Source organism: Streptomyces sp. RPT161, assembly GCF_027533845.1.
GTDB classification, from domain to species: Bacteria; Actinomycetota; Actinomycetes; order Streptomycetales; family Streptomycetaceae; genus Streptantibioticus_A; species Streptantibioticus_A silvisoli_A.
The window spans coordinates 1-55945 of the sequence record NZ_JAPZVN010000023.1; the positions used below are offsets into that span (position 1 = coordinate 1).

The window sequence follows — 55945 nt, forward strand, 5'->3', positions numbered from 1 at the left end:
CGGCCTGCAGCACTCCGCCGAGGCTCACCCCGTCGGCATGACGTGGCCGGACAACACACCGACCCCGGTCACCGACCCGCAGCCGCCCGCCCTCCCGACGCCGCGCCAAGACCTCGATCCGGACGGGCCGTTCGAGCCGGCGGGTGACGTCGGCCGGGCCTGGTACTGGGCGAACTCCCCCGAAGCTGACTGACCCCCGCCGTGCCCCGCCCGCCGCGCGGGCGGGGCCCCTACTCCTGCGAAGGGCTCCCCTGACATGAAGTACCTCGCCTTGGGCCTGTTGATGGCCCTGCTCATCCACTACCCGCACCTCGCCGCGTTCGTGGCTGTCTGCGCCGTCGCTGCCGTCGGGTGGGCGCTCGGGCAGGGCTGGCTGGTCGCTTCCGCCCTGGCCGCCGTCAGCTGGCGCATGGCTGTCCGCCGTTGGGGGTGGGCGTGATGGGCATCTACGACCGGATCATGCGAGCGACCGAGAACCCGACCAACGCAGCCAAGGTCACGACCGCTGCCGCGCATGCCGCCCGGATCGCCGCCAGCAGCGGCCACTCCACGGCAGCAGCAGTAGCAGCTGGCGCGGCCGGCGCCCTGTTCGTCGCCGCTGACAAGGCGCTGCACGCCCCCAGTGCCGCGCCCGAGGGCGGTTACGCCACCTTCCGCGAGGACGGCAAGAGGAAGCGGGGGAAGCGCTGATGCTCGACACCGGTGCACCGTCCTCAGCGGTGACCACGACTCGGCCTGCTGCCGTTCCGGGTACGCCGCTCGCCGCTTCGGGTTCGCGGGCGAGCGTTCCGGGTACGGGCACGCGCCGTTCCGCGAGTGCCATGATCCTGTTGACCGTTGTCGCGGTCGTCGGTGGCGCGGTGCTCGCCGGTATCGGCTTCACCGGGTCGTACTCCGCTCTGGTCCATCTTGGTTTCGCCCACGGGTTCGGCTGGTTCAGCCGGGTGTTCCCCATCGGTATCGACGCCGGGATCGTGGTCCTGCTGGCGCTCGATCTGCACCTGATCCGCCGCCAAACCCCGTGGCCGATGCTGCGGCTGCTGGCGCACCTGCTGACCGGCTGCACGGTGTACTTCAACGCCTCGGCGGCCGGAAGGAACGACACCGTCGGCGCGGCCATGCACGCTGTGCTGCCGCTGCTGTTCGTCGCCAGCGTCGAGGCCGGCCGCCGCCTGGTGGTGAAGGCCGCGAACCTGGAAGCCGGGCGCGAGTCGTCCGGGGTGCCGCTGCACCGCTGGCTGCTCGCGCCGGTCCCGTCGTGGCGGATGTACCGGCGGATGAAGTTGTGGGACATCGGCTCATACGCCCAGGCCGTGGGGCTGGAGCGGGAGCGGATCGTCTACCGGGCTCTGCTCGACCGCCGGTACGGGGACTGGCGTAAGGCCCCGTCGGATGCCCGTCTGCCGTTCACGATGGCCCGGTTCGGCCTGTCTGTTGACGAGGCGCTGGCGCTGCCTCAGAAGGCCGAGGAAGCCGAGCGGTTGCGGGCCGAGGCTGAGCAGGCCCGGCAGGTCGAGGCGGAGACGCGGGGCGCCGAGCGGGCTGCTGAGGCGGAGGTCGCCCGGCTGCGCGCCCAGGGCACGGTCGAGGCCGCGCGGCACCAGATTGACGCCGAAACCGGGGTTGCCGCGGTGGAGGCTCGCGCCGCGAAGCAGACGGCGGAGGCGTCCGCTCAGGCTCGTGCTCGGGCTGCTGCCGAGGAGGCTCAAGCGTTCGAGTCACTGGACGCAGCCGAAGCGAACAAGCGTGCGGCCGAAACGGATGCTGCTGCTGCCGAAACGCGGCGGCGCGTAGCCGAAACGGACCGGGCCGCAGCCGGAATGGAACGAGAGGCAGCCGAGACGCGGCGTCGTGCGGCGGACGCCGAGCGGGCCGCGGCGGTCGCTGAGAGGGAGGCGGAGGCCGCGAAGGAGGCCGCCGAGGCTGCTCGGCTGCGCGCGGCCGAAACGCGGGCCCGCGTAGCCGGAATGGAACTGCGCGCGGTCGAAATGGAGGACGCTGCCCGCCTCACGCCCCGGGAACGGGCCGCCCGCAAGGTCGCCCGGATGATCCTGGCGACCGGCAGCAGCGACCCGGAAGCGGTCGAGCTGCAGACCATCGCGGACGCCCTCGGAGTGTCCACCACCACCGCGTCCGAACGACGCCGTGAGGCTGCCGAGTTGCTCTCGGGCGGCTACCAGCCCACCACCCACCACCGCACCAGCATGGAGGCAGTCGCATGACTACGGCAGTGAACGGCCACCACCACCCCGCCCCGCCGGGCGCCACGACGGTCGGCAAGCCTGTCGACCTGACCAAGCCGAGCGAGCCCGAGGACGCGCCGCCGCTCGTGCGGCTGGCCGAGGCGCCCCACGCGCCCGAGCCGGTCGACGCCCCGGCAACCCGTCAGCGCGCACGCAGGATCAGGCGCGCCACGCGCCGGGTACAGGCTGCGGTCACGCACGAACGGACCCGCAAGACGCTGCGCCTGACAGCCCGGCACAGTGCCTACCTCATCGGCGGCACAGGTGTCGTCGCCAAACGCGTCTGGCACGGCCGGACCGTGGCCGTGCACCACCAGATGCGCCAGGCCGCCATCACGGCCGGGGACATGGTGGGCGCCGCGGAGTGGCAGGACAAGGCTGACCGGTTCCGCCAGGCCCGCCACCAGCGCCGGATGGACATGTTGACCAAGGCGCCGCACATGGTGAAGTCGACCGCCATAGGTGTGGCTGGGGCCGAGGGGGCGCTGCTGCTGCTCGGTATCTGCATGGCCGCATCCAGCCGCGACCCTCACGATCTGGTGGTGCCGACGATGGCCGCGGTCGACGCGGTACGGGCCGTCTGCTGGTTCGTGGGCGTGGCGTGGGGCCCAGCACTGGCGCTGCTGGTCGTCGCTGGCCTGTCCCACCTGTGGCGGTCCGGTCAGAAGCACGAGACGGCGCCCGCGTGGGCTCGGCCCGCCTCCGGGAGTGCGGACGATGTCCCGATCACCCCGTCGATCGTCGTGAAAGCCCTGTCCGACTTGGGCATTGCCCAGTTGAAGAAGGCCATCAAGGAGATGGGCGACGCCGGGGCCGGCATGCTCGGCACGATCAGCCTCGCCGGGTGTGGTGTCGAGGTCGACGTCACCCTGCCGTCCGGGGTGAGCACGGAGGAAGTGCTGGCCAGGCGCCGGAAGTTGGCGGAGAACATGCACCGGCACGAGCACGAGCTGCACATGAGCATTCCGCCGGCGCCCCGCACGGTGCGCATGTGGATCGCCGACTCCGGCGCGCTCGACGTGCCGATCGGCCCGTCGCCGCTGGTCACCGACCCGGACACCACCGCCGACATGCATAAGGGCCGCGCCCCCTGGGGTGTCGACCTGCGGGGAGACGCGGTGCTCGTCTCACTGTGGCAACGGCACATGCTCATCACCGGCCTGTCCAACCAGGGCAAGACCGCGTCCCTGCGCGCGCTCGCTCTGTGGCTGGCGTTCGACAAGCGCGTCGAGTTCCGCATCGCCGACCTCAAGGGCGTCGGCGACTGGCAGATGTTCGACGGGATCGCCGCGGTGCTCATCCAGGGCCCGACCGACGAGCACGTGATCGAGGCAACGCACATGGTGGAAGGAGGCGTAGAGGAGATGGGGCGCCGGATCGATCTGATGCGGGAGCTCACCGCCAAGGGCTGGTCACAGGACAAGATCCTGGCCGACCCTCGGTTCGCCCCCCTCGTGCTCATCGTCGACGAGGCCCAGGTGGCCTATGGGTCCGGCGCCGTGGAGACGTTCATCACCGATAGCGGGGCCGTCAAGAAGGGCGCACCCTACGGGGGCTCGAAGGCGGACAGCCGGTACTTCCAGGGCGTGAAGAAAGTCCACGACCAGGGGCGCGCGGTGAACGTCACGATCTGGGAGGGCACGCAGGACCCGACCAATGAGAACCTCCCGAAGCGGTCGAGGGAGGGTAACCACATCCGCGCGTCGCTGGTGCTAGGCACTGAGTCGCAGGCCCGCATGGCCGTGGGTGACTCGGCGGTAGACGCGGGCGCCGCACCGCATAAGCTCCGCCAGGGCCTGGACAAGGGCACGCTCGTGGTCGCCGGTGACGGGATCGAACTCGCCCCCGGTCAGCCGTCCGTGACGGCCCGGACCCACTACATCAGCGGGGACGACGCGAAGGAGATCGCCGAGCGGGCGAAGGCCCGCCGGTCCGGCGTCGAGACCCAGGGCGAGGTGGAGCTGGCGGAGGAGGTTGACCACCTCGCCGACGTGCTGGCCGTCCTGGGCAGCGCGGAGCGCATGAAGTCGGATGAGGTCCGGCAGCGCCTCGCAGAGCGGAACCCGAACGTCTACCGGCCATGGTCCGCATCCGACCTGACGCAGGCCCTCAAGCCCTTCGGGGCCGAGCCGCGGAAGTCCAATGGCAACCAGATGATCTCCCGTGCGCGGGTGGTCGCAGCCATCGAGACCCGCGCCGAAGAGGCGGAAGACGCCGAAGAGTTCGACGGACAGTGATGGGGAGGCGCCGGGGAGGCCGGGGAGTTTTCCCCACGTGCCTCCCCACACCGCCTCCCCTGGATCGACCTGCATAGATGGCCCTTTGGGGAGGCTGGGGAGACGCCTGCCCGGCCCCTGTTCGGACCCCGGGAAAAGAGAGGTTGAGCCCCTCCCCCTCACCTCCCTCCCCAACACGCACCGTTACCAATCTTCGAAGGGGATCACCATGTCCGAGTACCGCAGCTACACCCGCCGCGAGCGTGCCGAGCGTGCCCGCCTGATCCTGCGGGGCGCGAAGCAGGCCGCCGCGAGTGCCGTCGACCCGAGGGTCGAGCGCAGGATCGACGCGATCGACGAGCGGGCCGCCGACCGCGGGGCCCGCGAAGCCGACGCGCTGTACGCGCCGCACAACACCGCGCAGAACGAGCTTGCGAAGGCCAAGGCTCACGAGCGCGCCGCGCGGGGCGACGACCGCCGTACCGCCCGCCAGGCCCGGCAACAGGCCGAGCAGCGGGTGCGCGACACCCAACGAGCCATCCACCGCGCCGGATTGTGACCGGCCTGACGGCTGCCTGTGGCCCCGGACAGACGCCCGGGGCCGCGGAGAGCCGGACAGCCCGCCCGGCCCGACCCGCAGGAGGAAGACATGCGCGAACCGATCACCGTTGCCGACCACATCCGCGAGGCCCAGCGGCTGCTCCAGCTCGCCAACAGGCCCGACACGTCCGCCGCTTCGCAGGAGGCATACGCCCACCGCGCCGCCGCCCACATCGCTATCGCCCGCGAGCTTCGCGAGGCTGCCGAACTCGTCCACGAAAGCCGGTGGGCCGCTGCACAGACCACGGGCCTGAGCGACCTGCTCAGCAGCAAGACCGGATTGTGACCACGCCCCGGGGCGGCCGACGAGTTTGCCGACCTGACGGCCACCCCGGGCCCCGCACCCCATTCGAGAGAGCAGGAACACCCATCATGAACCCGAACCCGCTGCCCGAGCCGGTGCAGCCCGCCAATGTCATCCCCAGCACCGTCCCCGGCGCCCCGCTCCAGCCGGTTCAACTGCCGTCCGGTCAGTGGGTGTACGCCCCTCAGCCACAGCCCCAGGTCGTCACCGTGCAGATGCCCGCGGCGCAGCCGACGATGCCGCAGTGGCTCCGGGACATAATCGTGGTCACCATCCTGGTCCTGGCCGTCGTCGCCGTGTGCACTGCGGGAATCTGCGCGGTCGTGGTCGTCGCCGGCGGAACCCTGATCGGCATCATCGGCACCCTCGGCGCCAACCTCCCCTTCATTGGCGTCACCCTCGTCGGCCTGGTCCTCGCCGCCGGATGGGCCGCCAACAAGTTCAAGGGCATCAAGGGCAGCGAGAAGTAACTGCCCCCATGCGAAAGCCCCTTACGAATTCCGTAAGGGGCTTTGCCAGTCTCCCGGCCGCGCGACAGGGGTACCGTTCCCAGTGGACGCTAGGAATGGAGCCAGTATGCCCCACTACAGCGACATTGGGGGCAGCGCAGAGAGCAACGGGCAGCGCCTTGCCCGGATTCGCGCGCGCCACCGTTGGACACAACAGCGCCTCGCCACCGAGGCCGGGTACTCTCTCGCAGCCGTGAAAGCCTTCGAGCAAGGGCGCCGCAGCCTCGACCGGCCCGCCGTTATCCTCGCCTTCGCCCGCGCCCTCGACTGCCACCCCACCGAGATCACCGGCAGCCCCTACACGCCGGTCCACAACGACAGGGAAGGACAGGACGCCGTCGCCTCCATCGCCGCCGTGCGCCGCGCCCTCCTCCGGCACGGCCGTCCAACTCGGCCCGCAGAGCACGAAGCCGCCGCCGTCGATCTGCCCGAGCTGCGACTACGGGTCGCCGCGGCCAACCAGTACCGCCACGCCGCATCCCTGGCCAAGTCCGGCAACGTCCTGCCAGCGCTGCTGCGCGATCTGCAGGTGGCCGCCGAACTGTGCGAAGGAGACCAGCGCCGCGAGGCGTTCGGGCTGCTCGCGTCCGGATACGAGTGCGCCATGCAGTACCTGTACAAGCTCGGCCACACCTCCGATGCCACCCTGGCGACCGAGCGGGTCGTGTGGTCCGCCCAGGAGACTGATGACCCGCTGCGCATGGTGGCTGCCCGCTGGTACGACGCAGGCGAGTTCCTGTCGATCGGCGAGCACGACGAAGCCGGGGCCATCATCGACGGCGCACTGACCGAACTCGGTGCCATCCGCGACCGCGCGCCCGAGGCTGTATCGCTGCGCGGCGCGTTCCACCTGAAAGCCGCGCTGAACTCGGCACGTGCGACCGACAGTCGAGGCGCTGAGCAGCATTGGAAGAAGGCCAAGGCGGCTGCGGAGGAACTCGGCGAGGACCGCAACGACTACCAGCTGCAGTTCGGGCCGACGAACGTGGCCATCTGGGGCGTGAGCCTGCCCGTGGAGATGGGCAAGGGCCGCCTCGCGGTCGAGCGGGCCGGCGGTGTGCAGTTGCCTACGCAGTACTCGCCGGAGCGGCGGTCTCACCATTTCATCGACGTGGGCCGTGCGCACTTCTACAACGGGCAGCGTGACCTCGCGCTGGGCGCTTTCCTGAAGGCGGAGCGGTTCGCGCCGCAGGCCACCCGGATGCATGCGGGTGTCCGGGAGACGGTGGGAACGATGATCCGCACTCAGAAACGTGGAGAGCTCGTCGAGTTGGGCATCCGGCTCGGCGTGGTCTAAAGGGATACGGTCTGTAGCCCTTCCGTCACCCCCTGGTCTCTAGCGTCGGTTGAGTAGTCGCCGGTGCCACAAGACCAGGGGGTTTCTACGTGGACGAGCAACGCCCACTGGCGTTCATCTATGACCGCTCCACGACAGAGAACACGACGGAGTTGGAGCGTCGCCTGAAAGCGTGCGGCGAGTACGTCACCGCGCAGGGCTGGGGCTTCGGCGGCTGGTGGGTCGACAACGGCGACTACGCGCTCACGAACGACCGCCGCCCCGCCCTCGACACCCTGCTCCGCACGATGCGCGCCGCCGGAACCGGCCCGCGGGTGTGCCTGGTTCACGACTGGGACCGGCTCAGCCGCGACATGCAAGCCCGCGGCCTGATGACGCGTCGCGTGCTCCTGCTCGACGGCTGGGTAGAGACCTGCGCCGGAGAGAAGCGCACCGCGGGCGGCTCGGAGTTGCGTATGGGCCGGTTGTCGTCCGGGCCGATCACAGCATGAGTGCCGCCAGCGTCCAGTGGCATCCCGGCCGTTGCTGGCTGTGGTGCCGACGGACCCGCCTCCCTGTCACGTGGATCGGCCCCGTGCAATTACGCGGCGCGCACGTGCCCATGTACGCCTGCGCCCAGTGCCTCGATGCGCTGGAGGCCCTGGCCTGGTCCGAGCTGCTCCGCAAGGACGCTCGCGCCACCACCCCCATGAACCCCCGTTCCGGTCAGGAAAACCCCGGACAGGTCGAGATGGCCGGAACGGGCCTACGGGCGGCCGTCCCGCTGGAAATATCCCGGCAGGACAACCGCCCAGCCCGCCCACGAAACCTTTGAGCGGGACGCAGTAACGGCACACCGACAACAACAGGAGGACACCATGCAAAGCGCAATGATCCCCTTCGGTGCCCGCGCCGAACGCACCCCGTACACCGTGACCGTCGAGGCCGGATCGTTCGTCTACGACCCGCAGCGGCAGGCCAACGTCACCCCGCAGGGCAACCTGTGGGCCGAGTCCCAGAGCGCCGGATCCTGCACCAACACCAACTGGGACAGCAAGAACGACGACACCGCTGACCCGTACTTCATCGCATGACACGACGTCTAACAGACGCGCCGGTCCTCGTGGTCACCAAGGAGATGGACCCGTCCGCGGACCTGGTCGTTGACGAGCTGTCGCGGCGACGCGTCCCCGTGATGCGCTTCGACATGGCGGACTTCCCCAAGTCCGTCACGCTGACAGCGGAGCACGATGCGGGCCCGTGGTCCGGGGTTCTGGCGGATGACCACAGGTCGGTGCGGCTGGAGGAGGTGCGGGCCGTCTACTACAGGCGGCCCGCCCTTCCCACGGTCGCCGAGGAGATCCCACAGCCGCACCGCACGTGGGCCGAAGACCAGGCCCTTGCTGGCCTGTTGGGGACGCTGTACGCGCTACCCGTGCCGTGGGTGAACCGCCCGGACCGGGACGGCATCGCCTCCCACAAGCCCAGCCAGTTACCCGTAGCGGCGGCCAGCGGTCTGCGCACCCCACGGACCCTGATCACCATGGACCCCGAGGCGGCGGCACGCTGGTGCAAGGCCGTCGACGGGCCGGTGATCTGCAAGCCACTGATGGGCGGCCCGCTGCACTACCCGGACGGGCGGCGCCAGGGCATCCCCACCCACCTGATCGACCCGGACACCATCGACGAGTCCGTGGCGCTGACAGCCCACCTGTTCCAGGAATGGATCCCGAAGGCTCACGAGGTACGCCTGACCGTCGTGGGCACCCGGCTGTTCGCGGCCGAGATCCACGCTGGCAGCGACATATCCCGCGTGGACTGGCGCAGCGACTACGACGCGCTCACCTACGACACCTGCGACGTGCCCGACGGGGTGCGCGCCGGGGTGCTGGCCTGGCTCGACCACTTCGGGCTGAACTTCGGGGCGTTCGACTTCGCGGTCACCCCCGCCGGGGATTGGGTGATGTTCGAGTGCAACCCGGCCGGTGAGTGGTCGTGGATCCAGAACAAGACCGGACTGCCGATCGCCGCCGCCGTCGCTGAACTACTCGCTGGAGGCACACCTTGACCACGACCGTCGAAGACGAAGCACGCCGGCTGCGCGATCAGCTCGCCGAGCAGCTGGAAGCCGACGGGCACTTGAAGGACCCAGCTTGGCGCGCAGCCTTCCGAGCCGTCCCCCGGCACCCTTTCGTCCCCGAGTTCTGGCAGCTGACCGACGGGGAACTGCGCCACATCACCTCTCGTGATCCGGGGTGGCTTGAGGCCGCGTACTGCGACGACGCGCTGGCGACGCAAATCATTGACGGGGTGGCCACCTCCTCCTCGACCGCGCCGGGGCTGATGGCGGCCATGCTCGACGCCCTCGACGTCGCGGACGGCATGCGCGTACTGGAGATCGCCACCGGCACCGGCTACAACGCCGCGCTGCTGGCCGAGCGCCTCGGAGGCGGGAACGTCGTCTCGGTCGAGGTCGACCCCGCGCTGGCCGACCTCGCCGCAGAACGCCTGCGCGGGTGCGGCTACACGCCCACGGTGCTGGCAGGGGACGGCCGGGGCGGGCACCCCCTCGGGGCACCGTATGACCGGTTGATCGCCACCTGCGGGTTCAGCAGCGTGCCCTATCCGTGGGTGGAACAGGTGAGGCCGGGCGGGGTAATCGTGTGCCCAGTCGGCTGGGGCACAGTGCGGCTCGTCGTCGGCGACGACGGCACCGCAGAGGGCCACTTCCTGCCCACCGGCTCGTACTTCATGGCTGTCCGCGACGCCGGCACCACCGGCGCTGCCCAGCACCCTGGCCGGCCGACGGACACGGACGAGCGGGCCGCCGATCTCGATCTCGCCGCACCCGCCAGCTGTGAGTCGTTCCGGTTCCTGATGTCCCTCGTGGTGCCCGGCGTCTCGATCGCCTCCGAGCAGGACGACACCGGGGCGTTCAGGGCTGTCGAGCTGTGGGGCCGGGATGGCTCCTGGGGGCGGGCCGAGAACGGCACCGTTCGCCAGGCCGGGCCGCGGCGCCTGTGGGACATGGTCGAGGAGGCGCACGCCGTATACGAGGAGCACGGGCACCCAGGGCGGGAACGCTTCGGGCTGACTGTGACCGCGGACAGGCAGCATGCGTGGCTCGACAGCCCCGACGGCCCGCAGTGGCACCTGCCCCGCTGACCCCTGATCACCGTCTGCGGGCTGCGGCACCCTTCCCGTCCTCGGGAGCGGTCTGCAGGCGGTCCAACTCCGCCGTCTCCTGTATCGGTGGGCCCCCTTGTAGGGGCGGCGGGGCTGCCCGGTGACCAGCTGGTGGAGGCACGTCACCCGGGTAGTACGAGGCCCCGGCCGGATTCACGTCCGGTCGGGGCTTCGTCATGTCTGCTGCAGTTACGCAACAACGGCCCACAAGGAGGTCAGCGGGCTTACGGGATCGCGTAAGCAGGTCTGCGGGGCCGTCTGGGCAACGCAGGTCCCGCGAGGACCCCAGTGGTAGCCGCCTTGGCAACAACTGGTCAGCAAGGGTGCCTCCCGCGGGCGAGCGGAGCGCATCCAGCACCGACAGGAGGGGCGGAAAATTTTCCGGTGGCCCCCGCGGGCGCGCGGAACGCATGCTCTCGACCTGCATTGCCCAGACGGCAACCGCGGGGTTACGCCCACGGTTCAGTTGCGGGGCTCTGACCAACAACTGGGCACGGCCAGGGCTATCCACAGCATGGACACCCCTTTTTGCGGTGAACGCCGAAAAAGCCTGGTCACCACCAAGGCTCGGGACTACTGCGGACCCTTGACAGTCGATCCCCTGAAGTCGCCACGGCCGCTAGCGGAACCCCTCTCTTCACACTCGGCAGCGCGCACGCACTGAACGCCAGCGCGCCAGGAAAGGTCGAGTGGAGCACATGCCGCAGCAAGAACACGGAACCCCGAGAGGGCCGGGCACGCCGTACATCGCTCCCGCGCTCGGAATCGACGCCTTCCGGGACGCCGCCGCCGCTATCCGCTGCCTCTCTGCCGCTGACGGCGAAGGCGTACACGCGATCCTCTCCGGCACCGACGCGCCACGACACGTCGCCTTCGCGCTCGCCACCATCGCCGTCGCCATCTGCCGCCGCGGCGGCCTGGACGACGCCGGTATCACCGCACTGCTCGCAGAAATCATCGGCACCGCCTCGGATCTCATCCTCGATCAGGCGTCGCCGGACGCCACGTCGAAGGGGCGGTGACCATGCCGGAGGGCTTCCGCATCGCGACGGCCTGGGTCAGCGTCTCCCCCGACACCGAAGGCTTCAAGGAAGAACTAAAAGCCAAGCTCGACGAGGAGACGGCGGGCGTCGAGGGCAAGGTCAAAGTCACCCTCGATACGAGCGAGTTGGACGCCAAGGCCGACGAAGCCCGCGCCAAGGTCGACGAACTCGACAGTCGACTGGCTGAGCCGTCGGTGCGCCTGGACAGCGCCGATCTGGACGCAAAGGCCGACGAAGCGAGAGCCAAGCTCGACGACCTGAACGCTAAGTCGGCGCGCCCCGATCTCGGCATTGCTGCCAATGATCTGGACGCAAAGATCGACGAAGCGAAGACGAAACTCGACGAGCTGAACGCTAAGCACGCCGACCCTCGCCTCGACCTGAACACCTCCGAGTTCAACGCGAAGCTGGACGAGGCGAACGCTAAGCTCGACGAGTTCAACGCCAAGTCGGCCACAGCTCGGCTCGGCGCATCCGGCGGCGGTGCCGGTGGTAGTGGTGGCGAAAGCGGCTTCCTGGGTGGTCACGGCCTCCTTGCCGGGATCACGGCCGGTGTGGCGGGCCTACTTCCCGGTGTTGGCGGCGCGGCAACCGGCCTCGGCCTGCTCGGCGGCGTCGGTGCCATGGCGCTCGGCCCCGTCGCCAAGGCGGTATCCGAGGCGCACCAGGCGTCGATGAACGTCGGCATCACTCCCCAGCAGATGGCCGCGACACAGTTCTCGAACTCGGTGGCCGTTCAGCAGGCGCAGCAGCAGGTTGGTCTCGCACACGAGCAGGCAGCGGAGGACGCGGTAACGGCCGCGCACAGCATTGAGTCGGCGCAGATGAATTTGGCGTCGGTGGAGCGCAGCACAGCCGAGTCGCAGATCCAGGCGCTGCACTCGGTGGAGCAGGCCCAGCAGGGCCTGGAGCAGGCGAACTATGGGCTTAGCGAGGCCCAGTACAACCTGAACCAGGCCTGGGTGCAGGCGCGCGAGGAGATCGTTCAGCTCAACGACCAACTCGCCGACTCGAAGATCAACGTCCAGTCTGCGCAGCTCGCGATCCAGCAGGCCATCTACCAGCAGCGCCTCGTCGACCAGAACGCCTACTCCACCCAGCTGGAACGTGAGCAGGCTGCGCTCGCCGTGGTGCGGGCGCAGCAGCAGTTGAAGGACGCTTCCGACCAGGAGACCGCCTCGGCGTATGCGGCGAACCTCGCGAACAAGCAGGGAGTCGAGCACTCGCAGCTGGTCATCCAGGCCAAACAGCAGCTCACGCAGGCCCAGTACGCGCAGACAAACGCCCAGTACCAGGCAGCAGACGCCCAACGGCAACTGGCGCTGACCGAGATCAACAACGCGCAGCAGGTCAAGCAAGCGCAGATGCAGCTCGCGCAGGCGCAGCAGCAGGCGGCGTACCAGCAGATGCGCGACGCGCAGCAGGTCGCCATCGCCGAACGGAACGTGACCAACACCATCAAGGAGCAGCAGCTCCAGATGGCCGCCACCATGTCCACCAGCAATCAGGCGGCGAACCAGTTCGCGAAGGACATGGCTCGAATGACCCCGGCTGGCCGCGCACTCGTCGAGCAACTGCTCAGTATGCGTGGGGCGTTCAAGGGCTTGGAGACCGCGGCGCAGACCGCCATCGCGCCCGGCCTCACGCTGTGGCTCCAGGGCTTGGACACGCTGATGCCGACGATCCAGACCGGCATGACCAAGATGGGCGGGGCGATCTCCAAGGCTTTCGGCGAGATCGGCAAGACCATGTCCACCCCGGCCGCGGCGCACGTCCTCGACGGACTGATCAACAACGGAATCCAGTTCGCCGACACCGTTCTCCCCGCCTTCGGCCAGTTCATCGAGGAACTCGGCCTGATCGGCAGCAAGCAGGGAGCCGTGTCAGGGCTGGCGAACCTCCTCGCCGGGATCACAAACGCACTGACCAACGTAGCCAAGGGCGTGGCTCCCTTCACGAGTTCCTTGGGCTCTGTGTTCACCACCCTCGGCAAGGCCCTGGAACCGGTCGGCACACTGCTGGGACGGACGGTCGGACAGCTGGCGCAGGCCATCGCACCAGCACTGCACGCGCTGCTTCCCGCGGTCTCACAACTGGCGGGGGCACTCGGGCCGCAGCTCGGCCAGGCGCTGGCGGCGACCGCACCGGGACTGACGGCGCTGGCGCAGGCCCTGGTCGCCCTCCTACCTGGTGTGACGCCACTGATCGGCCTGTTCGGGTCTGGGCTGAACTCGGTCCTCAAGCTGGTCAGCGGGACGCTGGAGGGCCTGAACACGTTCATCCAGGCCAACGCGGCGTGGCTGCGCCCGCTGGCTGGGATCGTCATCGGCGTTGTCGCCGCGCTCAAGCTGTGGAGCATCGCGCAGGCCGCCTTGAACCTGGTCTTGGAGGCGAACCCGATCGGGATCGTCATCACGGCGATCGCCGCGCTGGTGGGCGGCGTGATCTACGCCTACGGGCACGTCAAGTGGTTCCGCGACGGCGTCAACGACGCCTGGCATCTGATTGCGACCTCGGCGCTGTGGCTGTGGCACGAGGTCCTCGATCCGATGTGGCAGGGCATCGAGGCCGGTTCGATCTGGCTGTACCAAAACGGGATCTTGCCGCTCTATCACGGAATCAAAGACGCGTTCGGGTGGATCGAGTCCGCCGCGATGTGGATGTGGCACAACGTCTTCGACCCCCTGTGGCAGGGCATCGAGGCAGGCGCGCGGGGCTTCGTTTCCGCTTTCCAGACCGTCTGGCACGGGCTCGAAGACGTCTTCAGAGTGCCGGTCAACTTTCTGATCGACCCGGTATACAAGAACATCCGCGACCTGTGGGACGGGGTCGTCGAAAAGGTCGGGCTCGGCAAACTGGACATGCCCGAACTCCACAAGTTCGCGGGCGGCGGCATCATCCCCGGATACGCGCCCGGCAAGGACACGGTCCCGGCCATGCTCAGCCCGGGTGAAGCGGTCCTGACGCCGGGCGCGGCACGCGCCCTGGGCCACGGCACGATCGAGTCCCTCAACTCGGCCCACCGTCCCGGGGGGCCGCAACCCGCAGCGGGGCACTACGGGTGGGGGCTCAACCCGATCAACGACGTCAAGCAACTCGGCCACGACATCGCGAGCGGCTTCCACAAGGCGGCTGATATCGCAAAGATCGTTGCGGCGTTGACCACCGGGAACAGCACGGCCCTTGGCAACGCCCTGAATGACCTGGTGGGCACGAACGCAGTCGGCGACTACGCGAAGGTGATGGTCGGCCTGCCGAAGGCACTGATCAGCAACGTGGTCAAGTCGCTCATGAACTTCTTCACCGGAGGTTCTGGGGGTTCGGGCTCGGTTGGCGGGTCGATCCCGTCCGGGCAGCACCTGGCCGTTATCGACGAGGCGCTCGCCGCCGCCGGGGTACCGCCCCCGGGCACAAAGCAGCAGTGGGAAGCCGGGCTCAACACTCTCATCACCCGCGAGTCCGGATGGAATCCGCGAGCCATCAACCTGACGGACTCCAACGCCGCAGCGGGGGATCCGTCGCGCGGCCTGGCCCAGACGATCATGTCCACGTTCCTGGGGTACCACGTCCAGGGCACATCCACGGACATCTACGACCCGGTCGCCAACATAGCCTCCGCCGTCCGGTACATCGTCGCCACCTACGGCAACATCACCAACGTCCAGCAAGCCAACGCTAGTCTGCCCCCGAAGGGCTACGACCAGGGCGGCTGGCTCATGCCCGGCGACCTGCCCGTCAACGGGCTCCGGCGACCAGAGGCGGTGCTGACGCCGGACCAGTCGGACTGGCTGCGCACGATGGCCCAGCAAGGTGCCGCAAACCGCGCTGCAGGAGCCGACCTCGGCGCGAAGCCGGTGGTGATCAACTTCAATGGAACGCAGTACCCCACTGGCGAGCAGATGGCCGCGATCAAGAGGGAGATGACGATGGCGCTCGGCGGGGCGACCTAACCCGTCTGGCGGATCGATGCTCCGACCAGCATCCCGCCGGAGACGGTGTACGTGCCCTCGTACATCTTGACGGTGCCGTCGGACTGAGTGGCGTACAGCGCCGCCTGCACCTGGGATGATCCGAACTCGCTCACGCTGCCCAAGGTGATGCTGTCGGTGGTGGCGAACCCGGCCACCCACCGTTCGTAGGTCGTCCCGGCGATGTTGTCACCGCCGAGCGCCCAAGCGGCGGAATAGTTGTGGTCGGTGATGTCCTGGTAGTACTGCGAGACGACGGCTGAAGCGTTCGTGAGGTGAGGCCGGGGCGCAGGCGGAGTCGCTGCTGGCGTCGTGGCGGCCTCCGGAGAAGCGGACGAGGTGGCGGACGCGACCGTCGGGCTTGGCGACATCGAGACGAGTGCGGAGCGCGTCACTGTGACGGTCGGCGCAGGCGAGGATGCGCCCGTCCTGCCAGAGCAGGCGGCGAGGGGTATGGAGGCGGCGAGTAGGACGACAGCCGGAACGGTACGGCGCACGGGTCCCCCTATTGGCATCGAGGCGCGGTGAGGGAACTGTGACAGCGTCAGGGAGACACTGTGCAGCCTGTTGCCAGAACGTGACCGTTCAACTTCTCCCGGTCGCCCGATGCAGATCGACTTGCCGCCAGTGAGCGCGACCGGCCCCCATCGAGCTGCGCCCTCAGAAGCCGAGCGCCGCTTTAACCTCGTAGGCCGCGCTGATCCGCGGTCCGGAGTTCGCCACGATTGTGGTCAGGCCGGCTGCGGTACGGATCGTGAGTTTCATGCTACGCAGCAGCCTGTTACCGGTGACCTGGACTGCGATGATGTCGGCGCGGCGGATTACGACCTCGTCAAGGCTTCCGAGCTTGATCCTCGGCGTAATAGTGATTGCTTGGTCGGTGAGCGTGAGGATCTTGCTACCGATCTTCCACGTGCGCGTACCGGCAGTTGGCTCGGGCTGATCCGACGGATGCATGCGCACCAAGGTGACAGACGCGCACCGACGACCGGGCGGTTGTTGCCGGACCGTGACAGCTCACGGCTCTGAAGGCTGCCGGCCCATCCTGCGGGCCAGCCGAGCAGCCGTCTCCGGCGTCACCAGTTCCACCCGACGACGGAACACACCCTTCACCATGAAGAAGCAGGAGAACTTTCCATAGGGGCCGATCTCGCGGCACTCGTACAGACCGTTGCCGGGAAGCGGCCAGCCGTAGGGTTCACCACGGCCACGGCTGAGGAAGGTGCGCGCGTACACGTACTTTTCGTTCGTGCCGCGGATCTTGGCCACCCAGCCGTTCATGTCGTGGCAGATGAGCCGTTGGGGCGTGATGGACACCTCGGGGAACACCGCTGCCGGGTCTGCGGTAGCGACATTGACGGGAACATCCAGTGCCGCAGTGGACGCGGCCTTCTGTTCGGGGGTGGCGTGTAGCGCGCAGACCTGCGGATGAGGGTCGATTCCGTACCAGGCCATCAGTGGCTTGCGGCAGCGCGCGCCTCTGGTCGTGGTGGTCGTGCACTGGCTCACGCCCGCTCCTCCTGCGCCTGGTGGTGTTCTAGTCGTTCGGCCATGGCGGCGGCCACGGTGTACGTCGGGTGTCCGTCGAGCCGTCCGCGGCGGCGGTTGTACCGCTGGGTGGTCCGCGGGTCGCGGTGCCCGGCAGCGTCCTGCATCTCGTGCAGCGGCACCCCGGCGTCGAGCCCGTCAGTGATGAACCCGTGCCTTAGCGCGTGCGGCTTGATGCTGTCGGCCTGCGGGATACCGGCCTGCCGGGCGAGAACACGAAGGTGCTTCCACACCTCGGGCTCGGACCAGCGGCGACCGGTGCCTGTGGTGAACAGCGGTCCGTCCGTGCGGCCTTCGAGGTAGGTCATCAGGGCGTCGAGGGCGAGCGGCGGCACCGGCACGGCCTGGACGCGCCCGCCCTTCCGCCGCAGCGGGAGCGTGCGGTGTCCGCGGTCGTAGCCGAGCTGGTCGACGTCGAGGGCGAGCACCTCGTCAACCCGGGGACCGAGCAGGTACAGCAGCGCCACCAGGGCGTAGGAGCGCGGCGACCAGTCGCGGGCCGTGGCCAGTAGCCGGGCGGTCTCGTCCTGGGTCAGGCCCTCGGTGCTGGAGTGGTCGGGGTCGATCTCGGGACGTTTGACGGCGGCGAACGGGTCGGACGGCACCACGCCGATCCGGGCGGCGTACCCGTAGAACGATCCAGCCGCGGAGAGGGCTTGCGCCTGGCCGGACGGCTTCAGCGGCTCGCCGGTCGGCGCGATTTCGCCCCGTCGGGCGCCCTTGACGCGCACGAGCGTCGGCGCGGTCTCGATGTGCCGGGCGTAGGCGTCAGCGAGCGGCAGCTTCGCCTGCAGCGGGTGGACACCGGCCGATCGGGCGTATGCCTCCCACGCACGGAAGCGGCGGGCGTATGCCTTGCGGGTGTTACTGGACTTCTGGCGGCCGATCCACGCGCCGGCGACATCGGGCAGCGGGTCGTCGACTCCGTAGATATCGGCCAAGTCGTCGCGGAGTGCGCGGGCTTCGTCGGGCCAGTCGTCGCGCGGATCGTGGCGGGCGGTGGAGAGTTCGCCGGGCGCCGGTCGAGGTGCAGGAAGGGTCGTCACTCAACTCCCCCATCAGTATTGGATAACTGAAATTATCCTATACCTCAATGTGTCCCTAGGGAGACAGTCGGAGGACCCAATTCCGGGCCTACGCCGAACGCTTGAGCGGGTGGTCCCGACCTGCGTCACCGACAGCCGCAGCGAACAACTGCGCCCGCTCGGCCTCGTCGAGCCGCAGCACCTCGGCGAGGATCTCGGCGACCGTCCGAGACGGTACCCGCTGGCTCGACTCCAACTTGAACAAGTACGACGGATTGAGCCCGGCGAGCCGCGCAGCCTCACGCAGCCGATACCCGGCCCGCAACCTCGCGCGCCCCAACATCGGCCCCAACTCCGGCGGTGGAATGCGGCGCTGCCTGACTATCGGTCCCATCGTGTTCCTCTCGGGAATGCAAGACGCCCCGCCCACGGGAAGGAGGTACCGGGGACGGGGCGCTGCGCGGCTGTCTCACGGCCGCGCATCTCACCGACGCAGGAGGGCCGCTCATGTCCGCAGCATCATCGCCGGTGAGTGGCTCAAAGGGGCTTAGCGGCGCCCGCGGCGCTTCTGGGCCGGGATACCGAGGTGGGCGAGCTTTCCAGCGGTCGCCCAGTCGGCGACCACCCGCGGGTCAGCGTCCTGAACGTCCTGAACCGTGATCTCGCCGTCGTAGTTCGGAGTGAGCGCCGCGCGGCGGGAAGCCCGCTGCAGCAGCTGCTCGTTGCGGCTCAGCGGCGCGCCCGGCGCCTGCGTACCGCCATCGTGACCTTCGGCCTGTAGCACAGGCTGCTCACCGCCGAGGCGGTATTCCTTGTTGGTCTCGACGGCCTCCCGGACCGCGTCGGCCACCCGCTTGACGAACCCGGGCGTATCCGGCCCCATGCCCGCCACCCGGTTCATGAACGAGGCCGAGTCACACAGCCGCGCCGCGTCCGCCCCCTGCGCAGCCGCCGCAAGGTGCACGGCCAGCTCCGTCGTCGATTCACTCATGCCAACTCTCCAGACATCCAACGGTCGATGTCCCGCTGCCCCAGCTCCACCAGGTCACCGGAGCGCAACTGCGCCATCTGGTGAGTGTTGATGTGCCCGTGCACTGGCACCAACAGCCCACCACGGCCACGCAGAAGATGATCGGGCCGCTCTTGCACTCGCAGCGGCACCACCGGCCGCACCTCAGCGACACCGGCCTCGACGTCACCGCCGAGGACCAGGCCCAGAGCCATCTCGACCTGGCGCCGTACCGGCATGACCCGCTGATCCTTGTGGACGATCGACTCCCGGTCGACGGCCACATGCGCCGAAGTACGCCGCGGCCCACCCGGGGCCAGCGGCTCGACGTCCAGATCAGCAGCGGCAGCGATCAGATCCCCAACTCGCGCGTCGTGGGCGCCAGCCAGCCCCCGCACCCGCGCGATGGCCTTCGCCGCATCCCTCAGAGCGCCCTGGATCGCCCCGGTGGTGTCATCGGCGACCAGCCGGTCAACCTCGACACCAATCTGCGTCAGGCCATCGAGGCGCGCCTGCTTCGCCTCCTGTTCGGCGCGAGCCGCAGCGCCCTGCGCGGAGAGGGTGGCGTGCCGCCACTTGTCCCGCAGCTTGTGCAGTGCCTCGGCGGTCACGCCCCGTTCACCACCGGCGATCCTCGCCTCGGCCTGGTCCACCTCCCGGCGGGCCTGCCGCGCGGCGTCGGTGGTCTCCTTCACGCTGCTCGCTGCCATGGTGTTCTCCTGTCGTGTGCGCTGTCGGAGTCGATCTGCCAGTCACGGCCGTGCTTCCGGCCGCGCAGTACGCCGGTCTTGGCCAGATGCCGAACTCGGCGGACGGACAGGCCCATCACTTCTGCTGCCTCAGTGGAGGTGAGGTACTTGACCGTGGGCCCTGCCTGCGGGATCAGAGTGCGACGCCGTGTTCCCCTAGCGGCTGCCGCAGCCACGACCAGTTGTGTGCGAAGCCCGTTCAGCCCCGGCACCTCCGGCAGCCCCCCATTACGGCTGGCGAACGCATCGAGGCCGTACCCGAGCAGCACGGCGACCAGGCCGGCCAACTCCGGGGGTACCGACACCGAAGGCAGCTCGTCGGGGATCTCGGTCATCAGAGCGCCTCCTTAGCGATCCGCCGCAGGTGCGCCCCGACTACGCGCGCCAGGTCCCCATCGGTGACCTCCCGGTGACCGGCCAAGCGCACCGCCTCCGCGGCGAAACCGGCCAGCACCACCGCGACGGCCCGCACGTCGCAACCGTCGAGCAGCGCCTGGACGCCCTCGTCGTCGTCACGCAAGTGGGCCGCCATCACCGCCAAGGCGTCACGCATTTCGGGCTCAACCCGGCTCACTGCTCACCTCCACCGATCAGCGACGCCAGCCACGCATCCACCTGCGAGTAGTCCGCGCTTTCGCGGTTCGCCTCGATCAGCCGGAGATGCCGGTCCAGGAGGGCCATGGCACCCGAGATCAGGTCTCGGCGAGCACGAGGCGGCGGCTCCGGCATGGCCACTGAGAGCACGCTCGGCGCCTGCCCGCCGACGGCCCAATGCTCGACGTGGGGCCTACGCAGCCGCAGCAACTCTTCTCGCACCTGGTCGAGCAGTTCCTCGGCCAACTCGCTGCGCCTCGTGGCCGCCTGGACGATGCGGCCCCGGGTCGCGGCCTGTGTCTGCCGCCGATCGAGCTGGACGCCAGCCAGCCGGCACACGTTCGACACCGACCCGGTCGCGCAGCCGACCTCCGTGGCGATCTGACGTACCGGCAGCTCCTGCAGGGCGAGCGCGATGATCCGTGCCCGCGTCTCGTCTGATAGCGGCTGTTGGCCTCCCGCGCGCGCATGAGGCTCGCCTGAACGTTCACCGCTCATCAGCCGCCTACCTTCCCGCCGGAAGCGAACGGAGTATCTCCGCGACCCGCTCAGCGGCCTCTGCGTGCGTGACCTGGTCGTGCTGCGCCATCAAGCCGACCGCCACCCCACCGAAGACGACCAGCCCCTCAACCAGCGGTCGACACCCGCACTCGCAGTCGCCGACCAGGACCCGCTCGCCCTCCGCATCCCCACGCAACCGCGCACCGACCAGCGCCATCGCCCGACGCAGCGCCTCAAGCGTCATGAGCCACCCCCGCGTCATCGATGCCGCTGGTGGCTTCGTGGTACCGGCGAAGGTCGACCTGCAGACTCCCGAGCATGCTCCTCGCCTGATCCAGATCTTCACCGCCGTTGGCCATCGTGGCGAGCCGCACATGCCGGTCAATCAGCGTCGTCGCAGCCCGGACAATCGCCAGACGCGACGCCGGGTCAGGCTGCGGAAGGATCTGCTCGTAGTAGCCCGGAGCCTGCCCACCCACGAACGCGAAGGCCCTGTGCGGCCGAGACAGCCGGTCCAACTCGCCGTTCGCCAAGTCCAGCAACCGGACCGACAACTCAGCCCGAAGCGCCTGCGCATCAGCCACCCGCGCCGCCGTAGCCGCGCGCGTCTGCGCCCGGTCGAAGCTCACGCCGAGATCCTTCGCGTATCGCGACACCGACGACGGCGCGATACCCAGCTGATCGGCGATCTGGCGCACCGTCGCGCCGCCCTCGGCCAACTCGCACAGCCTCAGCCGCTGCTCATCCGACAGCAGCACCGTGACCACCTCCTCGCGCGCGTGAGCGGCGCCTGGAACGTTCACGCTCAGTGTCGGAGCGGGTGATCCGCTAGCGGCACTGCTGGCCGCTGGTGCCGCCCCCCGACATGCGCCGCCCATTTACGCCGCGCCCTGTATCCGGGCGACGCGAGCGGGGTCGCCGGGGCGGTCGATGACGTACCAGGTGCCGCAAGGTGAGCGGCGGAGACCGAGGCCCAAGTGCCGGTGGTGGGAGCTGCAGTTGGGGCAGACGACGATCACCTGTACGCCTCCGGAGGTGATCAGGTCGATGGCGGTGACGGTCTCGACCGTGCGCGGCAGGGCGGTGTACTGGGCGGGGTGGGTCATGGTGTCTCCGACTGGCTTATGGGTTCCGCGGGGTGGAGTTTTGCGGCGGGTCTTGTGGCACGGCATTAGGCCGCGGGCGGGGCGATGGCGAGGTGCTGTCGGGTCGGCACCCAGGCGAGTCCGCACGACGTTTCGCCGCACTCGACGACCTCACGCCGTCGCTTCCCGACGGTGGCGACGCCCACGGCCCGGCAGCGGCGTTGCGTTCGGCACGCTGGACAGAGCAGAGAGACGAAGACCGGCTTGGTGGCGGCCATCAGGACTCCCTCGCGGTGGCTGCCGCGGTCGTTCGTGATGCATCGCGAACGCGTCGCCGGTAGCGGAGGCGCCACCGGATCTCTGCGGCGAGTTCGACGGTGGCCATGGCGAGGAGGGCGAGCCACGCGCCGAGGCTGATGAGGAGGATGTCGTGTCGGTTCATGACGCCTGGCTTTCCTCGGGGTTGGTCATGACGGCCTGGTCGTCGGCCTGCTGCTCGGCCTGGTGGTGGAGCTTGGCTGCGTGCCGTCGGGCGAGGCCGGCCTGGCGTGCGGCGCCGAGTTCAGCGCGACGCTTACGGGCCGCCTCGACCTTGCGGCGGGCTTCCTCGATCCGGAGCTTTATGACGTCGTCGGTGTTCACGGCGCCTCACGGTTGGTGATGGCGACCTGGCGGACGCGGTCGGCTATCTGCTCGAACTCGGCGCTGGCGAGGAACTGGCGGGCGCTGGCCCAGTCGCGGCAGTAGACGAACCTGGGGAGGATCACGCCCGCGAGGTAGACGTCGACGCGGACGGGGTTGAGTAGGTCGCCGGTCTGCGGGTCGCGGCCGGCCGGGTCGATGGCGGTGGTCAAGGGTTCTCCTTCGCGGTGTCAGGGCTGGAAGGCGCGGCGCATGGTCATGCCGTGCCGGGTCGCGATCTCTTCGAGGCGTTCGTCCGTGGCGATGCAGTCGTCTTCGTGGCACATCTCCATGCGCCCCTTGCGGGTCAACTGGCGTGTGGCGCCGCAGTCGCAGCGGCCGGTGAGCCCGGCGCGGCGGCGGCGTTCGATGGCGTCTTTGAGGTCGTCCGGGTAGTCGTCGCGGAGTACGGGGACGGAGACGAGCACGGGGCCGACCATGTATTGGTCCTGGCCGCCGATGCTGGCGACGAGGTTCGGGGTGGCGCCGTTCATGGCGTCCAGGGCGGCCTGTAGCCGGGCGAGTTCGGCGGCTCGGCGAGCACGGGCGTGACGGCCGTTCAAGGGGTTTCTCCCGTCAGTTGAGGTTGCGGAGCTTGGGACTCTCTGTGATGTCGGAACTTCGGCTGTCGGAAACCGAACTTCCGACAGAGGTTCGCGAGGCGACCTGGGGTTTCGCGCGTTTCGCGATTCTCAACTGGAGCATTTTGTCTATTAATGTCTGATTTAAGGGCGAGAGGCTGTCGGAACTTTGGTTCCGACGCTTCCGACGTTCCGACAGCACTCTGTGTAGTCACGACTGCTCCGGAGAGACCGAACCGGCAGTCAGAAGAGCCCCCTCGGCCAACGCCACCAGCCAGCCCTGCTCGCACCCGTACCGGAGCGCCGCCGTCCACAGCGAGTCCGTCGCCCCGGACGCCCGGTACTTGTCGCGGTCGCTCGTCGCCACGCATGCCCGGTTGACGTCACGAAGCGGGATCTCGCCGCCCTTGCGGGTGAGGTAGCGGTGAGCGCGCTTGGCGACGTTCACCACAGACGGGTGCACGCCGTTCATGACCTCGTACACCGCCGCCTGGGACTCCACGGCCGTCAGGACGGCCTCCGCCCGACGGGCGTCCTGCTCGGCCTGCATGCGCCGCCTGGCGGTTTCCTGGACGCTGTCGCGGACCTTCCTGGACGTCTGCCACATCACGGCGGCCCTGTCCCAGTCGTCCGACGTGATGGTGGTGCGCCCGTGCAGCAGGGCGAGCAGCGCGGCGCACTTCACGCGCCACAGAGGCTCGTGCGTGTCCAGCGGGAACTCGCTGCCGCGGCCGAAGGAGATCTCCAGCGCGAGTTCGTCGAGTTCCTGCGTGACGTGAGCGGGTACCGGGATGACGGTGTTTCGGAGGGAGGCCACCCAGTTGGTGACGGGGATGTCTTGGCCGTTCCTGGTGGTGATGGTGACCGGCCCGGTCGTGGCCGGGCGTTCCTTCGGGGTGTCGGGGCCGAGTGTCGCGTGAGCCCAGGCGAGGCGCTGCGGCAGGCCGATGGATCCCATCTCCAGCAGCTTCGCTGCGGGTTCCTCTTGTACGCCGAGCGACATGGACAGCGTGTAGGCGCCCTTGGGCAGGGCGCGGCGCCGCTCGACCTCGGCGTTGGAGGTGCCCTGCCGTTCGCTCATCCACGCTTTGCACAGGACGCCGTTGAGGGTGGCTGCGGCGGACATCTGCGCCATGGCGTCGAGGACGCTGCCCTCGGTGGCGAGGGCGTAGCCGCGGGTTCTCTTCTGCACGAGGATCTTCTTCTTCCCGTCGACGTCGTCGGGGTCGATGTCGAGGTCGAGGTAGGCGGCGATCAGGCCCTGCCCGGTGGAGATGTCGATGTAGGCAAGATCGATGTTCGGGAAGGGCGTCAGCTCCTCGGCGGTGTTCTCGGCCTGGCCCTTGCCGCTGCCGGAGGGTCCGAACAGTCCGCAGTACCAGCAGAGCGTGGCGGGCTGGTGAATGCCGTTGTCGACGCGGACTGTGGGGTCTGCCATGGCTGCGGTGCGAGCGAGGACAGCGTGGAGGACGGCGTCGGGGGAGGTGCGGCGGGCTCGGGCCATCTGCCGGATCTGGCCGAGCGTGGGTGTGGCGTTCCAAAAGGTGGCGGGGAGCCGGTCTGCGGGCTCGGCGGGCGCCTCGTCTGAGTCCTCCGGCGGTTCGTCTTGCGGCCCGTCCCCGGGCCATGCGACGAGGGCCATGAGGCTGGCGGCGTCGTCACGGCGGGAAGCCGGTGGCCACGGATGCCGCGGCTGCGCCATGCCCGCTTTCAGCCCTGACTCGATCGTCGGCCGCGCCCGGCCTTCCGGGTGGTTTCCCGCAAGCGCCGCGGACAGCAGAGCCTCGCGGGCTTCGGCCTCGCTGAGCGCGCCCGCGCCAACGAGCGTCCCCACGTTGAAGGCGGCCGTGTTGATCGTGTTGTTCTGCTCGCCGTCGGCTGCGCCCGTGATGGCGTCGCATTCGGCCTGAAGTGCCTTGCGGGTGTACGAGTCGATGTTTTCCGACCGGATGGGGATCGACGTCGCTGGGGCCGCGGGCCGGGGAGGGGCGGGCCGTAGGCGGTCGAGGAGCCATGCAGGGGCCTGCGTGGGATGGGCGTCGTCCTTCACGGTGTACGGGCCTTTGACGGACACTGACGGCGGCGCGACGACCTGACCGCCGTCCGCGCGGATGTCCAGTCCGGGGCCGAGCTTGCCCGCGCTGTTCTTCGGGTTGAAGCCGGGCCACGCGAAATAGCGGTGCTGTCCGCCAGATCCGGTCTCGACCGTCCAGGTTTTCGGGAGTGGGCCGTGTTCAGCCTCAAGCGCGCGGAGGCTGTCCAGGCCGCCGCTGTCGGGGTCGATGTCGAGGACGAAGATGCCGGAGGCTTCACCGGTGGCGATGCCGATGTTCGCGTTCGGCTCGTTGCGCCACCAGCCGGCGATGACCGCCCAATCGGTGCTGGCTTCCTCGGTCCAGCTGTTGTACCGCGGGTGTTTGCCGCCCTGCCTGTAGTCGTGATCGGCGACGGCTTTCGGGTTCCCGCAGGAGCACCGGCCGTCGATCACGTACCGAAGCGGGAGGACGCGCCAGTCTCGCGCCGCGTACTGCTGCGCAGCGACGATCATGCGCGGTTTCGCCGCCGTGCGGTCCACGGCCACAGGGGCGGTGTTGTCGCTCACTCGGGGTTCTCCGTGCCGTTCTGGGCCGCGATGACGTCGTCGGCGAGGAAGGTGATGGCGGTGCACCAGCGGCGGGCGCAGGCGCGGATGCTGCGGGCGGAGGGCTGTTCCCGCAGGTGGGCCTCGATGGCGTCGAGCGCGAGCTGGCGGCGGGCTCGTTCTCGGCGGAGTTGGGCGAGTACGGCCTCGCGGCGCGCCTGGGGGTCCGCCTGCTCCGCACACACGGCGGTGTTGGTGTTCACGTGCGTGTTCCTGTTCGCGATGGCGAGGGGGAGGGTGCCCGGCCGAATGGCCGCACCTCGCGACTCAGGTGGGGTGGGGGTGCCGCCGCCCCTGCGGGCGGTTGAGCGGTTCGGGGCGGCGGCGGTTTTCATCGGGGTCACTCGGCCCCTTCGTCTTCGGCGCGTTCGCGTCGGACCAGCTCGACATACGCCTGCAGCAGGTCGTTGAAGCACTGCCGCTGCTGGTGTTCGTCGAGCTGCGACCAGGCTTTGAGGCCGATGGTCACGGGCAGGTCGCCGGGGTGCTGCTGCTCCATCTGCAGGACAGCGGCGTACAGCGGGGATGCCTGCTCGTACCCGGCGACGATGTCGTCGAACGCCGCCTCGGGGTCTGCGAGGGCGCATTCGTGGCGGAGCCGGAGGGAGCGCACCTGGGCTTGGCCGAGTTCGCTGCTGGCGTCGACCGTGACCGACCGCCACTTGCACCAGCGGCAGGTGACCTGCACCAGGTGCAGCCGTTCGGCGCTGACCGGTTCGACGAGGGTGGACTGCCAGGTCACTGGTCACCGCCCTGATCGCCTTTGGCCATGGCGAGGCGGTGGCGCAGCAGGTCGAGTTCGTTGAGCACGTTCTGCAGGCAGCTCGCCAGGACACCGTTCGCGACCGCGTCCGGGTCGGTGACGTTGATACCGATCAGGGCTTCCTGCAGCCAGTGCTCATCGTCGGCTTCGAGGTACGTCTTGCCCTCGTCTGCCGCGGCGTTGAGCTGCTCCAGGCGCTCCTGTTCGTACACGCGCATGTAGAACGCGATGAACAACTCCGGGAGCGCGCGGGCCCGCTGGATCGGTGTGAGCTGCTGCCAGGCGTGCTCACCGACGCGGACGACGTCGAACCCTTCCGGGTGCTGGCGCTGCATCTCGGCACGCGACTCCTGGAATTGCGCGTACCAGTTGCCGGAGCTGCTGGCGAGTTCCCGGACGGCCAGGTCGAACTTCTTCTGCTCGTCGTCGGTCATCGGGTCACCTCCTGGTGGAGGGGTCCGGCGAGGTACCCGTTGGCAGCGAGGGCCTTCGCGTACTGGTCCGGGGTCTCGTACCTGACGGTGTTCACCGGCTGGGCGGCTTCCTGCCACTCGTCGGCGTTCCATGTCTCGCAGGTCACCGGGTCCCACACCCGGCGGTCGGGGAGGATTAGCCAGGCGTGGCCGCGGTGGCATTCGAGGACTTCGCCGGTCGAGCGTTCGACGGGGTAGGCGTCGCCGTGGACGAGCACGCTGCCCTCGGGCAAGGTGCGGTCGATGGCGTACACGAGTGCGGCGATCTCGTAGCAGCGCCGGTAGCGGGTACGGAGCCGTCCGGTGCCGAAGGTCTCCCGACGCTCGGTACGGATGCGCTGCCGCAGTGCGCGGTCGAGATCGGCGTGCAGGCTGGCCGGGCGGCCGGGGCGCTGGGCCTCGGCCGTCGCGGCGGTGGTCTGGTCGGTCACGCCTGGCTCCGCTGGTATTCGATGCGGGCGGCGGGCATGACGCGTTCCAGCGCGCACCGGTGGAAGATCGCCTGGTGCATGAACGCTGCGGCGACGTCGGCGAAATCGGGGCCAGCGTCCAGGAGCAGGTCGCGGATGGCCTCGACCTTGCGGGCAGTTGCGGCGTTCTCCAGGCAGCGCTGGACGAACGCGAGCGCCTCGATCGGGTCGTAGTCGGAGGTGACGACCAGCCGGAACGCGTGCTTCTTGTCACCACCGAACATGCAGTTGCTGCCACCGTCTTCCGCGGGGTGGTGGCGTTCGACGAATCGGATGTCGTGGTCCGTGCAGAAGGCCCTCAGTGCCTCGACGGCAAGATCGTTCCAGTCCTTACGGGCGGGCGACGGAACAGTTGCGTCGAGGTCCCGCGTCACGGGCTCGGGGAAGGTGATCGTCATCGCGCTCATGCGGTCCGCCCGGGGTAGTGGTGGGCGGCCTCGGTGGCGATGGTGGCGTCGTACTGGTCGGCGATCGCGTCCAGGCGGGTCAGGTGCTGCCGCACCTTCGCCAGGTAGGCGCGCAGCTCGTCGCCCGAGTCGTAGGTGACCCAGTCGTCACCGCCGGCGTCGAACACGAGCTTGGTGAGGCCGATCTCGTCGTCGTAGCTGAGCTGGGCCTGCAGTACCTGGTGCGGGATCGGCCTGTCGCCGGTCGAGGACGAGTCGATGCTGAGGATCGCGCTGGTGCAGCCGAACGTGTGGCCCGGGGCCCGTACACACCAGTCGTTGATCTGGCAGCGGATGGGCTGGAGGACGGGGAGGTGACGCGCGGCCGGGGCAGTGGCGGCGCTGATTGCTGGTGCCGTACCCTTCATGTTGAACCTCTCAATCTCTGCACCCGTGGCTTTGCTGGTCCGGTGGGTGCGGGGTGAACGGTTGGATGGCGAGCGGCCTCGGTGGTGTGGTGACCCCGGGGCCTTCGCCGTTTTCAGGCGGCGGTGCGCTTCTGGGCTGCGGACTCGGGCCGGAGGAGGATGCGAAGCCGGTCGCGCTGCTCCGCGGTGAGCGGCGCCTCTTCGGCGTGCTGCGCGGCCAGGGCGCGGGCGTAGGCGCGGATGCGCTGACGCTCTTCTTCGGTCACGCCGCCGCGCCGATCGTCTGGGCGTCGAGGTACGACTCCAGTTCGGACCACCGGGCTTTCAGGTGCCGCCCCACCTTGATGAGGCGGGGGCCGCCACCGCGGGAAGACCAGCGGTAGACGGTCCCGAGCGGAACCCCGAGGTAGTCAGCGATCTCTTTCGCGTCGGCTAGGGGCTGCCGCGCGCACTGGCACGTTGGGCACACATCCCCGACCTGTGGCGCCGCTGCAAGGGCGACCTGCGGGATGGAAAGAGCAAGCATGTCGCTTCCTATCTAGACGAAGAGTGCGACAGAGGAAGCTTGGCACGATTGCGCGCTACTACGCAACTATCAAGAACTCTCCTTCTTTTTAAGAAGCAGACGCGGGGGTTAGCTTGTCTGGTGAGTCAGAGAATGGCTACGGTGCTTACATGGAAGAAGCCGAGGGCACCGCAGCGTCTGTGCAAGCCACGCGCCGAGTGAACGACGTCGACGAGACGGGCAAGACGGTCGCCGCGAACGTCCGGCGGCTACGAACAAGCCTCGGACTCACCACTCAGCAGCTCGCGGAGCTCCTCGATCACGTCGGCCGCCCGATCATCGCCAACGCAATCACCAAGATTGAGCAAGGTCGACGCCGAGTGAACGTCGATGACTTGACGGCGCTGTCCGTTGCCCTCGGAGTAACGCCGAACGCGCTCCTGCTACCCGCCAACTTGAGCGAGACTCACCAGCCAACCGGCGCGATCGCTCCTGCGGCCAGCTCAGAGCTGTGGAGGTGGGCGTGCGGGGAGGCGACACTGCCCACGTCGGCGGACCCGGCGCTTAACGCCGGTCGCGAGGCTGGCGAGCTGACAGCGGAGGCCAGGGAGAACTACGAGGCCCGCTTCCGACGTGAAGCCGCCCCCCACTCACTTCAGCCCCTGGCCTACCTTCGCCAAAAGGATCAAGTCATCCGGGCAGTCGACCCGATGCTGAAGCTGATTGAAACCGTTCCGACGGCTACCGCCCAGGTGGCGCATGTAGCCGAGATCAACGCTCGCATTTGGACGAAGCTTGCGGAGCGCGTCAGGGCACTCGCAGACGACGTCGATATGAACAGGTTCACGCCGAACGCGGAAGCTCTGCGGGCCCTTGCTGACGACTTGGCTGCCTTCCAAACGGAGAACAGCGAGTCCTCCGTCGAACAGCAGGGCCAGTAGCCGCGGCTCCCCTACCCCTGGTCGCGCTTCTTGGGTTCGATCCTCACGGTGGCCTCGTCGAACGGACGCCGACCGGCCTTGCCACGCAGGATCGTGACGGTGACGAGCACGTCGAGCGCGGCCCGCTTGCGGTCGAGTGGCAGGTCATACCAGGTCGCTGACGGGTCCTCGGCGGTGATGACGTCGGCAAGGACCCGCGCACGCTGAGGGTGCGCCATCTTCGCCTCGACCTCCGCGATCCGCTCCCGCAGACGCCTGGACGCCTCGCGGAACTCGCGGGGCTCGGCGTCGTCGTCCTCGGCGAACTCGGCGGCGAGAGCGTCCAACCGGCCCCGTAGGGCGAGCGCCTGGGCGCGCAGCTCGCCGATGTTCGGCTGGTCGTCGTCGACCAGCAACTCGACTGCGTCCGGACGGGCCAGGCGGCCGGTCACGTACTCCTCGACCATGAAGTCGATCGGCTCGGCAAGTCGGGCAAGATGCTTGGAGTCACGGCACCGGTAGATGCGCTCCATCTCGCTCTCGCGGCCCTTCGTCTTGGACTTGCCGCGGTAGGCCGAGGTGACGGTGGTTCCGTCATCACAGATGCCGCACAGGGCGATGCCGGACAGCAGCCAGCGGCGCGCCGGGCCGGGGCTGGTCTTACGGCCCTCGTCGAGCAGGACGGCCTTGGCGGCCCGCCAGGTGTCCTCACTGACGATCGCGGGCCAGACGCCCGGGTACAGGTCGCCGTGGTACTCGCGCAGCCCGGCGTAGTGCTCGTTCAGGAGCATGCCGCGGACACTGTTGTGTGACCATGCCTTGCCGTTGCGGTTCGGGATGTTCCGCTCGTTCAGGCCGCGGGCGATTCCGGAGACACTGGCGCCGGCCAGGAGCTGGTTGAAGGCCGCTTTGACCTCGCGGGCCTCATCCGGGACGACCTTGGTCATGTCGTAGACCGGCACTTCGATCTCCTGCCCGGTCTTCTGATCGAGCTTCTTCTTCGTGCCCGTCTGTACGCCGTAGCCGAAGCAGCGGGGGCCGCCCGGCGCCTTGCCCTGTTCAACGCGCTGCCGCATGGCTCGCTGCTCCCTCTCGCTCTTCTGCTCGACTTCGTGCGTATCGACCTCGCCCAGCAGGCCCGCCAGGAGACGCCCGGCAGCGGTGGTGAGGTCCAACTCGGGGCCCTTGGCGCACAGGACGCTGACACCGTGCTTGCGCAACTTCTCGATACCTTCTGCGCGTTCGCGGCGGTTGCGCCACAATCGGCCGAGCATCCACACGATGATGACGTCGACCTCGCCTCGTTCGACCGCTTCCATCAGCGCGGCGTAGCCGGGGCGCTTGCCGCCCTTGGTCGCGCTCAGGTCGTTGTCGACGTACCGGTGGGCGTCGTCTACGGGGATGCCGCGGGCGGTCGCGAGGGCATTGTTGTCCTCGCCCTGGCGTTGGACGCCCAGCTCTTCGCCGGTTCTGTCCTTGCTGATGCGCGTATAGATGGCGCCCTTGCGAAACCGAGTCACAGAGTGCAGTATAGATGCGTCTACTGCTTCGCCCGCAACACGCACAGCTATCTCGACCTCGACACCGGCCATGACTTCGACTCGCAGATCGTGGTGAAGGTCAACGCGCCCGAGTTGCTGCGCCGCGAGCTGGCCGCGCCGCGCTGGAATGGCGAGCACATCGCCATGGGCACCAACGTCGACTGCTACCAGCGCGCCGAGGGCCGCTACCAGCTGATGCCGGGCATCATCAGCGCGCTGCGGGACCACGCCAACCCGTTCTCGATCCTTACCAAGGGCTCGCTGATCCTGCGCGATCTGGAGTTGCTGGAGCAGGCCGCGCGGGTGACCGAGGTGGCGACCGCCGTCTCGGTGGGGTTCACCGATCGGCGGCTGTGGCGCAGCGTGGAACCGGGTACACCGGCTCCGGACAAGCGTTTGGATGTGTGCCGGAAACTTAATGAGCACGGCATCCCATGCGCCGTGCTGATGGCCCCGGTCCTGCCGTTCCTCTCCGACTCCCCCGACCAGTTGCGTGAGACGGTGCGGGCCATCGCCGCCGCTGGGGCCACGTCCGTCACGCCGCTGGTGCTGCATCTGCGCCCGGGGGCGCGCGAGTGGTACATGAAGTGGCTCGCCGAGCGCCATCCGCAACTCGTCAGGCGGTACATGGCGATGTACGCGGAGAGCGCATACGCACCGAAGTGGTACCAGCGCCGCATCACCCGCCAAGTCCACGAACTGGCCGAGGAGTTCGGCATCGGCCCGTCCCGCCCGGGCACGGCCAGGCGCATCGAGTCCGCGGCCCCAGAGGTGGCCGCCCCGGCCGGGCCGACGCAACTGACGCTGCTGTGAGCGCATCCACGGCTACCGCGCTCATCTGAACGCGGCCCAATTCACATGGGCGACCCTCTGGCGCCCAGGTTACTGAGGAGTTACTCTCGCACCAACGAGCCCGCGCACCGCTGACCGCGGTGTCAGGGTTCTCGCGCACGGTGGCCTGGTGACGCAGCCACCACGCGCACAGCACCACCGCACCATCGCGGTATCTCGTCGGTTCGGCATCGCGGCGCGGCCCCGGGACAGGGCCCGCCACCCGCTCCACGGACACCCCTGTGCCCGCCTTCCCGGGCGCAGGCGCCCGAAGGGCACCCCAACTCCCGCACCGCAGGTGTGTGTTCGCCGACACGCGCGCGGTAGCTCCTCAGTCGTCACGCCCCGTTCCCGCACGGGGCACACCCCCTGGAGTTTCGCGATGGACCGTCCGTCCACCCCGTCCCCCTCCGCCCTGCGCACCGTCGCCGTCGTCGGCCTCGGCACCATGGGCTCCGGCATCGCCGAGGTCCTGGTCCGCGCCGGGCACGAGGTCATCGGCATCGAACGCTGCGAGCAGGCGGCCGCCGCGGCTGCCGCCGCCCTGGAGCACTCCACCGAGCGGGCCGTGCAGCGCGGCAAGCTCACCCCGGCCGAACGCGGTGAGGCGCTGGCCCGGTTCCGCACCTTCACCGATCTGCACGCCGCCGCCGACGCCGACCTGGTGATCGAGGTGGTGCCGGAGAACTACGAGCTCAAGCGCGAGGTCCTCACCACGCTCGACGCCATCGTCAAGCCGGAGGCGATCCTGGCCACCGGCACCAACGCGCTGTCGGTGACCCGGCTGGCGGCCGAGACCAAGCGCCCCGAACAGGTGCTGGGGCTGCACTTCTTCGCGCCCGCGCAGGCCATGAAGCTGGTCGAGGTGGTCTCCACGGTGCTCACCGCGCCCGAGGCCACGGCGCAGGTGACCGCGCTGGTGAGCGCGCTCGGCAAGGAGGCGGTCCCGGTCGGCGACCGGCCCGGGTTCATCGCCGACGGGCTGCTGTTCGGCTACCTCAACCAGGCCGCCGCGATGTACGAGGCGCGCTACGCGACGCGTGAGGACATCGACGCGGCCATGCGGCTCGGCTGCGGGCTGCCGATGGGGCCGCTGGCGCTGCTCGACCTGATCGGCGTCGACACCGCGAAAACGGTGCTGGAGGCGATGTACTCCGCCTCCCGCGACCGGCTGCACGCACCGGCGCCGATCCTGGGCCAGTTGGCGGCGGCGGGCCTGACCGGCCGCAAGGCCGGACGCGGCTTCTACACCTACGCCGAGCCCGGCAGCCACGAGGTGGTCGCCGACCGGCAGACCCCGGGCGACGGCCAGCGGCAGGGTGCGGGCCGCACCGTGCGCACCGTCGGCGTGGCGGGCTCCGGAACCATGGCGACCGGCATCGCGGAGGTCTTCGCGAAGGCGGGCTACCAGGTCGTCCTGGCCGCCCGCGGCCAGGAGAAGGCCGACGCCGCCGTCGCCCGCATCGCCAAGTCCCTTGCCCGCTCGGTCGATCGGGGCCGTCTGACGCCGGCCGACCGGGACGCGGCGCTGGCCAGGATCACCGCGGCGGGGTCGCTGGACTCCTTCGCCCAGGTCGACCTGGCGGTGGAGGCGATCGCCGAGGAACTCGCCCTGAAGCAGCAGCTGTTCGAGACCTTCGACAAGGTCTGCCGACCGGGCGCGGTGCTGGCGACCACCACGTCGTCGCTGCCGGTGGTGCAGATCGCCGCCGGGACCTCCCGTCCGCAGGACGTCATCGGCATGCACTTCTTCAACCCGGCCCCGGCGATGAAGCTGGTCGAGGTGGTGCGCACGGTGCTCACCGCGGACGACGTGCGGGCCACGGTGCACGAGGTGTGCGGCACCATCCGCAAGCACCCGGTGGACTGCGGCGACCGGGCCGGTTTCATCGTCAACGCCCTGCTGTTCCCGTACCTGAACAACGCGGTGAAGATGGTTCAGGAGCACTACGCGAGCGTGGACGCGATCGACACCGCCATGAAGCTGGGCGGCGGTTACCCGATGGGCCCGTTCGAACTGCTGGATGTCGTCGGGCTGGACGTCTCGCTGGCCATCGAGCGGGTGCTGCACCGGGAGTTCCGTGACCCGGGGCTCGCTCCCGCCCCACTGCTGGAGAACCTGGTCTCCGCGGGCTGCCTCGGCCGGAAGACCGGCCGCGGCTTCCGCGAATATGCCAGGGCCTGACGACACCAAGGGGTGGGCCGGGGTCTTCCCCGGCCTGGCCCCCGGCGCCGGACGAGCTGGGGCGCCGGGCGCACCGCCTGCCGAAATGCAGTACGTTCCCCACATGTCCCAGCCGCGCTCAACTGCCCGAACCACCGCACAGCGGCACCGCGTGCGCCAGGACCTGGCCACGGCCGCTATGCACCTGTTCTCCACGAAGGGGTACGAAGCCACCACGGTCGACGAGATCGCCGCGGCGGCGGGGGTGGCCCGGCGCACCTTCTTCCGCCACTTCCGCTCCAAGGAAGAGGCGATCTTCCCCGACCATGACGACACCCTGGTCCGTGTCCAGGCGGTACTGGACAGCGCGGAACCGGGCGAGCACCCACTGGACACGGTGTGCCGCGGTATCACCGAAGTGCTGCGGATGTACGCGGAGTCGCCCGAGGTGTCCGTGGAACGCTATCGACTGACGCGCGAGGTCCCCGCGCTGCGCGAGCACGAGATCGCGTCGGTCGCGCGCTACGACCGGTTGTTCACCCGCTACCTGCTGGGCCACTTCGACGAGGCGGCGCACCGCGCGGGCGATGACGACCCGCTGCTGGCCGAGGTGGCCGCGTCGGCGGTGGTGGCCGCCCACAACCATGTGCTGCGGCGCTGGCTGCGGGCGGGCGGCAAGGGCGATGTGGAGGCGCAGTTGAACCACGCCTTCGACGTGATCAGGGAGACATTCGGCACCGGCATGGGCGTGGGCCGCGCCACCCCGGCGACGGCGGCGCCGGTGCCCCAGGAGGACCGGCCGGGCGCGGTGGTGGTGGCGGTGGCCCGTACCGACGCCTCGCCCACCGAGGTGCTGCGGGCCGTCGAGAAGGCCCTGGAATCCGGCCTGGACTGACCAGCGGCAACTCCCCCAAACTCGCACGGCCGCACCCGGCTTCGGGTGCGGCCGTGCCACATCCGCGCACGGTCCATGCCACATTCATGCACGGCCCGCGTCGCGTCCACGTGGAACTCGTCCAAAATTTATGGCACGCAGTGTCTTTACGAGTGACACCCCGTGCCATAACCTGGCAGTGTCCGGGCGGGCGGCGTGCAGCGAACCTCCGCACGCCGTCTGTCCCCAAGCGCCCGGACGCCTGCGTCACAGGCTCCCCCAGACCCCGTCCGGGGGCACTTCCAGCGCGCCACAGCGCGCTCACGCACCACCGCCGAACCGACGGCACACCGAGACCCCAGCGTTCCCTCAAGCGTCCCCAAACGCTTCGCCGGAGGCCCCAAAGTGAACGACATCCTCGACGCGATCCTCGCGTCGACCGCATCCGACAGCGGCTCCCACACCGTCACCGCCGCCGATTTCGCGGCCCTGCCGCTGCCCGAGTCGTACCGTGCCGTCACCGTCCACAAGGACGAGGCCGAGATGTTCGCCGGCCTGACCACCCGCGAGAAGGACCCCCGCAAGTCCCTCCACGTCGACGAGGTGCCGGTGCCCGAACTCGGCCCGGGCGAGGCCCTGGTGGCCGTCATGGCCAGTTCGGTGAACTACAACTCGGTCTGGACGTCCATCTTCGAACCGGTCTCCACCTTCAACTTCCTTGAGCGGTACGGGAAGTCGTCGCCGCTCGCCGCGCGCCACGACCTGCCGTACCACATCATCGGCTCCGACCTGGCGGGCGTCGTGCTGCGCACCGGACCCGGGGTCAACGCCTGGCACCCGGGCGACGAGGTCGTCGCACACTGCCTGTCGGTGGAGTTGGAGTCGGCCGACGGCCACAACGACACGATGCTCGACCCCGAGCAGCGCATCTGGGGTTTCGAGACCAACTTCGGCGGTCTGGCCGAGATCGCGCTGGTCAAGTCCAACCAGCTGATGCCCAAGCCCAAGCACCTGACCTGGGAGGAGGCGGCCTCCCCCGGGCTGGTCAACTCCACCGCGTACCGCCAGTTGGTCTCGCGCAACGGCGCGGGCATGAAGCAGGGCGACAACGTGCTCATCTGGGGTGCCAGTGGTGGCCTCGGCAGCTACGCCACGCAGTTCGCGCTCGCCGGCGGCGCAAACCCGATCTGCGTGGTCTCCTCACCGCAGAAGGCGGACATCTGCCGTGCGATGGGCGCCGAGGCGATCATCGACCGCAACGCCGAGGGCTACAAGTTCTGGAAGGACGAGCACAACCAGGACCCGCGCGAGTGGAAGCGGCTGGGCAAGCGGATCCGTGAGCTGACCGGCGGTGAGGACGTGGACATCGTCTTCGAGCACCCCGGCCGGGAGACCTTCGGCGCCTCGGTCTACGTCACCCGCAAGGGCGGCACCATCGTCACCTGCGCCTCCACCTCCGGCTACAACCACGAGTACGACAACCGCTACCTGTGGATGTCGCTGAAGCGCATCGTGGGCTCCCATTTCGCCAACTACCGCGAGGCCTGGGAGGCCAACCGCCTGATCGCCAAGGGCAAGATCCACCCGACGCTGTCCAAGACGTACCGCCTGGAGGAGACCGGCCAGGCCGCCTACGACGTGCACCGCAACCTCCACCAGGGCAAGGTCGGCGTGCTCGCCCTGGCCCCGCAGGAGGGCCTGGGGGTGCGCGACCACGAGCTGCGCGAGAAGCACATCGACGCCATCAACCGCTTCCGGAACGTCTGAGGGACAGCGCAGATGAGTGAGCGTCAGAAAGATCGGCCGTGGCTGATGCGGACCTACGCGGGGCACTCCTCCGCCGAGGAGTCCAACGCGCTGTACCGGCGCAACCTCGCCAAGGGCCAGACCGGACTGTCGGTCGCGTTCGACCTTCCGACGCAGACCGGCTACGACCCCGACCACATCCTCGCCCGCGGCGAGGTGGGCCGGGTCGGGGTCCCGGTCGCCCATCTCGGCGATATGCGGCGGCTGTTCCAGGACATCCCGCTGGAGCAGATGAACACCTCGATGACCATCAACGCCACCGCCATGTGGCTGCTGGCGCTGTACCAGGTGGTCGCCGAGGAACAGGGGGCGGACATCGCCAAGCTCCAGGGGACGACGCAGAACGACATCGTCAAGGAGTACCTGTCGCGCGGCACCCATGTCTTCCCGCCCGGTCCGTCGCTGCGGCTGACCACGGACATGATCACCTACACGGTGAACCACATCCCCAAGTGGAACCCGATCAACATCTGCAGCTACCACCTGCAGGAGGCGGGAGCCACTCCGGTCCAGGAGATCGCCTACGCGATGTGCACCGCGATCGCCGTGCTGGACGCGGTGCGCGACTCCGGCCAGGTGCCACCGGAACGCTTCGGCGATGTGGTCGGCCGGATCTCCTTCTTCGTCAACGCGGGCGTGCGGTTCGTCGAGGAGATGTGCAAGATGCGGGCCTTCGCCCGCCTCTGGGACACCATCACCCGTGATCGGTACGGGATCGACAACCCCAAGAACCGCCGCTTCCGCTACGGCGTCCAGGTCAACTCGCTCGGGCTGACCGAGGCCCAGCCGGAGAACAACGTCCAGCGCATCGTGCTGGAGATGCTCGCCGTCACCCTCAGCAAGGACGCCCGCGCCCGCGCCGTACAACTCCCCGCGTGGAACGAGGCGTTGGGTCTGCCGCGCCCCTGGGACCAGCAGTGGTCGCTGCGCATCCAGCAGGTCCTGGCGCACGAGAGCGACCTGCTGGAGTACGAGGACATCTTCCGCGGCAGCCATGTCATAGAGGCCAAGGTCGACGAGATCGTCGAGGCCGCCGCCGCCGAGATCGAACATGTTCAGGAGATGGGCGGCGCCATCCCGGCGGTGGAGTCCGGCTACCTGAAGTCCCAGCTGGTCGCCTCGCACGCGCTGCGCCGGGCCCGTATCGAGTCCGGTGAGGACAAGATCGTCGGGGTCAACAGCTTCGAGGGCACCGAGCCCAGCCCGCTCACCGCGGACCTGGACACCGCCATCCATACCGTCGACCCGGCCAACGAGGCGCTCGTGGTCAAGGCCGTGGGCAGCTGGCGGGCCGAGCGCGACGAGGCTCGCGCCCAGGCGGCCGTCTCGGCGCTCAAGGAGGCCGCGGCCACCGACGCCAACCTGATGGCGGCCACGTTGGAGTGCGCCCGTGCGGGGGTCACCACGGGCGAGTGGTCCTTCGCGCTGCGCGCCGTCTTCGGCGAGTTCCGCGCCCCCACGGGGGTGAGCGGCGCGCCCGTCGCGGTCGCCCCGGAGGCGGGCACGCCGCTGGCCGAGGTGCGCCACAAGGTGGCGGCCACAGCAGACGAGTTGGGGGTCGGCAAGCTGCGGCTGCTGGTCGGCAAGCCCGGCCTGGACGGACACTCCAACGGTGCCGAGCAGATCGCGGTTCGCGCGCGTGATGCGGGATTCGAGGTCGTCTACCAGGGCATCCGGCTCACACCCGAGCAGATCGTCACGGCCGCAGTGGCCGAGGACGTGCACTGCGTCGGGCTGTCGATCCTGTCCGGCTCGCATCTGGAACTCGTCCCCGAGGTACTGCGGCTGCTGCGCGCCGCGGGGGTGGAGGACATGCCGGTGATCGTCGGCGGCATCATTCCGTCGGCGGACGCCGAGGCCCTGCGTGCGAAGGGCGTCGCAGCGGTCTTCACGCCGAAGGACTTCGGCATCACCGAGATGATCGGCAGGATTGTGGACGAGATCCGCCGAGGATACGGTCTCGGAAGCCTGGGGGCTGCCCCCGTGACCAACTCCGCTTCGCTCCAGGAGGCTTAGACCCCATGCAATTCGGCCGCACCTACGAGGAGTTCACCGTCGGGGACGTCTACCGGCACTGGCCCGGCAAGACGGTCACCGAATACGACGACCACCTCTTCTGTCTGCTCACCATGAACCACCATCCGCTGCACATGGACGCCAACTACGCGGAGCGGACCACCGATTTCGGCAAGAACGTCGTGGTGGGCAACTACATCTACTCCCTGCTGCTGGGCATGTCGGTGCCCGATGTCTCCGGAAAGGCGATCGCCAACCTGGAGATCGAGTCGCTGCGGCACGTGGCACCGACCTTCCACGGCGACACCGTTTACGGCGAGACGACCGTGCTCGACAAGTGGGAGTCGAAGTCGAAGAACGACCGGGGCATCGTCTACGTGGAGACCAAGGGCTACAAGCAGGACGGCACGCTGGTGTGCGTCTTCCGCCGCAAGGTCATGGTCCCCACGGCCACGTACATCAAGGAGCGCGGCGGCGAGCAGCCCGGCCGCCCCGAGCTCAACGCCCAGGAGAAGTAGACCATGAGCCGCCTCCAGCAGACCGAGGGCCTGACCGACATCCAGCGCGAGATCCTGTCCACCGTCCGGGACTTCGTGGACAAGGAGATCCTTCCGGTCGCGACCGAACTCGAACACCGCGACGAGTACCCCACGCAGATAGTGGAGGGACTCAAGGAGTTGGGCGTCTTCGGCCTGATGATCCCCGAGGAGTACGGGGGGCTCGGGGAATCCCTGCTCACCTACGCGCTGTGCGTCGAGGAGATCTCCCGTGGGTGGATGAGCGTCTCCGGCATCATCAACACCCATTTCATCGTCGCCTACATGCTCAAGCAGCACGGTACGCAGGAGCAGAAGGACCACTTCCTGCCGAAGATGGCGACCGGTGATATCCGCGGCGCGTTCTCGATGTCCGAGCCGGGGCTCGGCTCCGACGTTTCCGCCATTCGCACCAAGGCGGTCCGAAGCGGTGAAGAGTACGTCATCAACGGCCAGAAGATGTGGCTGACCAACGGCGGTTCTTCAAATCTCGTCGCGGTGCTGTGCCGCACCGACGAGGGCCAGCCGGAAGGCGCCCCGCCGCACCGGTCGATGACCACCTTCCTCATCGAGAAGGAGCCGGGCTTCGGCCCGAACACCAAGGTCCCCGGCCTCACCGTGCCCGGCAAGATCGAGAAAATGGGCTACAAGGGCGTGGACACCACCGAGTTGGTGCTGGAGGACGTACACGTTCCGGCGGACCGGGTGCTCGGCGGCCAAAGCGGCCGTGGTTTCTACCAGATGATGGACGGCGTCGAGGTCGGGCGCGTCAACGTTGCGGCGCGCGGCTGCGGCGTGGCGCGCCGGGCCTTCGAGTTGGGGGTGGAGTACGCCCAGCAGCGGCACACCTTCGGCAAACCGATCGCCCAGCACCAGGCGATCCAGTTCAAGCTCGCGGAGATGGCCACCAAGGTGGAGGCGGCCCATCAAATGATGATTAACGCGGCCCGCAAGAAGGATTCCGGACAGCGCAACGACCTTGAGGCAGGCATGGCGAAGTACCTCGCCTCCGAGTACTGCAAAGAGGTGGTGGAAGACGCCTTCCGGATCCACGGTGGATACGGCTTCTCCAAGGAGTACGAGATCGAGCGGCTGTACCGCGAGGCGCCGATGCTGCTGATCGGCGAGGGCACCGCCGAGATCCAGAAAATGATCATCGGGCGGCGCCTACTGGAGGAGTACCGAATCCAGGGCTAAATGTCCACTTCTGTGGCTTTTGTCCGCGAAAAAGATCACACCCGGTCATCGGTTTGCGGCCACCGACTCGCCCTTGAGCTTGCCGAGTTGCTGGTCGCAACCGATACCATCGGGAAAAGCCGCCGTCCCCGTTTCTCTCGCGGCAATCCTCCGCTACGAAGGTCATCCATGCCCCACAGCCCATCCTCTGCACAACGCGGCCGGGTCCGCCTCGCGCGTGGAGCGTCGCCGTGGCTCCTCCCGACCGTCGCCGCCGCAGCGGTCAGCCTGACCCGCGCCCGACGCTCCGGCCGCTGGGCGGCTGTGGCCGTACCGACCACCGCCCTCGCGGCGGGCATGCTGTGGTTCTTCCGCGACCCCGAGCGTGAGATCGCTCACGGCCGCGTCATCTCCCCGGCAGACGGTGTGGTGCAGAGCATCATGCCCTGGAAGGACGGCCGCACCCGCGTCGCGATCTTCATGAGCCCGCTGAACGTCCATGTGAACCGCGCCCCGCTGGCGGGCACGGTCACCTCCGTCGAGCACATCCCCGGCGGGTTCGTTCCGGCGTTCAACAAGGAGAGCGAGAACAACGAGCGGGTCGTCTGGCACTTCGACACCGAGCTGGGCGACATCGAGATGGTCCAGATCGCTGGTGCCGTCGCCCGGCGCATCGTGCCCTACGTCACACAGGGCACCAAGGTGGAACAGGGCGAGCGGATCGGGCTGATCCGCTTCGGTTCACGGGTCGACGTCTACCTGCCGGAGGGGATCGAGCCGGCCGTCGAGGTCGGCCAGACCACACAGGCTGGGGTGACTCGCCTTGACCGTGGTTGATCCCGACACACAACCTCCCTGGGTCACCGAGATCGAAGAGGACGACGCCGACGACATGCCGGTGTCCACCCGGTTGTCGATAGCGGACACCCTCACCCTCGGTAACGCCACCTGCGGCTTCATGGCGGTGTACTTCACCACCACCGGCGTGCTGGTCCCGCACCTGATGGGCCAGACCGACGGCGGGATGGCCCGGCACAGCGCCGCCACCGCCGTGATGCTGATGCTGCTCGCCTCGGTCTTCGACCTGTTCGACGGCCTGGTGGCGCGCAAGCTGCGCAGCTCGGCGATGGGCGCGGAGCTCGACAACCTCTCCGACCTGATCAGCTTCGGGCTGGCACCGGCGTACTTCGTGGTGGTCTGGGGCATGGTCGCCGACGACGGCCACCAGCACGTCTCCGCGGTGGCGGCGATCGTGGTGGTGCTGGCCGTGGTGCTGCGGCTGGCAAGGTTCTCCTGCACCACCATGAAGGACGGGATCTTCCAGGGCATGCCGAGCCCCATGGGCGCCCTGACGATCGTCTCCGCGACGCTGCTGCGGCTGCCGTTCCTGCCGACGCTGGCGATCATCGTCGGTGTGGCATGGCTCATGGTGAGCCGGGTCGAGTACCCCAAGCCGCGCGGACGACTGGCGATCGCCACCCTGTGCTGGATCTTCATCAGCATGGGCTGCCTGGCGGCCTGGGCGGCCGACTCCCCGGGTGCGCAGGTTCTGCTCCAGGCCGGTGCGGCGCTCCAGGTGGTGATGGCGGCGGTCATTCCGCTGTTCGCCACCTTCCGGCGGGTGAACACGATCCGCGGCAACCGGCGCGACGCCCGGGCCGCACGGGCCGCGGAGCGCCTGCCGCTGGGCTGAGCCTCCACAGCGTAGGACTGGGTGGGCGGGAGATCTCCCGCCCACCTTTCGTCCTTGTAGGCGTCAACAGGCCACCGGTCGTTGCCGGTGGTTAATGAGGCGGCCGTCGCAGGACCAGGAAGTCGTCGGCGATCCGCTGCGCCACCCGCTCCAGCAGCGGCCCCGCTTCCGCGATGGACCGGGAGACGTCCGGCTCCAGCTCGGTGAGCGCATAGGCGCGGCGGATCCCCGCTGCCCCCAGCTCCGCGGGTGGCAGCGCCAGCCGCCCGCAGACCGCGACGACGTCGAGCCCACGGGCGCGCGCCGCCTGCGCCACACCCGCGGGGGCCTTGCCGTGCAGCGTCTGCGCGTCGAGCGAGCCCTCACCGGTGATCACGAAATCGGCCCGGGCCAGCGCCTCCGCGAAGCCCAGCAGCTCGAACAGCACCTCGACCCCGGGCCGGAACACCGCCCCCAGGCCCACCAGCGCCCCGTAACCGATGCCGCCCGCCGCGCCCGCGCCCGGGGCCTGCGCGGCCTCCACCGCGCGGACGCCGACCGCCTTGCCCAGCACGTCCACATACCGGCCCAGTGCGGCGTCCAGCGCCACGACGTCGGCGGCGGAGGCGCCCTTCTGCGGGCCGTAGACGGCCGCGGCGCCCTTGGGGCCGCGCAGCGGGTTGTCCACGTCGCTGGCGAGCACGATCTCGGCCTCGGCGAGCCGCGGGTCAAGGCCGCTGAGGTCGGCCGCGGCGAGCGCGGCCAGCGCCGCGCCACCGGAACCGACCGGCTTGCCGTCAGCGTCGGTGAATTCCGCGCCGAGTGCGGCCAGCATCCCGGCCCCGCCGTCCGTCGTGGCGCTGCCACCCACCCCGAGCACGATGGTGCGCGCTCCGGCGTCCAGCGCGGCGCGCAGCAGCTCCCCGGTGCCGTACGTCGTCGCGGTGAGCGGTGCGAAGACGCCGTCCGGCAGCTGCCGAAGGCCCGACGCCTCGGCCATCTCGACCACGGCCACGGTGTCGCCCAGCGCGTAGGCCGCGGTCACCGGACCGCCGAGCGGCCCGGTGACGCGTGCGGTCCGCCGTTCGAATCCGGCGGCGACCGCCGCGTCCACCGTGCCGTCACCGCCGTCGGCGACCGGCAGGAACTCGACGCGCAGGCCGGGCACCGCCCGGCGCAGGCCGGTGGTGAGGTGCTGGGCCACCTCGGTGGCCGTGAGCGAACCCTTGAACTTGTCCGCGGCGATCAGCACGCTGCGAATTTCTGCCACCTCTGCACTCTCCAGGAGTTAAGTCGCGCCGCTTTGGACCTTATCCGTCCGGTGGGCCCGGTGCCCATGGTCACCGTCGGCGAGCCACTCCCAGCAGCCCCACATATGCGGACATAGTGGGGCAACACAAGTGCCCTGGACACCGATCAGCCCCTGGCCCACGAACCGCGCGACGAGTCCCCCGACTTCACACTGTTCTCCGTCGGAGCCCTCCTGGTAGTCGCGGTCGTGGCGTGGGGCGCCCTCGGCAGGGCATCGCTGGACTGGGCCTCCAGCGCCGCGCTCCGCTGGGTGCTGAGCAACTTCGGCCGGCTGTTCGTGATCGCCGCCGACGCCTTCCTGGTACTGGCCGTGGTGATCGCCTTCAGCCGCTTCGGGCTCATCAGGCTCGGCCGGGACGAGGACGAGCCCGAGTTCGACAACCTCGCCTGGGTGGCGATGATGTTCAGCGCGGGCATGGGCATCGGCCTGATGTTCTACGGCGTCGGCGAACCACTCCAGCACTATGTGAACCCGCCACCAGGAAGCGGCGTTCCGCAGCACTCCCCCGCGGCGGCCAGGACCGCGCTGGAGTACTCGTTCTTCCACTGGACCCTCCAGCCGTGGGCCATCTACGGCATGGCCGGGCTGGCGCTGGCCTACGCGGGATTCCGCAAGGGCCGCGGCAACCGGCTCAGTTCGGTGTTCGTCCCGCTCATCGGCGAGGCGCGGGCGCGGGGTTGGCCCGGTCGCGCGATCGACCTGCTCGCCGTCTTCGCCACCGTCTTCGGCACTGCCACCAGCCTCGGCCTGGGCGCCCTACAGGTCGTCAAGGGCCTCCAACTCACCGCCCAGGTACGCGACTCCAGGGCGCTGGAGCTGGTCGTCATCGCCGCGTTGAGCGCGGCGTTCGTCGCCTCCGCCTTCTCCGGACTGCACAAGGGCGTCAAATGGCTGAGCACGATCAACGTGGTGCTCGCCGCCGTCGTCATGGTCTTCGTGTTCGTCGTCGGCCCGACCGTGTACGTGCTCAACAGCGTTCCGGCCAGCGTCGGCGGCTATCTGCACGACATGCTGGTGATGTCGTCGCGCACCGGGGCGTTCGTGGACGCCAAGTGGCTCGGCAGCTGGACCATCTTCTACTGGGCGTGGTGGCTGTCCTGGGCGCCGTTCGTCGGCACGTTCATCGCACGCATCTCCCGCGGCCGTACCATCCGGCAGTTCCTGGTCGGCGTGCTGCTGGTGCCCAGCGGGGCGACGGTGGTGTGGTTCTGGGTGATGGGCGGCAGCGCGAGCCGGCTGGACGCGACGGGGGCGGCCCCGCTCACCTCGACCGTCACCCAGGGCGCCGAGGCCTCCCTGTTCGGCTGCTGCGGTCACTGCCGCTGGGGACGGTGACGTCCTGGATCGCCATGGTGCTGGTGATGACCTACTTCATCACCAGCGCGGACTCGGCCTCGCTGGTGATGGGGTCGCTGTGCAGTCGTGGCGCGCTGCACCCGCGCACCTGGCTGGTCGCGGTGTGGGGGGTGCTGATGGCGGCGGTCGCCGCCGCGCTGCTGGTGGCGGGCGGGCTGTCGTCGCTGCAGACGGTGACGATCCTGGTGGCACTGCCGTTCGTTGTGGTGATGCTGGCGCTGTGCTGGTCGCTGCTGGGCGAACTGTGCACCGACCCCGGCGCGGGCCCGGCCCGGCACCACGCACTGCACGGCCTGCGGGCCGCGGGCCGCGCCGCCGTGGGTGACGCGTTGACCGAACGCGCGGCCGTCCGGCGCACACCACCGCGCCCGGTCGCGGAGCCGGTGCGCGAGCGCGACACCGACAACTGACCACCGCCCAAAGGGCGCTGGCCGGAAATCGCGAGCGGCTCGGAGGTTTGGCGACGCGCCAGCGACCAAGTCCCGCCCGGCGGCGAGCAACCACAACATCGCGCACCAGCGGTCACACGGCCGCCCGCGACCCACGAGGACTCAGCGCCGAATCCCAGCAAGGGCACCACGTGTTCGACCGAAAATCGGCGCCGCCCGGCGTATTGATCGGCACAATGGGTGTGTGCCGCAATACGCCGAGATACAACTCGACCCCGACACCTCCGTGCGCCTGGAACTCGCGCCGGTCGGTGTCCTCCAGCAGCCCGCCGCGGCGGACGATGCCGGGAGTGACGCCGCTGACCTGCCGGACGGCATCGCCGGGTCGGCGCCCGTCGGCCGGGCGGGTGCCGCCGCCTCGGCACTGACCTCGGAGGCGCTGCGGTTCAGCCTGCGCCCACTCGGCCCGCTGCTCCAGGAGGTGCACGACTCGGTCAGCGCCATCAAGAACCCGCCGCAGGAGATCAGCGTCGAGTTCGGTGTCCAGATCGGCCAGGACCTCAAGCTCGGCATCGTGGGCGCCCGTGGGCACGCGAGCCTGATGGTCACGGCTTCCTGGCAGGTCGGTCAGGATTCGGAGTGAGCACCTATGGGGTGGTTCCGGTACGCCAGCGGGGATGACTCGGCGGGGGTTCACGGCGCCTTCGTCTCCGTGTTACGGGAGAGCGACCGCCGGGCCGCCGGCGGCGGGGTGCTGCTCACCGAGCGCCATCTGCTGACCTGCGCCCATGTGGTCAACGTGGCGCTGGGAAAGGAGTTGTTGGCGCCCGCCGATCCCGGGCCGGTACGGATCGGGGCCGTCTTCCCCGGCACCGGTTCCCGGGCGCCGCACGAGGCGCGGGTCGCGCACTGGGTGCCGCCGCGGCGCACCGGCGGCGGGCTGGACTGGAGCGGCGACCTCGCCGTGCTCGAACTCGACGCCCCCGCGCCCGCGGTGCCGCCGCGCTGGTCGGAGATGGTGCCGGGGCAGGGGGTGCGCGCCTGGCACGGCGGTGGGCACGCGGCCACGTTCGTCGAGGTCATGGTGAAGGAGTGCGACGGCTGGATCGGCTATGTCGACGGTGAGCTGTCCGGCGCGGCGATCGGGCCCGGTTACAGCGGCGGCCCCCTGTGGTCGGAGCGCGAGGGCGCCTTCGTGGGCCTGGTGGCGGCGCAACTCCAGGCGCCCGACGGCCCCTTGGCGGCCCACCATGTGGTGCGCCGCGGTTGGGCCATCCCGTGGCAGGCGGTGCGCGCGGAGCTGGAGTCCACGGGGGCAGGCCCGCTGCTCGCCGCGGCGGGCGACGGCGCGGAGGACGCCCAGCGGGTGCCGCACCAGTTGCTGCTGCCGCTGGCGGCGCTGCTGAGCGACCCGGCGGAGCGCGCCGACAAGGCCCGGCGGCTGGCCGAGCAGTGCGGACTGCACGCCCTGGACGACGGTTCCGCGCCCACGTACGAGGAGTTGGCGGCGGTGCTCGCCGAGTATCCGCGTGCCCTGCCGTCGCTCACCGAGGTGCTGGTACCGACCGCGCACAGCTCCTCGGCCCGTGACGCCATCGACACCCTGCACGCCACCGGCCCGCTGGCGGCGGGCTCCCGGCTGCTGTCGTACACCGAACACCACTACCTGCTGGCCCTGCTGCGGCAGCACGCCAAGGCCGACCCGGCCCTGCTGCCGCGCGCCGCGCGGGGCGCGCTCGCCTACGCGGAACTGCCGCAGCCGGTACGGGCGGCGAGGATCGCGCCGGAGGCCGTGGAAGCAGCGGTGGACGCGTTGGAGGAACTCGGCGACAGCGGGCGGGTACCGGACGGCACCCCGCGGGTGCCCGCACTGCTTCGCGTGGCCGAGTACGTGGCGGCGGCGCTGGACGGCGCGGCCGGTGACGAACTGTGCGGCTGGAGCGACCAGGTGGCCACCCGGCTGGGCATCCACCCGGCCGCGCTGGCCGAACGCCGCAGGGACGCCGAGGAGTGGGCCAGCAGCCGCCACACCGACAGCGGCGGCACCGTCGTCCGGCTCACCCGGCGCCCCGGCGACCCGTCCGGCGCCTACCGGTGCACGGTGTGGCGGATGGCCCCGGACGGCACCGCGACCCGCGCCTCCACGGGCGCGGACCGCCCGCTGAGCGGCCCGGAGATCGCCGGCCTGGTGCGGGACACGGTGGCGCCGGACGACGAGGAGGCGCCTCTGGTCGAATTCGTGGTGGATCGCGACGCGCTGCAACTGCCGGTGGACGAGTGGCGCGAGGCCGAGCCGGACGACACGGACCCGTACGGCATCTTCGCCCCGGCGGCACTCGGCGCCGACTTCCGTGTGGTGCTGCGCTGCCCGGAGCTGCGCCGAAGGTCTCCGACGGGCGCGGCGGACCTTCGGCGACGATGGGCCGGATGCCGCACCGAGGAGACGCTGGCGGTGGACGAACTCATGGGCGACGTAAGGGCGTTGAAGGATACACTCAACAGGACGCGGCAGCGTTCGACCGGCCGGGTGGTGCTGCACGGCCCCGTGGCCCGTCGCATCCAACTGCTTCAGGTGTGCCTGTTCATGGGCGTTCCGGTGGTGCTGTGGGACCGGACGGCGGCCGGGCGGGACGACGGGCGGCATCTGGACGAGATCGATTCCGCGGGCCCGTTGGACTCGCTGCCGGAACGTGTCAGGGACTTCCGTGTCGGTGTGTACGCCGATTCGGAGCGCACCGCGCGGCCCTCGCTGGTCTGGGAGGATCCGGACCGACCGCTTCCAGGTGGACTGTGGCTCGCGGACCCGGTGGCAATGACGGAGGAGAAGTGAACGGCAACACCGAGGACGGCGACTGGCGGCTGTTCCGCGGCGACGGTACGGTCCGCGACACCGTCTTCCCGGAACCGCCGCCATGGCGCCGGTTCGGCGAGGCGCCTCATGGACAGGCGCCGCGCCCGTACCTGATCGGTCGGGCGGAGTCCGATGTCGTCAACGCGGCACTGCATCTGCGCCGCCCGCTCCTGGTCACCGGTCATCCGGGCACCGGCAAGTCGTCGCTGGCGCGGGCGATCGCCCATGAGCTGGACCTGGGCCGGGTGTTGACCTGGCCGGTCAACAGCCGTTCCGTGCTCCAGGACGCACTGTACCGATATGACGCGATCGGGCGGCTTCGCGAGACCGCGCTGCGCCGCGACCGCGGCGAGGAGTCACCCGAGCCCGGCATCGGCTCCTTCGTACGGCTCGGGCCGCTGGGCACGGCGCTGCTGCCGAAGAGCCGACCGCGGGTGCTGCTCATCGACGAACTCGACAAGGGCGATGTGGACCTGCCCAACGACCTGTTGGCGGTCTTCGAGGACGGCTCGTTCGAGATCCCGGAGCTGGCCAGGCTGCCCCGTGAGCAGTCCGAGGTCGAGGTCTTCCCGGACGATCCGGACGGTGATCCGGTACCGGTGGTGCGCGGCCGGGTGTGCTGCACCCAGTTCCCGGTCGTGATCATCACCAGCAACGGCGAACGGGACTTCCCACCCGCCTTCCTGCGGCGCTGCGTCCGGCTGGACCTGCCGGACCCGGACGAGGAGCGGCTGCGCGAGATCGTCACCGCGCACCTCGGCGAGGACGCGCTGGAGGCGGTCGACGGTCTGCTGCGGGACTTCCTGGCCCGCCGGGCGCCGGGTGAGCTGGCCACCGACCAGTTGCTGAACGCGGTGTTCCTGCGCGCGGGCGGTGTCGATCTGGGCGCCGAGGGCCTGTTGGACGCCGTACTGCACCGGCTCGGCGGGGCGGTCTGACCGCGATGCCCGGGCGGGTGCGGCGGGTGCTCGCCGACTGCGGGGTGGACCTCTCGCCGCAGGAGCTGCTGGACGCCCTGTGGCTGGCCCAGCGGCTGCCCGCCGACGCCTCGGCACCGCTCGCCAGAGCGCTGGCCGCGGCGGAGCCGACTCCGGTGACCGGCGTCTCGGAGGCGGCCACCAAGGTGCCGTCTGCCATGCGGGAACTGGCCGCGGAGCAGGAGGCGCCTCCTGATCAGGACCTGTCTCCGGGTGCGCTGCACGCGAGCGCCGCCCTGACGCCCTCCTCCGAGGCGGTGAGGAACGCACCGCTGGCCGCGCTCGCGGTCCGCGCGCCGGAGGAAAAGGCCCTGGGAGCCGTGGAGTTGCGGCTGGGACGCGCGCTGCGGCCGCTGAAGCAGCGGCATCCCGGCGGCCGGCTGATGGAGTTGGACGAGCGGGCCACCGCCGACGCCATGGCGGAGACCGGTCTACCGGACCTGGTGCTGCGCCCCGCGGGTGAACGCCGACTCGACCTGGCGCTGATCGTGGACGACGGGCTGTCCATGCTGCTGTGGCGCCGGCTCGCCGCCGAGTCGCGCTCGCTACTGGAGCGGCTCGGCGCGTTCCGATCGGTACGGGTGCACGGGCTCGACACCCGTGGTCCGGGCGAACCCGCGCTGCGGGGGCGCCCGTTCGCCGCGCGGGCGGCCGGCCTGCGTCCGGGGTCGGTCGCGGATCCGACCGGGCGGACACTGGTCCTGGTGGTCAGTGACGGTGTGGGCGCGGCCTGGCGGGACGGGCGGATGCGGCGGGTGCTTGAGCGCTGGGCGGTCTGCGGGCCGACGGCCGTGCTGCACGCGCTGCCCGCCCGGATGTGGAACACGTCCGGGATCCGCACGGAGGACTGGGAGGTGTCCGTCCACCAGACCTGGGCGGCCAACCGGACGTGGCAGGTGGCCGATCCGGTGCTGCCGCCGGAGCTGGCACCGTTCGACGGCATGCCCATTCCCGTACTCGAACCGGAGCCCGGTTCGGTGGGCAGATGGGCGCGGCTGGTCGCGTCCGCGGGCGGCAGCGAGATGCTGCCGCTGCTGGCCGACGCGCCGCAGGAGACACCGCGACCCGCCGTGCCGTCCCGCAACGGCGGTGATCCGGTGCTGCGGTTCCGCAGCGCCGCCTCCCCGGAGGCGTACCGGCTCGCCGCGCATCTGGCGGCGGTGGCGCCGGTCTCCGTACCGGTGATGCGGCTGGTGCAGTCGGCGGTGCCGTGGCGGGCGGAGACGGCGCATCTGGCCGAGGTGTTCCTGGGCGGCCTGATGCGGCGCACGGACGGCGGCGGCAGCGGCACCGGACCGCAGCACCAGACGTTCGACTTCACCGAGGAGTCCCGCAAGATCCTGCTGGACACCGTTCCGGCCGCCGAACTGGCCCGCACCAGCAGCGCGGTGGCCGATCGACTCGGTGAACTCGTCGGCCGGTCACCCGACTTCCCCGCCTGGCTGGCGCACCCCGGCGGGACGGACCAGGTCACCGGTGCGTCCCAGCCGTTCGCCGAGCTCGACGCACGGCTCATGCGGCATCTGGGCGCGCCGGTGGGACGCCCGGCGCCACGGCAGCGGGCCTGGGGGCCGCTGGGCCCCGAAGACCCGCGCTCCCTGGGGCCGTACGAGCTGTACGCACGCAGCGAGGCCAGCGGGTTCGCCGTGCTCTATCTGGGCCGGGACGGTTACGGGCGGGAGGCGCTGCTGCGGGTGCCGCGCTTTGCGGATCCGGAGGACGCCCACCACCTCACCGAGCGGGTGGCCCAGGCGCTGACGCGGATGGGCGGTCAGTACGCGCCCGCGCTACGCGACCACAACTCGGTCGAGCCGCCCTTCTGGACGGCCGAGGAGCTGCTGGTCGCGGCGACGGGCGAGCCCGCACCCCAACTACCCGCCTTCGTAAGGCAGAAGGATCCGTCTCCTGGTTCCACCCTGTGCTACGAACTCAGTTGGAGCCTGGCTCAGGCGGTGAGCCGCTGCCACGGACAGGGTATGGCGCACGGCGCCCTGACCCCGGCGTCCGTCCTGGTCACCGGACACGCGTCGGTACGACTGACCGGTTGGTCGAGAGCCCTTGTCCATCCCCCGACGCACGAACTGGGGGTGGCGACCGCCTCCGACGTCTATTCGCTCGGCACGCTGCTGATCGCGCTCAACTCCCGTTCGATGCCGTGGAGTCCGGAGGAGGGGGAGTTGCGCGGCTCCTCGTCCTGGCTCCCCCGCGTCCCCCATCCCGAGCTGCGGAAGGTGCTGAGCCGGTGCCTCGCGCTGGATCCGCGGACACGGCCCAGCGCACGCGAGGTGGCGGACGCGTTCGCGGCACTGCTGCAGGGCGGGGCGGGGCGGTGGTCACCGCCGCTCGATGTGGCGGACGACGACTCCGCTGAGGACCTGGTGGTGGACGAGGCCCCGGCGCCCGTGGTGGAGGCGCCGTCGCCCTCCGCGCGGCTGTGGGTGCCGCAGCGCCGCACCGCCTGGGGCAGGCAGATGCAGGAGCGGCAACTGGAGCTGATCCAGCGGCCGTTGGCCCGCTGCCACCGGATCGTCGTGGCCAGCACCCTCCGCTTCGCGGGTGCCTCGACCACGGCGCACGCGCTCGGCGCGCTGCTGGCGTCCGTGCGGCAGAACAGCAGGGTCGTGCTCATCACCAACGACCGCAAGTGGTTCGCCGGAAGTGACGCCTCCGGCCTGCGCATCCCGAGGATCGAACGCAACCCGGGCGGCCCGCTGAGCACGCCGAGAAGTTATCGGGGGCTGGTCAACAGCCTGCGCGACGAGTGCGATGTGCTGATCACCGACACGGACGCCGACATGCCGCTGCCCAGTGGTCATCTGACGGACTCGCTGGTGGACCAACTGGTGGTCGTGGCCGCGCCGTCCAGCAAGAGGGGGGCGGTGGTCGACGCCACGGAAGCGCTGTTCGACCAGGTCACCCAGACCGCCTCCGACCGGCTGGTGGCGCGGAGTATCGCGGTGATCTCCCAGCACCACGGCAGTGCGGGTGCGCAGCGGGATCTGTCGGACCGGCTGCGCGGGCGCTGCCGGGGCCTTGTGAGCATTCCGTCGGACGGTGGGCTCGCGGGCGGTCGCTTCCCCGATCCGGCGCTGCTGCGCCCGGCGACGCGGGAGCGGTACCTGGATCTGGCGGCCCTGGTCGCGGAGGGCTTCCCGCCGGTCGACGGCCGGTAGGTCGGGCCTGGCAGAGCCGGTTGTCAGACCCCCGTGCGACGATCGGGACAACACTTCGAAATGGCGGAGTGCACAGGGAAGAAGCACGCCCGGGGAGACTACGGAGGAGGTCGACGATGACCGAGTCACTGTGGAGTGGCGCCGAACTGGATCTCGACGCGTATCTGCGCCGCATCGGCTACGACGGGTCGCTGCGGCCGACGTTCGACACCCTGCGGGCGCTGCACCGCGGGCATCTGGCCGCCATCCCCTTCGAGAACCTCGAGATCGTGCTGGGCCGGTCGGTGCCGCTGGACGTGCCGACGGTCCAGGCGAAGCTGGTCGGGCAGTCGCGCGGCGGTTACTGCTTCGAGCACAACCTGCTGTTCGCCGCAGTGCTGGAGCGGCTCGGATACTCCGTCACCGGCCTTGCCTCGCGGGTCCGCATGGGCAGCGATCAACGCAGGGCCACCACCCATATGTTGCTGCGGGTGGACATCGCCGGCGAGGGCTGGCTGGCCGACGTCGGCTTCGGTGGTGACGGCCCGCTGGAGCCGATCCCGTTGCGCACCGGCGTCGAACTGCGGCACGGCGGCTGGACGTTCGACCTCGTGGAGGAGGCGCCGGGGGTCTTCCTGCTGCGCAGTCATCGCCCGGACGGCTGGTTCGATCTGCACGCCTTCACGCTGGAACCGCGCTACCCGGTCGACTACGGACTGTTCAACTACTACACGTCCACCCATCCGCGGTCGCCGTTCACCCCGCGTGTCATCGTGCAGCGCAACGGCCCCGATGTCCGGCGCACCCTGGTGGGCCAGGAACTGCGCACGGAGCGCCCGGAGGGCAGCGTCCAGCGGCGGGACGTCCCGGCCGATGAGTTGCCCACTGTGCTGGCGAAGGTCTTCGGGATAGAACTCGACGCCCAGGACGCGCGGTCCATACGCGACCGCCACCGGTGAGCTGCCACGAGATCAGCGGCCGACCGCGTACCCCTGCATACCCCGGGGGTTGGCGGCGGCGCTGAGCACACCGGTGGCGGGATCCCGGGCGACGACGCACAGCCGCCCCTCGGACCAGGGCCCGCCGACCGTGACATGGTGCCCGCGGGCCCGCAGCCCGACGACCGTCCGCTCCCCCAGGCGGGACTCGACGGTGACGCTGCCGGGCCGCATGGCACGGGGGTGGAACGAGCTGGGGAAGCTGTCGTTGTGCCAGTTCGGGGCGTCGATGGCGCCTTGGAGGTCAAGTACGCGGCGCACGGCGGGACGCAGTGCCACGGCGAGGAAGAAGTGCAGGCTCCACTGGTCCTGTTGGTCTCCACCAGGGGTACCGAAGGCCATCACGGGCTGTCCGTCGCGCAGTGCCATGGACGGGGAGAGGGTGGTGCGGGGGCGTCGGCCGGGGGTGAGGGAGTTCGGCAACCCCGGTTCCAGCCAGGTCATCTGGAGTCGGGTGCCCAGCGGGAAGCCGAGTTCGGGGACGACCGGATTGGACTGCAGCCAGCCGCCGCTGGGGGTCGCGGCGATCATGTTCCCCCAGCGGTCGACGATGTCGAGGTGGCAGGTGTCGCCGCGGGTCGCGCCGTTGGTCGCGACGGTGGGCTCGCCCGCTCCGGCGACGGCCAGCGGATCCCAGGCTTGTTCGCTGCTCTGGCCGGTGGCGGCGCGCTGGGCCTGGTGGGGCAGTCGGGGGGTGCGGCCGCCGGGGCTGCCAGGGCGCAGGTCGCGCGATGCGGTGTCGCCGATGAGTTGCCGTCGGTCGGCGGCGTAGGAGTCTGACAGGAGGTCGTCCAGGGGGACGTTGCCGGGGTCGGCGTCGCCGTACCAGGCCTCGCGATCGGCCATGGCGAGCTTGGTGCCCTCGATCAGCAGGTGCGGGTAGTCCTCGGCGCCGTACTCCAACTCCTCTGGCAGCAGGGAGAGTTGCTGGAGGAAGACCGGGCCCTGGCTCCAGGGGCCGGGTTTGGCGATGGTCCAGCCGTTCCAGTCGTAGGTGGCGGGCGCCTCGTAGGAGGCGGACCAGTTCGCCAGGTCGTCGCCGGTGAGCACTCCGGCGTGCCGTTCGCCACTGGTGTCGAGAGCGGGACGGGCTGCGAAGGAGGTGAGGGCCTCGCCGATGAAGCCCTCACGCCAGACCCGGCGGGCGGCGTCTATCCGGTTCTCCCGGCTGCCGGGGGCCGCCTCGGACTCGGCGATGAGGCGGCGCCAGGTGCGGGCCAGCGCGGGGTTCCTCAGGAGGTGCCCGGGGGCCGGGGGGCGCCCGGCGGGCAGGTAGAGCTCGGCGGAGGTGGTCCATTCGCGCAGGAACAGTTCGCGTACCGCTTCGACGGTGCCACCGATGGCTTCGACCGCGGGGTGGCCGTGTTCGGCGTAGCCGATGGCATGGGTCAGTACGTCGGCGAGCGGCTTGGTGCCGTGGTCGCGCAGCAGGAGCAGCCAGGCGTCGAAGGCTCCCGGTACGGCGGCGGCCAACGGGCCGGTGCCGGGCACGAGTTCGAGCCCCAGCCCTGTGTAGTGGTCGATGGTGGCGCCCGCGGGCGCGGGCCCCTGGCCGCACAGCACGCGTACCGGGCCGTCCGCGGGGGCGAGGATGATCGGGACCTCGCCCGCCGGACCGTTGAGGTGTGGTTCGACCACGTGCAGTACGAACGCGGCCGCGACGGCGGCGTCGAAGGCGTTGCCGCCGTCCTCCAGTACCGCCATGGCGGACTGTGAGGCCAGCCAGTGGGTGGAGGACACCATGCCGAACGTGCCCTGGAGGGTGGGGCGCGTGGTGAACACGTTCACGCCTGGGGGATGTCGAAGTAGGACAGCAGCCCTCCGGCCAGCCGTAGGTCACCTTGCATCTTCAGTTTGCGGGTGAGGAACAGGGCCGGTCCCGAGGCGTTGCCGGAGGCCAGCCTGAGCAGTTCCGGAGCGGCCATGGTGAGCGTCAGCCGGGCGGGGCGGTCGGTGCCGTGCGGGGTGACCACGCACCGGCCGTCCGCGATGTACGTCTCATAGGTGTCCAGGACGTCGCCCGCACCGGTGATGCGCCAACGCACCAGCGCGGTGCGGTCGCCTGCCTCGGCCGGTTTGAACAGGGTCTCCATGCGGCGGAAGAGTTCGTCGAGCACCCGCCTGCGGTGCGGCCCGGCCATCACTTCGGCGGTCCTTCTGGCGGGTGTGTCCCGGACGATGCGGGCGAACTCAGCGGGGTCGACGGACCGCAGATCGAGGGCGCCGAGGTCGAGGGCGTCGCTGGTCGCCATGGCGGGCACCTTTCTGACTTCCCGGGAGCTACTGATCAGTAAGGCTAGGAGCCCCCTCAACCTGCCGCAAGACGACCGCTACCAACCGTGCGACGGCCGGGCGGAGCCGCCCGCCCGGTCCCGCCACATCGCCCTGATCACCGCCCGCGCCGCGTGGAAGCCCGACATCCCGTGCACCCCGGGACCCGGCGGCGTGGCGGAGGAGCACAGGAAGACCGCGGGATCGCTGGTGGCGTAAGGGACCCGGCGCAGCGTCGGCCGGAGCACGGACCGCAGTCCCGCCGTGGAGCCGCAGGCGTAGTCCCCGCCCACGTAGTTGGCGTTGTGCGCGGCGAGTT

62 protein-coding genes and 1 pseudogene (1 of these 63 cut by a window edge) are annotated in these 55945 nt (G+C 69.9%); 31 read left to right on the plus strand and 32 right to left on the minus strand.

The features are described 5' to 3' along the window. From O5O46_RS29760 to O5O46_RS29830, 15 genes are all read left to right on the plus strand, one after another. On the plus strand, window positions 1-193 hold a 193-nt coding region (locus O5O46_RS29760; RefSeq protein ID WP_269858724.1), incomplete at its 5' end, for a hypothetical protein. A gap of 63 nt (window positions 194-256) precedes the next feature. Continuing rightward, window positions 257-439 carry a hypothetical protein gene (locus O5O46_RS29765; RefSeq protein ID WP_269858725.1) on the plus strand — a complete coding sequence of 61 codons (183 nt, stop codon included), beginning with the start codon at window positions 257-259 and terminating at the stop codon, window positions 437-439. Beyond that, the gene (locus O5O46_RS29770; protein WP_269858726.1) at window positions 439-690 is read left to right on the plus strand and encodes a hypothetical protein; all 252 of its coding nucleotides are present in this window, start codon (window positions 439-441) and stop codon (window positions 688-690) included. The genes O5O46_RS29765 and O5O46_RS29770 overlap by 1 nt, the downstream gene beginning before the upstream one ends. A 140-nt stretch (window positions 691-830) precedes the next feature. Continuing rightward, complete coding sequence (locus O5O46_RS29775; RefSeq protein ID WP_269858727.1) at window positions 831-2222, plus strand: DUF2637 domain-containing protein; 1392 nt, start codon at window positions 831-833, stop codon at window positions 2220-2222. After that, window positions 2219-4480, plus strand: a complete 2262-nt coding sequence (locus O5O46_RS29780; protein ID WP_269858728.1) for an FtsK/SpoIIIE domain-containing protein — start codon at window positions 2219-2221, stop codon at window positions 4478-4480. Before O5O46_RS29775 ends, O5O46_RS29780 begins: the two co-directional genes overlap by 4 nt. 208 nt (window positions 4481-4688) lie before the next feature. Next, window positions 4689-5018 (plus strand): hypothetical protein, encoded by a 330-nt coding sequence (locus O5O46_RS29785; protein WP_269858729.1) that lies wholly within the window; start codon window positions 4689-4691, stop codon window positions 5016-5018. Between the two features lie 90 nt (window positions 5019-5108). After that, window positions 5109-5345 (plus strand): hypothetical protein, encoded by a 237-nt coding sequence (locus tag O5O46_RS29790; RefSeq protein ID WP_269858730.1) that lies wholly within the window; start codon window positions 5109-5111, stop codon window positions 5343-5345. An 86-nt stretch (window positions 5346-5431) separates the two neighbouring features. Continuing rightward, window positions 5432-5833, plus strand: a complete 402-nt coding sequence (locus O5O46_RS29795; RefSeq protein ID WP_269858731.1) for a hypothetical protein — start codon at window positions 5432-5434, stop codon at window positions 5831-5833. Between the two features lie 106 nt (window positions 5834-5939). After that, window positions 5940-7169, plus strand: a complete 1230-nt coding sequence (locus tag O5O46_RS29800) for a helix-turn-helix domain-containing protein (RefSeq protein WP_269858732.1) — start codon at window positions 5940-5942, stop codon at window positions 7167-7169. Between the two features lie 89 nt (window positions 7170-7258). Beyond that, window positions 7259-7660, plus strand: a complete 402-nt coding sequence (locus O5O46_RS29805; RefSeq protein WP_269858733.1) for a recombinase family protein — start codon at window positions 7259-7261, stop codon at window positions 7658-7660. A 366-nt stretch (window positions 7661-8026) separates the two neighbouring features. Beyond that, window positions 8027-8242: a putative ATP-grasp-modified RiPP gene (tgmA, locus tag O5O46_RS29810; RefSeq protein ID WP_269858734.1), complete on the plus strand. Its 216-nt coding sequence runs from the start codon at window positions 8027-8029 to the stop codon at window positions 8240-8242. Next, a complete protein-coding gene (gene tgmB / locus O5O46_RS29815; RefSeq protein ID WP_269858735.1) occupies window positions 8239-9216 on the plus strand; it encodes an ATP-grasp ribosomal peptide maturase in 978 nt (325 codons plus the stop codon). The genes tgmA and tgmB overlap by 4 nt, the downstream gene beginning before the upstream one ends. Further along, complete coding sequence (locus O5O46_RS29820) at window positions 9213-10313, plus strand: methyltransferase domain-containing protein (RefSeq protein ID WP_269858736.1); 1101 nt, start codon at window positions 9213-9215, stop codon at window positions 10311-10313. Before tgmB ends, O5O46_RS29820 begins: the two co-directional genes overlap by 4 nt. A gap of 719 nt (window positions 10314-11032) precedes the next feature. After that, window positions 11033-11356 carry a hypothetical protein gene (locus tag O5O46_RS29825; RefSeq protein ID WP_269858737.1) on the plus strand — a complete coding sequence of 108 codons (324 nt, stop codon included), beginning with the start codon at window positions 11033-11035 and terminating at the stop codon, window positions 11354-11356. Next, window positions 11353-15327 carry a hypothetical protein gene (locus O5O46_RS29830; RefSeq protein WP_269858738.1) on the plus strand — a complete coding sequence of 1325 codons (3975 nt, stop codon included), beginning with the start codon at window positions 11353-11355 and terminating at the stop codon, window positions 15325-15327. The genes O5O46_RS29825 and O5O46_RS29830 overlap by 4 nt, the downstream gene beginning before the upstream one ends. On the opposite strand, the gene O5O46_RS29835 is transcribed toward O5O46_RS29830, so the two are convergent. The 27 genes from O5O46_RS29835 to O5O46_RS29965 form a co-directional block, all read right to left on the minus strand. After that, window positions 15324-15716, minus strand: a complete 393-nt coding sequence (locus O5O46_RS29835; protein ID WP_269858739.1) for a hypothetical protein — start codon at window positions 15714-15716, stop codon at window positions 15324-15326. The genes O5O46_RS29830 and O5O46_RS29835 overlap by 4 nt on opposite strands. A 289-nt stretch (window positions 15717-16005) precedes the next feature. Next, window positions 16006-16302: a hypothetical protein gene (locus tag O5O46_RS29840; protein WP_269858740.1), complete on the minus strand. Its 297-nt coding sequence runs from the start codon at window positions 16300-16302 to the stop codon at window positions 16006-16008. Window positions 16303-16362: 60 nt separating this feature from the next. Then, entirely contained in the window at window positions 16363-16854 is a 492-nt protein-coding gene (locus tag O5O46_RS29845; protein WP_269858741.1) for a hypothetical protein, read from the minus strand. Beyond that, a complete protein-coding gene (locus tag O5O46_RS29850) occupies window positions 16851-17939 on the minus strand; it encodes a tyrosine-type recombinase/integrase (protein WP_269858742.1) in 1089 nt (362 codons plus the stop codon). Before O5O46_RS29850 ends, O5O46_RS29845 begins: the two co-directional genes overlap by 4 nt. 88 nt (window positions 17940-18027) lie before the next feature. Beyond that, window positions 18028-18312 (minus strand): helix-turn-helix domain-containing protein, encoded by a 285-nt coding sequence (locus O5O46_RS29855; RefSeq protein WP_269858743.1) that lies wholly within the window; start codon window positions 18310-18312, stop codon window positions 18028-18030. A gap of 153 nt (window positions 18313-18465) precedes the next feature. Then, on the minus strand, window positions 18466-18909 hold the full coding sequence (locus O5O46_RS29860; protein WP_269858744.1) for a hypothetical protein: 444 nt from the start codon (window positions 18907-18909) through the stop codon (window positions 18466-18468). After that, a complete protein-coding gene (locus O5O46_RS29865; RefSeq protein WP_269858745.1) occupies window positions 18906-19637 on the minus strand; it encodes a hypothetical protein in 732 nt (243 codons plus the stop codon). Before O5O46_RS29865 ends, O5O46_RS29860 begins: the two co-directional genes overlap by 4 nt. Then, window positions 19619-20011 carry a helix-turn-helix domain-containing protein gene (locus tag O5O46_RS29870; RefSeq protein WP_269858746.1) on the minus strand — a complete coding sequence of 131 codons (393 nt, stop codon included), beginning with the start codon at window positions 20009-20011 and terminating at the stop codon, window positions 19619-19621. Before O5O46_RS29870 ends, O5O46_RS29865 begins: the two co-directional genes overlap by 19 nt. Continuing rightward, a complete protein-coding gene (locus O5O46_RS29875; RefSeq protein WP_269858747.1) occupies window positions 20011-20229 on the minus strand; it encodes a hypothetical protein in 219 nt (72 codons plus the stop codon). The genes O5O46_RS29870 and O5O46_RS29875 overlap by 1 nt, the downstream gene beginning before the upstream one ends. A 17-nt stretch (window positions 20230-20246) precedes the next feature. Next, on the minus strand, window positions 20247-20768 hold the full coding sequence (locus O5O46_RS29880; RefSeq protein ID WP_269858748.1) for a hypothetical protein: 522 nt from the start codon (window positions 20766-20768) through the stop codon (window positions 20247-20249). Window positions 20769-20775: 7 nt separating this feature from the next. Beyond that, window positions 20776-21015, minus strand: coding sequence for a hypothetical protein (locus tag O5O46_RS29885; RefSeq protein WP_269858749.1), 240 nt, complete (start codon window positions 21013-21015; stop codon window positions 20776-20778). After that, on the minus strand, window positions 21005-21574 hold the full coding sequence (locus O5O46_RS29890) for an ArsR/SmtB family transcription factor (RefSeq protein WP_269858750.1): 570 nt from the start codon (window positions 21572-21574) through the stop codon (window positions 21005-21007). The genes O5O46_RS29885 and O5O46_RS29890 overlap by 11 nt, the downstream gene beginning before the upstream one ends. A gap of 75 nt (window positions 21575-21649) precedes the next feature. Continuing rightward, on the minus strand, window positions 21650-21877 hold the full coding sequence (locus tag O5O46_RS29895) for a hypothetical protein (RefSeq protein ID WP_269858751.1): 228 nt from the start codon (window positions 21875-21877) through the stop codon (window positions 21650-21652). Window positions 21878-21942: 65 nt separating this feature from the next. Then, a complete protein-coding gene (locus O5O46_RS29900) occupies window positions 21943-22134 on the minus strand; it encodes a hypothetical protein (RefSeq protein WP_269858752.1) in 192 nt (63 codons plus the stop codon). After that, window positions 22134-22298 (minus strand): hypothetical protein, encoded by a 165-nt coding sequence (locus tag O5O46_RS29905; protein ID WP_269858753.1) that lies wholly within the window; start codon window positions 22296-22298, stop codon window positions 22134-22136. Before O5O46_RS29905 ends, O5O46_RS29900 begins: the two co-directional genes overlap by 1 nt. Then, complete coding sequence (locus O5O46_RS29910) at window positions 22295-22498, minus strand: hypothetical protein (RefSeq protein WP_269858754.1); 204 nt, start codon at window positions 22496-22498, stop codon at window positions 22295-22297. The genes O5O46_RS29905 and O5O46_RS29910 overlap by 4 nt, the downstream gene beginning before the upstream one ends. After that, window positions 22495-22710, minus strand: a complete 216-nt coding sequence (locus tag O5O46_RS29915; RefSeq protein WP_269858755.1) for a hypothetical protein — start codon at window positions 22708-22710, stop codon at window positions 22495-22497. Before O5O46_RS29915 ends, O5O46_RS29910 begins: the two co-directional genes overlap by 4 nt. A gap of 18 nt (window positions 22711-22728) precedes the next feature. Beyond that, window positions 22729-23100, minus strand: coding sequence for a hypothetical protein (locus O5O46_RS29920; protein WP_269858756.1), 372 nt, complete (start codon window positions 23098-23100; stop codon window positions 22729-22731). A 229-nt stretch (window positions 23101-23329) separates the two neighbouring features. After that, window positions 23330-25720: a bifunctional DNA primase/polymerase gene (locus O5O46_RS29925; protein ID WP_269858757.1), complete on the minus strand. Its 2391-nt coding sequence runs from the start codon at window positions 25718-25720 to the stop codon at window positions 23330-23332. Continuing rightward, window positions 25717-25962 carry a hypothetical protein gene (locus tag O5O46_RS29930; protein ID WP_269858758.1) on the minus strand — a complete coding sequence of 82 codons (246 nt, stop codon included), beginning with the start codon at window positions 25960-25962 and terminating at the stop codon, window positions 25717-25719. Before O5O46_RS29930 ends, O5O46_RS29925 begins: the two co-directional genes overlap by 4 nt. 137 nt (window positions 25963-26099) lie before the next feature. Beyond that, on the minus strand, window positions 26100-26501 hold the full coding sequence (locus tag O5O46_RS29935; protein ID WP_269858759.1) for a hypothetical protein: 402 nt from the start codon (window positions 26499-26501) through the stop codon (window positions 26100-26102). After that, window positions 26498-26956: a hypothetical protein gene (locus tag O5O46_RS29940; RefSeq protein ID WP_269858760.1), complete on the minus strand. Its 459-nt coding sequence runs from the start codon at window positions 26954-26956 to the stop codon at window positions 26498-26500. The genes O5O46_RS29935 and O5O46_RS29940 overlap by 4 nt, the downstream gene beginning before the upstream one ends. Further along, window positions 26953-27426: a hypothetical protein gene (locus tag O5O46_RS29945; protein WP_269858761.1), complete on the minus strand. Its 474-nt coding sequence runs from the start codon at window positions 27424-27426 to the stop codon at window positions 26953-26955. Before O5O46_RS29945 ends, O5O46_RS29940 begins: the two co-directional genes overlap by 4 nt. Then, window positions 27423-27872: a hypothetical protein gene (locus tag O5O46_RS29950; RefSeq protein WP_269858762.1), complete on the minus strand. Its 450-nt coding sequence runs from the start codon at window positions 27870-27872 to the stop codon at window positions 27423-27425. Before O5O46_RS29950 ends, O5O46_RS29945 begins: the two co-directional genes overlap by 4 nt. After that, window positions 27869-28279 carry a hypothetical protein gene (locus O5O46_RS29955; protein WP_269858763.1) on the minus strand — a complete coding sequence of 137 codons (411 nt, stop codon included), beginning with the start codon at window positions 28277-28279 and terminating at the stop codon, window positions 27869-27871. The genes O5O46_RS29950 and O5O46_RS29955 overlap by 4 nt, the downstream gene beginning before the upstream one ends. A 113-nt stretch (window positions 28280-28392) precedes the next feature. Then, the gene (locus O5O46_RS29960; protein ID WP_269858764.1) at window positions 28393-28545 is read right to left on the minus strand and encodes a hypothetical protein; all 153 of its coding nucleotides are present in this window, start codon (window positions 28543-28545) and stop codon (window positions 28393-28395) included. After that, the gene (locus O5O46_RS29965) at window positions 28542-28805 is read right to left on the minus strand and encodes a helix-turn-helix transcriptional regulator (RefSeq protein ID WP_269858765.1); all 264 of its coding nucleotides are present in this window, start codon (window positions 28803-28805) and stop codon (window positions 28542-28544) included. Before O5O46_RS29965 ends, O5O46_RS29960 begins: the two co-directional genes overlap by 4 nt. 149 nt (window positions 28806-28954) lie before the next feature. On the opposite strand from O5O46_RS29965, the gene O5O46_RS29970 reads away from it, so the two are divergent. After that, entirely contained in the window at window positions 28955-29725 is a 771-nt protein-coding gene (locus tag O5O46_RS29970; protein WP_269858766.1) for a helix-turn-helix domain-containing protein, read from the plus strand. Window positions 29726-29736: 11 nt separating this feature from the next. Here the strand turns inward: O5O46_RS29970 and O5O46_RS29975 are convergent, their stop codons facing one another. Then, window positions 29737-31224: a recombinase family protein gene (locus tag O5O46_RS29975; protein WP_269858767.1), complete on the minus strand. Its 1488-nt coding sequence runs from the start codon at window positions 31222-31224 to the stop codon at window positions 29737-29739. A 3-nt stretch (window positions 31225-31227) separates the two neighbouring features. Here O5O46_RS29975 and O5O46_RS29980 point away from each other — a divergent pair, with 3 nt between their 5' ends. The 9 genes from O5O46_RS29980 (at window position 31228) to pssA (ending at window position 42341) form a co-directional block, all read left to right on the plus strand. Next, on the plus strand, window positions 31228-32058 hold the full coding sequence (locus O5O46_RS29980) for a radical SAM protein (RefSeq protein ID WP_269858768.1): 831 nt from the start codon (window positions 31228-31230) through the stop codon (window positions 32056-32058). Window positions 32059-32458: 400 nt separating this feature from the next. Further along, the gene (locus O5O46_RS29985) at window positions 32459-34261 is read left to right on the plus strand and encodes a 3-hydroxyacyl-CoA dehydrogenase family protein (protein WP_269858769.1); all 1803 of its coding nucleotides are present in this window, start codon (window positions 32459-32461) and stop codon (window positions 34259-34261) included. A gap of 85 nt (window positions 34262-34346) precedes the next feature. Continuing rightward, entirely contained in the window at window positions 34347-35135 is a 789-nt protein-coding gene (locus tag O5O46_RS29990; protein ID WP_443072660.1) for a TetR family transcriptional regulator, read from the plus strand. Window positions 35136-35519: 384 nt separating this feature from the next. After that, the gene (ccrA, locus tag O5O46_RS29995) at window positions 35520-36881 is read left to right on the plus strand and encodes a crotonyl-CoA carboxylase/reductase (RefSeq protein ID WP_443072661.1); all 1362 of its coding nucleotides are present in this window, start codon (window positions 35520-35522) and stop codon (window positions 36879-36881) included. A gap of 12 nt (window positions 36882-36893) precedes the next feature. Further along, window positions 36894-38936 (plus strand): protein meaA, encoded by a 2043-nt coding sequence (locus O5O46_RS30000; protein ID WP_269858771.1) that lies wholly within the window; start codon window positions 36894-36896, stop codon window positions 38934-38936. 5 nt (window positions 38937-38941) lie between these two features. Further along, window positions 38942-39454: a MaoC family dehydratase gene (locus tag O5O46_RS30005; protein WP_269858772.1), complete on the plus strand. Its 513-nt coding sequence runs from the start codon at window positions 38942-38944 to the stop codon at window positions 39452-39454. A 3-nt stretch (window positions 39455-39457) separates the two neighbouring features. After that, a complete protein-coding gene (locus O5O46_RS30010; RefSeq protein WP_269858773.1) occupies window positions 39458-40669 on the plus strand; it encodes an acyl-CoA dehydrogenase family protein in 1212 nt (403 codons plus the stop codon). Between the two features lie 168 nt (window positions 40670-40837). Beyond that, window positions 40838-41485: a phosphatidylserine decarboxylase gene (locus O5O46_RS30015; protein ID WP_269858774.1), complete on the plus strand. Its 648-nt coding sequence runs from the start codon at window positions 40838-40840 to the stop codon at window positions 41483-41485. Next, on the plus strand, window positions 41472-42341 hold the full coding sequence (gene pssA / locus O5O46_RS30020; RefSeq protein WP_269858775.1) for a CDP-diacylglycerol--serine O-phosphatidyltransferase: 870 nt from the start codon (window positions 41472-41474) through the stop codon (window positions 42339-42341). Before O5O46_RS30015 ends, pssA begins: the two co-directional genes overlap by 14 nt. A gap of 91 nt (window positions 42342-42432) precedes the next feature. Here the strand turns inward: pssA and O5O46_RS30025 are convergent, their stop codons facing one another. Further along, window positions 42433-43572, minus strand: a complete 1140-nt coding sequence (locus tag O5O46_RS30025; protein ID WP_269858825.1) for a glycerate kinase family protein — start codon at window positions 43570-43572, stop codon at window positions 42433-42435. 210 nt (window positions 43573-43782) lie between these two features. Between O5O46_RS30025 and O5O46_RS30030 the strand changes: the two are divergent. From O5O46_RS30030 to O5O46_RS30055, 6 genes and pseudogenes are all read left to right on the plus strand, one after another. Next, window positions 43783-45398 (plus strand): annotated as a pseudogene (locus O5O46_RS30030) (BCCT family transporter). A 223-nt stretch (window positions 45399-45621) separates the two neighbouring features. Beyond that, window positions 45622-46020, plus strand: a complete 399-nt coding sequence (locus O5O46_RS30035) for a CU044_2847 family protein (protein ID WP_269858776.1) — start codon at window positions 45622-45624, stop codon at window positions 46018-46020. A gap of 6 nt (window positions 46021-46026) precedes the next feature. Then, on the plus strand, window positions 46027-48207 hold the full coding sequence (locus tag O5O46_RS30040) for a VMAP-C domain-containing protein (RefSeq protein ID WP_269858777.1): 2181 nt from the start codon (window positions 46027-46029) through the stop codon (window positions 48205-48207). Next, a complete protein-coding gene (locus O5O46_RS30045; RefSeq protein ID WP_269858778.1) occupies window positions 48204-49166 on the plus strand; it encodes an AAA family ATPase in 963 nt (320 codons plus the stop codon). The genes O5O46_RS30040 and O5O46_RS30045 overlap by 4 nt, the downstream gene beginning before the upstream one ends. Before the next feature lie 5 nt (window positions 49167-49171). Further along, the gene (locus O5O46_RS30050) at window positions 49172-52378 is read left to right on the plus strand and encodes an SAV_2336 N-terminal domain-related protein (protein WP_269858779.1); all 3207 of its coding nucleotides are present in this window, start codon (window positions 49172-49174) and stop codon (window positions 52376-52378) included. Between the two features lie 116 nt (window positions 52379-52494). After that, the gene (locus O5O46_RS30055) at window positions 52495-53316 is read left to right on the plus strand and encodes an arylamine N-acetyltransferase family protein (protein WP_269858780.1); all 822 of its coding nucleotides are present in this window, start codon (window positions 52495-52497) and stop codon (window positions 53314-53316) included. Window positions 53317-53328: 12 nt separating this feature from the next. Here the strand turns inward: O5O46_RS30055 and O5O46_RS30060 are convergent, their stop codons facing one another. The 3 genes from O5O46_RS30060 to O5O46_RS30070 form a co-directional block, all read right to left on the minus strand. Next, window positions 53329-55137 (minus strand): gamma-glutamyltransferase family protein, encoded by a 1809-nt coding sequence (locus O5O46_RS30060; protein WP_269858826.1) that lies wholly within the window; start codon window positions 55135-55137, stop codon window positions 53329-53331. Between the two features lie 2 nt (window positions 55138-55139). Then, window positions 55140-55607 carry an SCP2 sterol-binding domain-containing protein gene (locus tag O5O46_RS30065; protein ID WP_269858781.1) on the minus strand — a complete coding sequence of 156 codons (468 nt, stop codon included), beginning with the start codon at window positions 55605-55607 and terminating at the stop codon, window positions 55140-55142. 78 nt (window positions 55608-55685) lie between these two features. Further along, window positions 55686-55945 carry the 3' portion of a phytoene desaturase family protein gene (locus O5O46_RS30070; RefSeq protein ID WP_443072663.1) on the minus strand. Its footprint extends 1198 nt past the window's final position, so 260 of the gene's 1458 nt are visible here — the last part of the coding sequence; its start codon lies beyond the right edge, outside the window; it ends in the stop codon at window positions 55686-55688.

What these genes read in the sequence shown, in the direction of transcription:
- O5O46_RS30000 (WP_269858771.1), top strand. Translation starts at nt 36,894, where the DNA reads ATGAGTGAGCGTCAGAAAGATCGGCCGTGGCTGATGCGGACCTACGCG.
- O5O46_RS30050 (WP_269858779.1), top strand. Translation starts at nt 49,172, where the DNA reads ATGCCCGGGCGGGTGCGGCGGGTGCTCGCCGACTGCGGGGTGGACCTC.
- O5O46_RS29970 (WP_269858766.1), top strand. Translation starts at nt 28,955, where the DNA reads ATGGAAGAAGCCGAGGGCACCGCAGCGTCTGTGCAAGCCACGCGCCGA.
- O5O46_RS29885 (WP_269858749.1), bottom strand. Translation starts at nt 21,015, where the DNA reads ATGACGCTTGAGGCGCTGCGTCGGGCGATGGCGCTGGTCGGTGCGCGG.
- O5O46_RS29990 (WP_443072660.1), top strand. Translation starts at nt 34,347, where the DNA reads ATGCAGTACGTTCCCCACATGTCCCAGCCGCGCTCAACTGCCCGAACC.
- O5O46_RS29965 (WP_269858765.1), bottom strand. Translation starts at nt 28,805, where the DNA reads ATGCTTGCTCTTTCCATCCCGCAGGTCGCCCTTGCAGCGGCGCCACAG.
- O5O46_RS29840 (WP_269858740.1), bottom strand. Translation starts at nt 16,302, where the DNA reads ATGCATCCGTCGGATCAGCCCGAGCCAACTGCCGGTACGCGCACGTGG.
- O5O46_RS29950 (WP_269858762.1), bottom strand. Translation starts at nt 27,872, where the DNA reads ATGAGCGCGATGACGATCACCTTCCCCGAGCCCGTGACGCGGGACCTC.
- O5O46_RS30065 (WP_269858781.1), bottom strand. Translation starts at nt 55,607, where the DNA reads ATGGCGACCAGCGACGCCCTCGACCTCGGCGCCCTCGATCTGCGGTCC.
- O5O46_RS29955 (WP_269858763.1), bottom strand. Translation starts at nt 28,279, where the DNA reads ATGAAGGGTACGGCACCAGCAATCAGCGCCGCCACTGCCCCGGCCGCG.
- O5O46_RS29895 (WP_269858751.1), bottom strand. Translation starts at nt 21,877, where the DNA reads ATGACCCACCCCGCCCAGTACACCGCCCTGCCGCGCACGGTCGAGACC.
- O5O46_RS30015 (WP_269858774.1), top strand. Translation starts at nt 40,838, where the DNA reads ATGCCCCACAGCCCATCCTCTGCACAACGCGGCCGGGTCCGCCTCGCG.
- O5O46_RS29825 (WP_269858737.1), top strand. Translation starts at nt 11,033, where the DNA reads ATGCCGCAGCAAGAACACGGAACCCCGAGAGGGCCGGGCACGCCGTAC.
- O5O46_RS29860 (WP_269858744.1), bottom strand. Translation starts at nt 18,909, where the DNA reads ATGAGTGAATCGACGACGGAGCTGGCCGTGCACCTTGCGGCGGCTGCG.
- O5O46_RS29865 (WP_269858745.1), bottom strand. Translation starts at nt 19,637, where the DNA reads ATGGCAGCGAGCAGCGTGAAGGAGACCACCGACGCCGCGCGGCAGGCC.
- O5O46_RS29785 (WP_269858729.1), top strand. Translation starts at nt 4,689, where the DNA reads ATGTCCGAGTACCGCAGCTACACCCGCCGCGAGCGTGCCGAGCGTGCC.
- O5O46_RS29905 (WP_269858753.1), bottom strand. Translation starts at nt 22,298, where the DNA reads ATGAACCGACACGACATCCTCCTCATCAGCCTCGGCGCGTGGCTCGCC.
- O5O46_RS30040 (WP_269858777.1), top strand. Translation starts at nt 46,027, where the DNA reads ATGGGGTGGTTCCGGTACGCCAGCGGGGATGACTCGGCGGGGGTTCAC.
- O5O46_RS29835 (WP_269858739.1), bottom strand. Translation starts at nt 15,716, where the DNA reads ATGTCGCCAAGCCCGACGGTCGCGTCCGCCACCTCGTCCGCTTCTCCG.
- O5O46_RS29900 (WP_269858752.1), bottom strand. Translation starts at nt 22,134, where the DNA reads ATGGCCGCCACCAAGCCGGTCTTCGTCTCTCTGCTCTGTCCAGCGTGC.
- tgmA (WP_269858734.1), top strand. Translation starts at nt 8,027, where the DNA reads ATGCAAAGCGCAATGATCCCCTTCGGTGCCCGCGCCGAACGCACCCCG.
- O5O46_RS29875 (WP_269858747.1), bottom strand. Translation starts at nt 20,229, where the DNA reads ATGCGTGACGCCTTGGCGGTGATGGCGGCCCACTTGCGTGACGACGAC.
- O5O46_RS29880 (WP_269858748.1), bottom strand. Translation starts at nt 20,768, where the DNA reads ATGAGCGGTGAACGTTCAGGCGAGCCTCATGCGCGCGCGGGAGGCCAA.
- O5O46_RS29795 (WP_269858731.1), top strand. Translation starts at nt 5,432, where the DNA reads ATGAACCCGAACCCGCTGCCCGAGCCGGTGCAGCCCGCCAATGTCATC.
- O5O46_RS29780 (WP_269858728.1), top strand. Translation starts at nt 2,219, where the DNA reads ATGACTACGGCAGTGAACGGCCACCACCACCCCGCCCCGCCGGGCGCC.
- tgmB (WP_269858735.1), top strand. Translation starts at nt 8,239, where the DNA reads ATGACACGACGTCTAACAGACGCGCCGGTCCTCGTGGTCACCAAGGAG.
- O5O46_RS29855 (WP_269858743.1), bottom strand. Translation starts at nt 18,312, where the DNA reads ATGGGACCGATAGTCAGGCAGCGCCGCATTCCACCGCCGGAGTTGGGG.
- O5O46_RS29985 (WP_269858769.1), top strand. Translation starts at nt 32,459, where the DNA reads ATGGACCGTCCGTCCACCCCGTCCCCCTCCGCCCTGCGCACCGTCGCC.
- O5O46_RS29940 (WP_269858760.1), bottom strand. Translation starts at nt 26,956, where the DNA reads ATGACCGACGACGAGCAGAAGAAGTTCGACCTGGCCGTCCGGGAACTC.
- O5O46_RS29790 (WP_269858730.1), top strand. Translation starts at nt 5,109, where the DNA reads ATGCGCGAACCGATCACCGTTGCCGACCACATCCGCGAGGCCCAGCGG.
- O5O46_RS30055 (WP_269858780.1), top strand. Translation starts at nt 52,495, where the DNA reads ATGACCGAGTCACTGTGGAGTGGCGCCGAACTGGATCTCGACGCGTAT.
- O5O46_RS29770 (WP_269858726.1), top strand. Translation starts at nt 439, where the DNA reads ATGGGCATCTACGACCGGATCATGCGAGCGACCGAGAACCCGACCAAC.
- O5O46_RS29800 (WP_269858732.1), top strand. Translation starts at nt 5,940, where the DNA reads ATGCCCCACTACAGCGACATTGGGGGCAGCGCAGAGAGCAACGGGCAG.
- O5O46_RS29765 (WP_269858725.1), top strand. Translation starts at nt 257, where the DNA reads ATGAAGTACCTCGCCTTGGGCCTGTTGATGGCCCTGCTCATCCACTAC.
- O5O46_RS30005 (WP_269858772.1), top strand. Translation starts at nt 38,942, where the DNA reads ATGCAATTCGGCCGCACCTACGAGGAGTTCACCGTCGGGGACGTCTAC.
- O5O46_RS29870 (WP_269858746.1), bottom strand. Translation starts at nt 20,011, where the DNA reads ATGACCGAGATCCCCGACGAGCTGCCTTCGGTGTCGGTACCCCCGGAG.
- O5O46_RS30010 (WP_269858773.1), top strand. Translation starts at nt 39,458, where the DNA reads ATGAGCCGCCTCCAGCAGACCGAGGGCCTGACCGACATCCAGCGCGAG.